This window comes from Sphingobium limneticum (assembly GCF_008710155.1).
Lineage (GTDB): Bacteria > Pseudomonadota > Alphaproteobacteria > Sphingomonadales > Sphingomonadaceae > Sphingobium > Sphingobium limneticum.
Window position 1 is genome coordinate 1 of the sequence record NZ_VYPZ01000016.1, and the last position, 57,671, is coordinate 57,671.

Here is a 57,671-nt window from a genome sequence, read left to right on the forward strand (position 1 = left end):
TGGGACCGCATCAATCTCACCGGCGATTATATCTGGTCCGAGAGCCTCGACCTCGATGCCGATGGCCTCATGCCGCTGCTCATCAAGCCGCTACCGTGAATCTGTGTCCGAATAATGTACAGAGGCCCATATGCGGGTGGTAACCCTCGAAGCTACCCGCCCACGCAGTCGGCCCAAGGAAGTGGTCGGCGAACGGCCCGAAACGCTGGCCGGCGGCTCGCTGGTCGGCAACCGCATGATCCTGGCCTATATGAGCGACGCCCAAACCGTCGCCGAACTGGTCGAGCTGGACGGGCGCAAGGTGACGGACGTGCCGCTCCCCGGCATGGGCACGGCCGCCGGTTTTGGCGGGCGGGAGGGCGATCCCGAAACCTTTTTCAGCTTCTCCGGCTTCGTCACCCCGGCCAGCATCTATCGCTTCGACACGACCAGCCTGAAGAGCGAGCTGTTCGCCCAGCCAGACCTGCCCTTCAACCCGGACGATTTCGGCGTCGAACAGCGGCTCTATCCGTCCAGGGACGGCACGCTGATCCCGATGACGGTCATCCGGCGCAAGACCCTGGCCGATCAGGCGATCGCCGCGCCCACCATTCTCTACGGCTATGGCGGCTTCAACATCAGCCTCACGCCCGGCTATTCGGCCACGCGCATGGCCTGGCTGGAACAGGGCGGCGTCTATGCCATCGCCAATCTTCGCGGCGGCGGCGAATATGGCAAGGCCTGGCATGAGGCCGGACGCGGCGCGAACAAGCAGAATGTGTTCGACGATTTCATCGCGGCGGCCGAATATCTGAAAGCCAATGGCTTCACGACCAAGGACGGCCTTGCGATCGAGGGACGCTCCAATGGCGGCCTGCTGGTCGGCGCTGTCGTCAACCAGCGCCCCGACCTGTTCGCCGCCGCCCTGCCGGCTGTGGGCGTCATGGACATGCTGCGTTTCGATCGCTTCACGGCGGGCCGCTACTGGGTCGACGACTATGGATCGCCCGAAAAAGCGGCCGATTTCCCGCTGCTCTACGGCTACTCCCCTTATCACAACATCTTGGGCGGCAAGGCCTATCCAGCCATCCTCGTCTCCACCGCCGACACCGACGACCGGGTGGTTCCTGCCCACAGCTTCAAATATGCCGCCGCGCTTCAGGCCGCCGACCTCGGCGCCCGCCCCCGCCTGCTCCGCGTCGAAACCCGCGCCGGCCATGGCTCCGGCAAGCCGGTCGACAAGCTGATCGAGGAATATGCCGACAGCTACAGCTTCGCGGCTTACTTCACGGGACTGAAGATCAGGGCAAAACCGAACTGATGATCCTCCCCTGCGAGGGAAAGTGTATCATATCAGCAAGCAATGACGTGAACTTAGGGCTTTGCGTTCCCCGGCGCAGGCCGGGGTCCAGTTCTACGCCCTGAGCTGGACCCCGGCCTGCGCCGGGGAACGCTCCATATCAATTAGCTTCATGGCGATTTGCCATTGGGCATCATGCAATGCTCCCCCGTTCACCCTCCCGACAGCCTGCCTCGTCTATGTCTCTCTTCATCGCAGGAGGCGTAGGATAATGATCGGACCCAAGACCCGCTGGATGACAGGCGCAATGGTCGGCGCAGGGCTGCTGCTAGGCAGCATCAGCGCGGCCGAGGCTCGCCCGCGCTATGGTTATGGTGGGGGCTATGGCGGCGGCTACGGCAATGGCTGGGGCCATCAGGGCGGCTGGGACCGGCATCATCGCCGTGGAGACGGATTCGGCGTGGGCGATGCGATCGGCGTCGCCGCCATCATTGGCGCGGTCGCCATCGTCGCCAATTCCATGTCGAAGGACAAGAAGGTCCGCGATCCCAATACCGGCGGCGAATATGACGCACCCCCACCCCGCACCGGCACCGACTATGGCAGCGACGTCCGCAACGACTCGCGCCCGCGCGACGATGCCGACTTCTCCGACGTGGCGGGCACCAACAGCCCCGACGATGCCATGACCGACGCCTGCGCCGTTGCCGCCCGCGACGAAGCGGAACAGGACCATGGCGGCTATGCCGAAGTGCGCCACATGGAAACGCCCATCGCCACGGCGGACGGCTATAATATCGACGGCTATGTCGAAAGCCGCACCAGCTATCGCGCCAATGACGGCACCAACCGCCGCTTCACCTGCACCATGAAAAACGGCCGCGTGGCGAACGTTTACATCAGCCGTGATCTGGTGATGCAGTAAAATAACACAGTCGAGTCGGTTTATCCTGTCCCGGCCTCCATTCGTCGTCTAGCATCGACGGCGAATCAGGAGGTTAGGAGTGAAAGCCTTTCTTTTCGCGCCGGAAAATATCGTCTTCGTGTCGGCGCTTGTACTGATGCTGCTGATCGGCGCGGTGCAGGCGCTGGGCTTTGCCGGCGACGCCGATCTGGATTTCGACAGTGACGTGGATCTGCTCGGCTGGCTCGGCCTTGGCCGCATCCCTCTGCTGGCGCTGGTTACCCTCTTCCTCACCCTCTTTGCGATCATCGGCCTGCTTGGCCAGCAGACGGCGCACGACGTGTGGGGTGGCATGATCACCCCTTGGATAGCCGTCCCCGCAGCCGGCGTTGCGGCGCTCCCTGCCACCGGCCTCGCCGCCCGCCTCATGGCCCCGCTCCTGCCGCAGGATCACACCACCGCCATCCCGCTCGACCATCTGGTCGGCAGCCATGCCCGCATCGTCACCGGTCGCGCCACCAGCGGCTCGCCCGCCCGCGCCCGTGTCGAGGATCATCACGGCCAGCCCCACTATGTGATGGTCGAACCCGACAATGCCGGCCAGGCGCTGGAGGAAGGCGAAACCATCCTGCTCGTGCGCCGCGACGCGCATATCTTCCGCGCCATTTCCCGTGGCGATCATTACCTACCCCACCTCTAAGTCCAGGAGACAGACATGACCCTGCCTGCCGTCCAGCAAGGTTTTTCCATCCTTCCCTACGCGATGATCGCGGGCAGCGGCCTGCTGGTCCTGATCGTGCTGGGGATCGTGATCGCCCGCCTCTATAAGCGCGCGTCGAAGGAAATCGGCTTCGTCCGCACGGGCTTTGGCGGGGAGAAGGTGGTGATGAACGGCGGTGCGCTGGTGCTGCCGATCTTCCATGAAACGATGCCGGTCAACATGAACACCGTCCGCCTTGCCGTGGAGCGCAAGAATAGCGACGCGCTGATCACGCTCGATCGGCTGCGCATCGATGTGAAGGCCGAATTTTACGTCCGCGTCCGTCCCGACGCCCAGTCGATCGCCACCGCCGCGCAGACGCTCGGCATGCGCACCATGAACCCGGAAGCCTTGAAGGAACTGGTCGAGGGCAAATTTGTCGACGCGCTTCGCTCGGTCGCGGCAGGCATGACCATGAACCAGTTGCACGAACAGCGCGGCGACTTCGTGCAGAAGGTGCAGCAGGTGTCCTCGGTCGATCTCGCCATGAACGGCCTGGAACTGGAGAGCGTCTCGCTCACCGGCCTCGACCAGACCTCGATCGAGCATTTCAACGCCAACAATGCTTTCGACGCCGAGGGTCTGACCAAGCTGACCGAGCAGATCGAGTTGCGCAAGAAGACCCGCAACGACATCGAACAGGACACCCGCGTCCAGATCGAGACGAAGAATCTGGAGGCCGAGCGCCAGTCGATGCTGATCGCGCGCGACACCGAATTTGCCCGGCTGGAACAGCAGCGGGAAGTGGAAATGCGCCGCGCCGTGCAATCGGCCGAGGTCGCCCGCGAACAGTCGCTGCGCAGCCAGGAAGCGGAACAGGCCAAGATCGAAGCCAAGAAGCTGGTCGATAGCCAGCAGATCGAGGCCGACCGCGCCGTGCAGCAGGCCAAAATCCAGCAGGCCCAGTCCCTTGAACTCGCGCGGCAGGAACAGCAGATCGCGGTCCAGAACAAGAGCCGCGAGGAAAGCCAAGCCAAGGCGCAGGCCGACGAGGCCCGCGCCAAGGCCGTCGCTGCCGAGGAACAGGTCCAGACCTCCCGCGCCACCGAAATCGCCGAGCGCGCCAAGCGGATCGAACTGATCGACGCCTCCCGCGAAGCCGAGCGCGCCGCCATCTCGATCCGGGTCGAGGCGGAGGCCGAGAAACAGGTTGCCGCGGACCGCGCCGAAGCCCTGCGTGTCGCGGCCGAAGGCGAGGCCGAAGCCGCCAAGCTACGTGCCGAGGCTGACCGCGTCCGCTTCGAGGTGGAAGCCGCCGGCCAGCGCGCCGTCAACGAAGCGGCGAACCTGCTGTCGTCCGACCAGGTGTCGCTCCAGACCAAGCTGGCGCTGCTGAAAGTCTTGCCCGACCTGATCCGTGAGGCCGCCAAGCCGATGGAATCGATCGACTCGATCAAGATCGTGCAGGTCGATGGCCTGACCGGTAGCAATGGCGGCACAGACGGACTAGTAAATGCCGGCGGCGACCAGAATCTCGCCAGCGCCGCCGTCTCCGCGGCGCTCCGTTACCGCGCCCAGGCCCCGGTGATCGACGGCCTGATGAAGGAACTCGGCCTCGACGGCTCGAATCTCGACACGCTGGTGAAAAGCGCAGTCGATCCGGCCCCCATCGCGCCGGTGATCGTGGAAAAGATCCTGCCGGAAAAGGACAGGGCGGACGGCTAAGTAGAAGCAAGGCGCGCCCCTCCCGCCTGCGGGAGGGGGGACGTATGTCGCCTTCCTGCCGCTTAGATGTCGCACCACTGGCGCATCCCTGTCGCAATCGCCCCGAAATTGCCCGACGACACTGTGAACTTCGGCGGCGTAACCCTTGGCAACCCCCGCGCATCCCTATAGCCCCACCGCCATGACCGCACCTGCCTCCCCGCGTCGCACCGCTGCGATCATCTTCATCCTCATCACGGCGCTGCTCGACGTCATGTCGATGGGGATCGTCATCCCGGTCCTGCCGCAACTGATCGAAACGCTCTCCGGCTCGGATGCGGCGGCGGGCATGTGGAATGGCCTGTTCGTCGCCCTCTGGGCGGGTATGCAATTCATCTGCTCGCCCCTAATCGGCTCGCTGTCCGATCGGTTCGGCCGCCGCCCGGTGATCCTCATCTCGGTCGCCGGCCTCGCGCTCGACTATGTGTTGATGGCGCTGGCCCCCAATCTCTGGTGGCTGGCATTGGGCCGCATCCTGGCGGGCGTCACTTCGTCCAGTTTCACCTCCACCTTCGCTTATATGGCCGACATCACCCCGCCGGAGGGCCGGGCGAAGGGCTATGGCCTGATCGGCGCGGCCTTCAGCGCCGGCTTCGTCGCCGGACCCCTGATCGGCGGCCTGCTGGGCGAAATATCGCACCGTGCGCCCTTCTGGGCCGCCGCCGCCCTCTCCGCCCTCGCCTTCCTCTATGGCCTCATCGTCCTGCCCGAATCGCTGGCACCCGAAAAACGCATGGCCTTCAGCTGGCGCCGCGCCAATCCGTTCGGCGCATTGAAGCTGCTGCAATCCCACCCGGAACTCTCCAGCCTCGCGGTCGGCAATTTCCTACTCTATTTCGCCCATCATATCTTTTCGGCCATCTTCGTCCTCTATGCCGGCGACCGTTATGGCTGGAGCGCGTGGCAGGTGGGCAGCCTGCTGGCGCTGGTCGGCCTGCTCGACATGGGGGTGCAGGGACTGCTGGTCGGCCCGGTGGTCAAGCGGCTGGGCGATCGCACCACCATGGTCGTGGGCCTGTGCTTCGGCGCGATCGGCATCGCCTCCATGGGCCTTGCCTCCACCGCCACCCTCTTCATCGCCGCCATCTTCCCCAACGCACTCTGGGGCCTGGCCATGCCGACCATCCAGTCGCTGATGACGCGCCATGTCTCCGAATCCGAACAGGGCCAGTTGCAGGGCGCGAACAACAGCGTCGGCGCCATCGCCGGCGTCATCTCCCCGCTCTTCTTCGGCGCCATCTATTCGCTGTCCGTCGGCCCCAAGCCGACCCTGCCCTATATCGGCACCGCCTTCCTGATCGCGGCCGCCATCCTCGCCGGCGCGGCGCTGATCGGCTGGCGGGCGGGGCGCCAATTCCAATCATAGCGTTTCAAGGCATAACTGGACATATGGGGACGGGGCCTCTAACCGGGCGCGAATCCCTTCCCACGCTCGATATAAAGGCGATTCGATGACGCTGCCCCTTCAGGATTCCATCCTTATCGTGGACTTCGGCAGCCAGGTGACTCAGCTCATCGCCCGGCGCGTCCGCGAAGCCGGCGTCTATTCCGAGATCGCCCCCTTCAACGCCGCGGCCGAAGCATTCGAGCGCATGAAGCCCAAGGGCATCATCCTCTCTGGCGGCCCTTCTTCGGTCATGTGGGAAGACAGCCCCCGCGCGCCGCAGCATTTCTTCGACGCGGGCATCCCGATCCTTGGCATCTGCTACGGCCAGCAGACGATGATGCAGCAGCTGGGCGGCAATGTCGAAGGCGGCGAGAGCGGCGAATTCGGCCGTGCCTTCATCGAGGTGAAGAAGGATTGCGCCCTGTTCGACGGCCTGTGGACCAGCGGTGAAAATCACCAGGTCTGGATGAGCCATGGCGACAAGGTGACGCAGCTGGCCCCCGGTTTCGAGGTCGTCGCGACCAGCGAAGGCGCGCCCTATGCCATCACCGCGAACGAAGCCAAGCGCTTCTACGCCACCCAATTCCACCCCGAAGTCGTCCACACGCCGGACGGCGCCAAGCTGCTCGCCAATTTCGTGCGCCATGTCTGCGGCCTCGCCGGCGACTGGACCATGGCGGAATTCCGCGCGACCAAGATCGCCGAAATCCGCGCGCAGGTCGGCGAAGGCCGCGTCATCTGCGGCCTGTCGGGCGGCGTCGACAGCGCGGTTGCGGCCGTCCTGATCCATGAAGCGATCGGCGACCAGCTGACCTGCGTCTTCGTCGACCATGGCCTGATGCGTCTGGGCGAAGCCGAGCAGGTGGTCAGCCTGTTCCGCGAACATTATGGCATCAAACTGGTCCATGTGAACGCAGAGGACCGCTTCCTGGGTGGCCTCGCCGGCCTCACCGACCCGGAAAAGAAGCGCAAGTTCATCGGCGGCGAATTCATCGCCGTGTTCGAGGAGGAGGCCGCGAAGATCGGCGGCGCGGATTTCCTCGCGCAGGGCACCCTCTATCCCGACGTGATCGAATCGGTCAGCTTCACCGGCGGCCCTTCGGTCACGATCAAGTCGCACCATAATGTCGGCGGCCTGCCCGAACGCATGAACATGAAGCTGGTCGAACCGCTGCGTGAGTTGTTCAAGGATGAAGTGCGCGTGCTGGGCAAGGAACTGGGCCTGCCCGACATCTTCGTCGGCCGCCACCCCTTCCCCGGACCCGGCCTTGCCATCCGCATCCCCGGTGAAGTCACCAAGGAACGCTGCGACATATTGCGCAAGGCGGACTTCATCTATCTGGAGGAAATCCGCAACGCTGGCCTCTACGACGCGATCTGGCAGGCGTTTGCGGTTCTGCTCCCGGTCCGTACCGTGGGCGTGATGGGCGATCATCGCACCTATGACAGCGTCTGCGCCGTGCGCGCCGTCACCTCCACCGACGGCATGACCGCCGACATCTATCCCTTCGACGCCGCCTTCCTCAGCCGCGTCGCCACCCGCATCATCAATGAGGTGAAGGGCATCAACCGCGTGGTGTATGATTACACGTCGAAGCCGCCCGGCACGATCGAGTGGGAATGATTCGGGGCCATTTTTGGCTATCGCGATCAATCGGCAAAGCTCGGTCAAAGCATTGAAATAAAAAGACTATCTCACGCTATCTATCGAGGTCAATCGCGGAGCAGCGGTTGGCCCTGGCGTCCTGCGTGACGGTATCCGGCAAACTTGCACTTGGCCCAATCCAGCGATACCGTCAGAGGTATTGAAGCCAGTGACGGTATTCTTTCCGCACTAAGCCATTGTAAATCATGCGACAATTTCGGCAGAATTGCCGAAAATCGCCTGACGGTATTTTGCGTAGAGGAGGTCGGTATGCTCACCGATGTTGCCCTTAAGAACCTGAAACCACGCGAAAAAGCATACAAGGTCACGGACCGTGACGGCCTTTATGTTCAGGTCTCAACCTCCGGGACGCTGACGTTTCGGCTGGACTACCGGCTGCATGGGCGACGCGAGACGCTGACGCTCGGGAAGTACGGTCCCTCCGGTTTGTCCCTTGCTCGAGCCCGTGAAGCGACGATCGACGCTAAACGTGCAGTCTTCGAAGGCAGGTCCCCTGCCCAGGAAAAGCAGCGCGACAAACGCCGGATCAAAGAGGCCAAGAGCTTCGGTGAGTTTGGTGAGCGCTGGTTGGTGAAGGCGCCGATGGCGGACAGCACCCGCGCAATGCGGCGTTCGATCTTCGAACGAGAGCTTCTGCCAGTCTGGAAGAATCGGCTGCTGACAGAAATCACGCCGGATGACCTGCGCGCCCACTGCGGCAAGATCGTCGATCGCGGCGCTCCGGCGACTGCGATCCATGTCCGCGACATCCTGAAGCAGATCTACGGATTTGCGATCTTGCACGGCGAGAAGGTCGCCAATCCGGCCGACGATGTCGGCCCCGCCTCGATCGCGAAGTTCGTTCCAAAGGACCGGTCGCTGTCGCCGACGGAAATTCGCGTGATGCTCAAGCAGCTCGACCATGTGGCGACGCTGCCAACGATCCGACTCGGGATGCGCCTCTTTCTGCTGACAATGGTGCGCAAGAGCGAGCTGCAGGATGCGGTCTGGGACGAGGTGGACTTCGAGAACGCCGTGTGGACGATCCCCAAGGAACGCATGAAGCGATCCAAGGCGCATAACGTCTATCTCTCGCAGCAATGCCTCGACATCATGATCGCGTTGAAGACCTGCGCGGGTAACTCGCGCTACCTTCTGCCGTCTCGGTATGATGCGGATGCGCCGATGTCCCGGGCGACCTTTAATCGCGTCACCTATGCCGTCGTGGAGCGTGCGCAGAAGGAAGGCTTACCGCTGGAGCCGTTCACGGTACATGACTTGCGCCGCACCGGATCGACCCTGCTCAACGAACTGGGGTTCAACAGTGACTGGATCGAAAAGTGCCTGGCCCATGAAGATGGGCGATCCTCGCGCGGCGTCTACAACAAGGCGGAGTACGAGCATCAGCGGCGGCATATGATGCAGGAGTGGTCTGATATCATCGATGCTTGGGTGGCGGGGCAGAAGCGCGTGCCGGTCCTGATTCCGCCCTCGATGCCTATGCTCGTGCCTGATCCGGCGCTTTGACGGGGCGCGCCTTGCGCTTGCGTACATCAGGATGCGGCGCGCGGTCGATGGGCGATCGCCGAGCTGTCGCCAGGCGCTCGGTCAGCCACGCTTCGACCTCGGCCAGATCCCACACCACACAGCGCGGGGTGAGCGCAAAGCGACGAGGGAATTCGCCGCGCAGTTCCATCTCGTAGATGGTGGTGTCGGCCAGCGGTATGATCTGCCGAAGCTCATGGCGGCGGATCATCCGCTTTTTGAGGGCCTCAGGTTTCGTCGACATAACTCTACTCCAACGGGATTGGCGTCTGATGCCGATTGGAGCCGATAGACCCGACATGAAAAGAGCGAACACACCGGCGTAGGGCCCGCGGCGGCAATGGCGTACAAATCGGCGGGCTCGTTCTGGTTGTCCCTTGGCCCTAGTCATGCGCAGGACGCAGTCCGTCGAGCGGAGCGACGACGTCAACAAACTGCCGGCGCAGGCTTGCCAGTCCGATTGCCAGAGCCAGGTCTTGCCAATCCGAAAGGCCGCGTATCGTGCGTAGATCAATAAATTGAAGTGAAGAAGCAGTCGCCCTTAATCCTGCGCCAGCTTAACTGCTCAATCTTGAACTCCCGACCGAAGTTGCATCGTCACCTCCCGTTCCATACAGACCGTATTTCGGTGTCGACCACAGCAGCGTCTCCTCAGTCAAGGCGCCGTTATGGTAATTCGGTAACTACCCCAAAGGCGACACCAGGGCATGACAGGCGGAGGGATCACTGATTTGTTCCGATAGACGTGGTCGAGGAATCCGTTGCCAATCCTTGATAGGTCGATTCCTGCCACCCGAGTCCGAGTGATTTTTGGATGGCGATATAACTTGCCGTAAGAGCCGCAACCGCACTTTGAAGGTTTGATGCAGCAAGCACTTTCTGACGACCGGACTCGAGTGCGTCACTGCGGGAAATCACCTGTCGCTGGAAGCGTTGTTGTGTCAAAATGTCTGACTCGTCAGCCGATCGCTTGATCTCGGCGAGCGCTGCCACATTGCGACGTTGCTGTGCAAAGCGCGCGAGCGAATTCTCGGCGTCCTGGAACGCACCTAGAACGACCTGTCGATACTGTGCCTCAGCTTCGTCTCGTCCAGCGCGCGCTTGCGTTATCTGGGCCGAAGTTCGTCCAAAATCGAGCAACCCCCATTGTAGCTGGGGCACGGCAATGTTGGAGATATTTCCCAGATCGACCAGGTCTCCGACAGACGTTCCGCCGATGCCTAGGATCCCCATAAAGCTGATCTTGGGAAAACGCGCTGCTTCAGCGACGCCAATCCGGGCGGTCGTGGCCGCCAGATTGCGCTCGGCGGCGCGTATGTCGGGTCGACGGCGAAGTAGAGAGGCGGGATCGCCGATGGCGACGACCTGTGGTGGCAAGGGGACGTCACGCGGGATAGCCAGCAAGGAATCGAGCCTCCCTGGCGCCTCCCCTGCAAGCACGGCGAGCGCATTGAGATAAATTCCGATCTCCGCCTCAGCCGTAGCGAGATCGCCGTTGGTAGCCTGAATGGCGCGGTTCGCCTGACCAATGGCAAAGGCCGGCACCGTGCCCTGCTGAAAGCGTTGCCGAGCGAGGCCTAGCTGCTGCTTCTGCAGGTCCAGCCCCCCACGAAGTGCAGCGGCGCGCTGCTGCCGGTCCCGCAGATTCGTATAACTTTGCGCAACGTCGGCTGCGAGTTGAACGTGTGCATCTGCCGCGTTGTAGGACGCCGCTGCGGCTAGTGCGTTAGCGGATTCTATTTTTCGGATCTGGCCTCCCGCAAAATCGATTTCCCAATTTGCGTTCAGGCCGAGATTGAAAAACTGGAGAGAGGAATCCGCGTCCTGGGAAGGGGGCGTTGCGCCGTTCCCCTGAGCTGACTGCAGATCGATCCCGGGAAGGTCGGCGAAGATTCCGGTCGCTTGTGCCCCAGCTTTCGGAAAGCGGTTAGCGCGCTCCTGGCGCACGGATGCACGCGCCTGACGGAGTCGCGCCTGGGCGACATCGATCGACGGATTCGCTGCAAGTGCGCGTTGCTCAAGCTCGTTCAGGACCGGATCTTGAAGGGCCGTCCACCACTCAGCAACTGCGGGGTCATTGGTGCTCGTACTCGCGGTCTGGCGCACGAACTTGGATTGGGGGGCGGCGCGATCCAACCCCGGCGGTCCGGCGTAGTCCGGGCCAACGACACATCCGCCGAGCAGCAAGGGGGCGAGAACGAGACCTCTGAAGTTTATCATCGCAGCCTCAATGCATCGCCATGGACTGCCCTTTAGGCAGCGGGCGCAGGAACAAAACGAGTGGAAGCGTGGCTAGTGTCGCAAGCGCCATCGCCAGGAAAATGTCATTGTACGTCATGATGAAGGCCTGCTGCTGAATGGTCCCGGCAAGCGACTGAAGGGCGGCGTCCATCTGGCCGAACGTCCTGGTCATGCCGGCGAGATAATCCTGCAACCTTGGGTCGTTTGCCCAAAGGGTCTCTTCCATCCGTCGGCTATGGAGCGACATTCGCTGGTCCTGAAAGGAGGCCAGGGCGGCCAAAGCGAACGACCCGCCGAGATTTCGTGCGGCATTGAAGATGCCTGATGCATCACCGGCATCCTTCTTGCTGACCGAAGCGATAGTGGCCTGGTTCAGGAACAGCATGGTGAGGATCATGCCGACACCACGCAGTAACTGTCCGGCGGTAAAGGCTTCTCCGGCAGATTCCGCGGTGAGGCTGGTGTTGACGAGGCAGCTGGCGGCCATGAGCGCAAGGCCTGTGCCAACGGCGATCCTGATATCGACGACGCGGATAAGCAGCGGGATGACGGGCATCAGTAGGAAGGCAGGCACACCCATGAGGAAATCACCTGACCCGTCTCAAGGGCGTTATAGTTAGCGATCAGCGCGAGGAATTGCGGGATGACGAAGGTCGAGCCGTACATCACCATGCCCAGCGCCAGCGCCATGACGACGACGCTGCCGAATTGTCGATTCATCACGATCCGCAGCTTAAGCACAGGCTTGGCGGCCCTGAATTGTCCGATACCCAGCATGACAAAACCAATCAGGGTCATGATCGTCAGCCGGACGATGTACGTCGATTCAAACCATTCTTCACGGTGCCCTTCCTCAAGCACGACCGTCAGTCCTCCCAGGCCGAGGATCATGCCGACGATCCCGAACCAGTCCGCCTCGCGGAAATAGACCCAGTTCGTTTTCTCGTGCGGCAGGCCGAGCAGCAGCAGCAGCAAGAGCAGACCGCAGACCGGCACGTTGACGAAGAAGGCATAATGCCAGCTCAGATTTTCCGTGAGCCAGCCTCCGAGCAGGGGGCCAAGAACCGGACCCAGAATGACGGTCATTCCAAAAAGGGCCATGCCGATCGGCTGTTGCGATGGCGGGAGGCGCTTTGCGACGATCGTCATCGCTGTCGGGATGAGCACGCCGCCCGTGAACCCCTGACCCGCCCTTCCGACGATCATTGTCATCAGATCCGTAGCCGTGCCGCACAGGACCGAGAATCCTGTAAAAGAGGTCACCGAGATGAGGAGAAGTGTCCTCAACCCTAAAAGCCGTTCCAGCCACGCGCTCAGCGGTATGATGATGATCTCGGCAACGAGAAAAGCCGTGGCGATCCACGTTCCTTCCGTGCCGGTCGCTCCGATCTCCCCTTGGATAGTCGGCAGCGCCGAGTTGACGATCGAGATGTCGAGTGTCGCGAGCAGCGCGCCCAGCGCGCCGGCCGCGACCGCGATCCAGGCCGTCGAGTCGGCTCGCTCGGCGCGTAACGTCCCCGCAGATGCAGCAACCGTCGCCACGCTCAGCGCTTCCGACTTACGGCCTGCCGGATTCTCTCCAGGTCGCCTTTCGCCGAACGGGTATCGACAGTAATGCCGACCGACATTCCGGGAACCAGAAGGGGCCTGACTTCGGGCGGCGCATCGATCGCGATACGGACGGGCACGCGCTGAACGATCTTCGTGAAGTTGCCGGTCGCGTTTTGCGGCGGGAGCACGGAGAACTGGGCACCTGTGCCCGGTGCGAAGCTGGCAACCCGCCCTTTCAGCTCGACCCCGGGGAGCGCGTCGACGTCGATGCTGACGGGCTGGCCGACTCGCATGAGACCTAGCTGCGTCTCTTTAAAATTGGCCTCGATGAAGAGGCGCTCCACCGGCACCAGCGTCATCAGGCGCGTTCCGGGCTGTACGAACTGCCCTACCCGGACAGCGAGATCGCCGACGCGACCATCGATCGCTGCCTTGAGCAACGTCGATTCGGTGTTCACACGCGCGGCGGAGAGCTGAGCGCGAGCGGCTTCGGCTTGCGATTGCGCCTGTCGTACCTGCGCACCAAGCGTGCCAACGCGCCTTTCTGCTGCGGTAAGGCCGGCCTGAGCAGCATTGGCGCGCTCATCTGCCTGTCGTGCCTGCGTCTGAAGCTGAGCAAATCGCTCGCCTGGCTCTGCGCCAGACGCCGCCAGCGGCTGATAGCGCGCAACCTGCTGCCGCGCGAAGGCGGCCTCGGCGCGCGCCGAGGCCGCCTGAGCACGCGCCTGGACGATTGTCGCCTGCTGTTCAGCGATCTGCGAACGGCTCGTCTCGACCGCAGCTTTCGCTGTGTCGATCTGGCTGGTGATCTGCTCGCTTTGGGCTCGATATTCGCGAGGGTCCAGTTCTGCCAACTGCTGCCCTTTGCGGACCGCTTGGTTCGCGCTGACAAACACGCGCTCGACATATCCGGCAACTTTCGGGGCCACCACGACAGAGTCCGCCGCCACATAAGCGTTGTCGGTTTTCTGCATGAACTTGCCGCGGTTCTGATGGTCAAAATACCATACCAACCCCGCTCCCACGATCGCGATCGCGACAATCAATAGCGCCAACCGAACCCGTACCGACTTGAGCGGACCGGCGGGCCGCTCACCGACATCGTCATGGTCGCCTGAACCGACTGGGGGATCTTCCACCATTCTATTCCCGATCAACTATCGATTCAAAGAACCGGGGGACTTGCCACGGCGGCCGAGCTTCGGCAATACCACATTATATGGAACCTCACCAATCGGGTATACGTGGGATCGCAACCACCTTCGGCTGGACCTGGTACAGGATGCGGCGACTGATCGACGCCTATCTTGCCTGTCAGGGTGCATCGATGGCCCAACTAAAACTGCTCGCGTATCTCGCGGAACAACCGCGCCGCTCCACCGACATTGCGAGCTTTTTCGATCAGGCGCCCCGCACTGTCACCCAGGCGATCGACGCGCTCGAACAAAATGGTCTCGTGTCACGATCGCCTGCTCCGGACGATCGCCGGTCCAAACTGGTGCAGATCACAGACGCCGGCCGGGCCACGTTGGGACTGGCCATGCCGCTCTACGACGACATCGTGGGGCAGACCTTCGGAAGCCTGACAGCGGATGAACTCGAGGGCCTCGACGCGGCGATCAAGCATTTGAACCGGCTCGTCGACCATCTGGAGACGAAGGCCAGCGTTCCCGAGACCCAAGTTCCCGCCCCGAAAAGCCGGGCGCATGATTGATCGAGCTCCTACCGATGAAGCCGATACGACTGCTCTAAAAGAAAGGGAGCGGTTCGCACAGATTCTCGTCCTGTTCGGGCGGCACGGTCTCAAGGGGCTGGCCGCTCGGCTGGGTCTGGGGGTGGGGGGGGACGAGCCGCTTGAAGATACCCGGCCGGAAGCGATTGTCGCGCTTTTGCGGGATATCGGTCCTGTCGCGGTCAAATTCGGACAGATCCTCGCGATGCGAAGCGACCTTCTGGAGCCGGCATGGGTCGATGCACTTTCAAAACTGCAGGACCGCGTTCCTCCGCTTCCATTCGCGGCCGTGCAACCGCTGATCGAGGAAGCGATCGGCGGCCCAATCGAAACAAGTTTCAGCCACTTTGACACCGAAGCGCTTGCGGCAGGCTCGATCGCTCAGGCGCATGCGGCGACGCTGCTCGACGGGCGGGACGTCATCGTCAAGATTCGCCGCCCAGGCATCGAGCGGATCGTCGATGCCGATCTTCGGCTCTTGCGAAGACTGGCCCGGGTCGCGGAGCGCCGTATCCCCGAGATCGCAAGACTGAAGCCGGACGAGCTGCTGCGCCATTTCGCCGAGAGCCTCGCCCGGGAGATGGACCTCAGCGCAGAAGCGCGCGCCAGCGACGCGATCGGTGAATATCTTAAAAACTACGGGGTTCGGACCGCGCGCTTCGATTGGGAGCTTTCGGGTAGGCGAGTGAACATCCAGGAGCGGCTCCGCGGATTTCCCGCAAGCGATCTGGATGCGGCACGCCGGAGCGATCTCGATCTGGCTGCGCTCGCCAGCACATATGCGCAAGCGATCCTGCGCATGATCATCATCAACGGTCACTTCCACGCCGATCCGCATCCCGGCAACGTCTTCTTTCTTGAAGACGGGACGCTTGGCCTGATCGATTTCGGGGCCGTGGGCACCCTCCTGCCGAGACGCCGGGAGGAACTCGTTCGGCTTGGCCTCGCGATCGCTTCGGAGGACACCGGCGGTGTCGTCGATATCCTTATGCTCTGGGCCGGTGATCCGGACGTGGACCGGGTCCGGCTTGAAGAGGCAATGGCCGAACTGATCGACCGCTTCAGCAACGTCCTGCTCGATCAGATTGACCTCGCCGACATTTTTCAGATGGTATTCGCGATTCTGCGCGACTTTCATCTCGCGCTTCCGCCTGACCTCGCTTTAGTGCTCCGGACCTTGCTGACCGCCGAGGGGTTCGTCCGGCGCATCGATCCGGCATTCGACATTGCTCGCGAGCTTGCTCCCATAGCAAAGGAAATGATGCGGGAGCGGGCGAGCCCTGCCCGGCTGCGCGGCGAGGCGGGCAAGCTGCTCGCAGCGCTCGGACGAGCGGTTCTGTCAACGCCGAACCTCGTCGGACAGATCGAGAAGGTTGCGCGAACCGGCTCGATCACCGTCAGTATCGCGCCCAAGGACCTTGAGCGTCTACGCGGAAGAGAGCGTGCCGGCAGGGGTACTCCGCAGCTCTATCCTGCCACCCTCGCGATCTGCGCCGCGATAGTGTTTTCCTCGCAGCCTCTCCTGGCGGGACTGTTGGCTTTCGGCGCTGTTGCACTGGCCGTTTTGGAAGGTGTGAGGCGGCGATGAGCGCGGCGCACGCAGAGCTGACCGCAAAGCATCGCGCCTGGCGCGACAGGTCTCGGGATTCCTAGCTCCCGATGGAAACGCATTCAAACTGGTTGAAGGTGAGCCTGATCGTGGGCCTGCTCATGGTCACTGCGATCGGATTCGCTTTGTGGCTTCTCCAGGCGAGCGATGCCAAGGGGCCGACGTACGAGATACGATTTGAACAATCCGTCGATGGCCTGCAACCGGGGTCGGCCGTGAACCTTCTCGGCGTTGCCATCGGTCGCATAACTGAGATCAAGGTTCAGCCCAAAAATCCAGATTTCGTGACCGTGCGGTTCGTGCTGACCAGTGACACGATTCTTCATCGAGGTGTGACAGCATCGATCGAACGGTCGTTATTTGATGGATCGGCAAAACTGAGCCTGAGCGGCGACAACAATCGCAACCCGGTGCTCGCGGCCCGAGAGGGGCAGCAGTTCCCGATCGTACCAGCAAAGGGCGGAGGACTCTTGGGCGGCGGTGGTCCAGCAGACCTCATTGCGAAGGTTTCGTCGAACGCTGAAAGCGTGTCTAAAAAGCTCGATCCCGTTGGTTTGCGTTCGATAGAGAAGCGTCTCGACGAACTCGCGCGCAACTCGCAGAGCTGGACTGGCAAAGTCGGTCAAGTGGCGGGACGGTTGCCACAGACGGACAGGCTCGATGCTTTTGCAAAGCAGATCGCCAATACAGGGGATGGTGCAACGAGACTTCGCCGACGCATTGAAGCGTCACGTGGAGGATTTCGTGAGCGTATTTCTAGGTCGCTGGACTCGGCTGACAAATCAGCCGTGTCTTTTGGGCAGTCGGTTTCGCGCGCACGACCTCGGATGAGGCAGTTGGAAGCGGATGCCCGCCAGGTCACTGAGACCGTTCGATCGCTCCGGGGACCAGTCGGTCGTGCCGGCGATGTCGCCAAGAGAATCGAACAGGGGGGCTTGGGATCGACCAAATTGCCTGATTTCAAACCCTCGCCTGCTGGTCAACCAAGCGAGATCGAGACTCCTGCGGCGAAAAATGGATCGAAGCCATGAACAGCGTGTGCCGATCCCCGGCACGGTTTTGCTGGCGAGTGGTTCGACCCGGGATCGATGCGAGAAGGTGCTATTCCCGAACAACGGCAGCAACCATCGGAGTGATCGATGCCGAATACCGACCCAAAAGACAAAGCGGCGACACTCATCGCTGCGCTGCTCGTCCTCCTTGCGGAAGCCGATGCGTTCGGATTCACGCTACCGGCGATACAATTCGAAGCTGCGATCACAGCGTTGAGTGGGATTGGCGGCGTGGCTCAAATATCGACCAAAGGCTGACTCGACGGCATCCCGCGTCGATGCGTTTGCCCAGTCCGACCTCCTCTAAAAGGCCACAGAATAATGGGATCGCGTCGGCTTTCGTGGTTGGAGCGGTCTTCTCATCCAATTTGCATATTCTGCAAAGGTGACGAGGATGACACTTCCCGCCGCCATTGATCAGACTGATCCGTTTATAAGCCAGCGCGGTTTTAGCCATGCTGTGCGCAGGGTGATGCCAAACCTGCGGATTTATGCGCGTCGACTGACGCGTAACGAGGCAGATACCGATGACCTCGTTCAGGATACATTGGTGCGCGCCTGGGCCGCGCGAGAGCGTTTCGAGATCGGGACGAACCTTAAGGCTTGGCTTATGCGGATCGCACGGAACAGCTTCCTGTCTGGGAAGCGAAAGGATCGGCGCTCGGTATCGTGGGATCCGGCAATCGCAGAACGTCTTTTAATTGCCCCTGCCACGCAGGACGAAGGGATTTTCTCCAGTGAACTCAACCAAGCCGTGTCGTCGCTTTCTGATGGACAACGCGTAGCCTTCGAGCTGGTGACACGAGACGGGCTGACATTCGAGGAAGCCGCGGATCGTCTCGGCGTACCGCTTGGCACCGTTAAAAGTCGCGTATCGCGAGCCCGTCGGGTGCTCGTTGACGGCTTTGAAACCGATCCGCCTCTCCCGGTCCAGCTACCAATGCTCCCCGCGCCCGCGTGCGAAGCTCCTGAAACAAGCGATGCGAAAATATACCGAAACTGGAAAAGATCCGGTTCGAGAACAATAGGATGAATACGCCGCAGCCTGGACAGTTCGGTTTCAATCGCGTCACGCCGGATCAAGGCCACATAATTGATTCAGTCAAAGAAAGGCACTGGAACACCATGCGTGAAATCCCGTCCGATATCGTACAGACGTGGGCGCCAGACCCTGCATACCTGCCCGATTGGTTTGTCGACGCGCTATCCGTGCCGCGGGAGGAAGGCTTCGTCGAGGTCTCTGGTGTGAGAATGCATTACTTCCGCTGGGGAGATCGTTCCGCGCCTCCTTTACTGATGACCCACGGCTTTCTCTCTCATGCACGGTGCCTGGCGTTCGTCGCGCCTTACCTAGCTGAAAATTACCATGTGATCGCCTACGACCATTCAGGAATGGGCGACAGCGACGTTCGCGAGAATTGTGACATGGTCGCGCGAGGACGGGAGATGATCGGGGTCGCGGAGGCCCTTGGACTTTTTGGCCACGAGCACAAGCCGATCATCGTCGCACACAGCTTTGGCGCGGCAGTCGCGCTCCAGGCGATCACGCTGGCGCCGGATGCCTTTGCCGGTACGGTGATTTGCGATCTGATGGTGCTGCGTCCGTCCAGCTTTGACGCCGTTTGGGGCGGCGGCCGCACCGGCCCGGGATCAGGCGACCCCGATCGCCCGCATAAGCGCTACCCCGATTACGCCAGCGCGCGCGAGCGGTACGTTCTATCTCCGCCACAGCCCGTTGGTGAGGCGTTCCTGATGGATTACATGGCCTATCACTCACTTCGACGCGAAGGCGAAGCGTGGACCTGGAAGTTTTCGCCATCAGTGTTCAAGCGGGATAATGTGCCCAGCGAATGGCTTGAAATGGGCAGAACGCTGGTCGAGGCACCAGGCCGCAAGGCGATAGTACACGGCGAGCAAAGCCTCCTTTTTACAAACGATTCCAGTGATTACGTGCGCGAGCTCGGCGGTATCGATATTCCGATCATCGCTGTACCCGAAGCTCGGCACCATCTGATGCTGGATCAGCCGCTGGCGTTCGTCGCCGCCTTGCGCGCGTTGCTGGCGGGCTGGAGCATCGAGCGCAATTAGACCGGTTTGATACCAAGCTATCCGCCGCGTCCGAGCAGGGTTTTAGGAAGCTTTTAGCACCGCATTCGACCAACCTAGGGAGCACACCGACCTGTACTCCGGTGTTACGTCTGCGCCGTCACAAGGGCGCGTATCGTCAACCGTTCGATCAAGCTGCTCACGTCATCGGCTGAACTGGTGAGTCCTTCCGTCAACCACCAGCTTAAAATGGTGATTATTCCGCCCACTACGACCCGAACAGCGAGTCCGCGAGGCACGGATGAATCAAACGGAAGATCGAGCCCCTCTGCGTATCGAATGGCGCGAGCCGTCACTTCCTGTCGCACTGCATCGCCACCGCCAACCAGCAGAGCTGCAGACGCGTGCCGATGGAGATCGACGAACTCCACGACCGATCGCACGGCGTTTCCCACATCTCCACGTACGAGAGCCGGGGCCACCTGCTTAACCAACCGTCCCATCAACTCGTCCGCCACGTCGAGCAACAGCATGTCGACGCCGGGATAATGGCGAAAGAAGGTCGCGTAGCCGACTCCGGCCTGGGCGACGATACGTTGCGCAGTGATCGAATGCGCGTCGCCGTCTTGCAACAGCGCCAGCATCGCGTCGCGCAGCAGCGAACGGGTTCGCGTGACACGAGCGTCCACGCCCTTTTCGCTATTACCCCTTTTATGAGCCACAGTAGATCATATATAGCGGACCTTGGAGTAAAGGAGCAAAGCGATGAGTTCGTATTCCACGCTATCGCGCGAACCGTCCAGCGGGGTCGACGATCTCCGTGACGATCGAAAAAGCATTCCATCGCAGCCCATGGGTCGCGGTTGCCCAGTCCAGTCTTTTTCAGAAGCACGCGCGCTACTCCGGGACGATGAGCTGCATCAGGCCAGTTTCCGCGCTGATCTGATGGCAAGGTTCAGCGACGAGCGCTTTGCGCCAATCATTTTCCAGCACGGTGAGCGCCATCGCCGTCAGCGTGCTGCGACCGCTCGGTTCTTCACCCCCAAAACCGTCGACACCAGCTACCGTGCGATTATCGAACGTGAATCCGATGCGTTAATCGGCGACATGCAGCGTCGCGGCCACGCAAAGCTTGACGACATGAGCATGCGGCTGGCGGTGTCCGTTGCGGCCGAGGTTGTCGGTGTTACCGATAGTAATCGCACCGGGATGGCGCGTCGGCTCGAACGCTTTTTTCAGGCTGGCAATGTCGCGCTCGGCAAGTCGATCCTCGATCTGCCACGCTTCGCGCGGGCTCAGATCCACATGCTTAATTTTTACGTTCGAGACGTGTTCCCAGCGGTTCTCGCGCGTCGCCGTGCCCCGCGCGAAGACGTGATCTCGCATTTGATCGCCGAAGGCTATTCGGATCGCGCGATCCTTACCGAGTGCGTGACCTACGCTGCAGCCGGCATGGTGACGACACGCGAATTTATCACGATGGCGGGATGGCATTTGCTCGAGCGCGAGGAGCTTCGGACACGCTTCCTTGCCACAGATGAGACCGGGCGGATCGCCATCTTGGAAGAGATCCTTAGGCTCGAACCGGTCGTCGGGGAGCTTTCGCGACGGAATCCAAATACCGGCCAGATTTTCAAAATCGATATCCGCCAGGCGAACGCTGATGTCGCGGCGGTGGGCGCGTGTCCGCATGCAGTCGATCCTGATCGCGCCTTGGCAGCGCGCGTCGGTAGCGCGGGGCTTGCGTTCGGTGATGGTTCCCATCGATGCCCTGGCGCGAGCATCGCAATTCTCGAAACCGCAATCTTTCTCGATCGCCTGCTGCGCATTGCGGACTTAACGCTGGAAGCACCGCCGAAGATCAACTGGAACGCGTTGATCACAGGGTATGAACTTCGCGATTGTCGCCTTCGCATTGCTTCCCGATCATTTTGAGTTCCTTGGCTTATTACATCTTGGGAATTGCCTTCCTCGTCAATTCGCTCTGGTGAGCGGCCTTCTTGCAAAACGGGATCGGCCGTAATCACGTGACGTTAGTAATTTCATATAAATAGAAGCATCGGCAAAGGCCTTTCTTGTCAAATGCTATTGCTATTTACTTGGTAATGGCTGTCGACTCCTGATTGGCACTATCTGCGGCCATCCGAAAGAAATGCGTCGCGAGATTTGTCCGGAAAATACCGTTGGAAAGAGATATTGTATAACCAGTCTCAGGCATTCTATTGAAAAGCCATTCTGGTATTCTTTTTGATTCCGGCCTTAGCGAGCGCTAGCTCGCGAAGCCCGAGATCGAGGGATCTCTGTCGGGGCGGCGTCCGGAGTTTCTGGGAATTTGCGAGCCATCATGCAGGCCATCTCGCGCGATCAATCGATAACGCCTTGTCAACGTAAGCTTGGGGACCGGGACCCAGAAACGCTGGGACCATCGGAGAAGCCGCCGCGAGAGACGGATCAAGGCCCGTGGCGGGGATCGGCGAACCCGCTCGGAGCCCGCTAGGCCAGTCGTCATAGGGCTGGCTGCGCGCCGTTCGCGGCATGACTGTTCTGGATCGCGCCGATCATTCAGGGTCGGCGCGCGCCAATAGCTCTACACGTCGGATTATCTCGCATCTCAGATGAGAGATAATTCTTGCACGCGAAACCGGATGGTGGGATTAACGCGCATCTGAGACGCGAGATAATCCTATGGCTCTTCATTTGGTCGGTGAGACAATTGACGCCAAGCGCGCGCATCAGCGCGCGAAGGCCGGTGAGTTGATCCAACTCGTCCGCGGGGTTTACGTCGATCACCAAGGGGATATCGAGGCGACGATCCTCGGTCATGCGGTCCGGATTGCGCACTATCTCTATCCCAACGCCTATCTGTCGTCGGCGAGTGCGGCGCTGCTCGCCCCGACGCCCGACGGGCGGCTGTTCATCAGCGGCCGCCGCAACCAGCGCACGCGGTTGCGGACGCTTGAGATCATCCAGAACGAAGCGCCGAAGCATCCATCGACGGCGATGGCGGTCATTGGCGACGACCTGGGCGAATTGCGCGTCGACGCCTCATCGCCGCGCCAGCGCTTTCTCGAAGCGTTCCGCCTGCGCAGCGAACATGCGAGCGCGGCTACCGCCGACATGCGCGCGCAGATGGCGGCGCGTCTGGTGGAGGAACATGGGACGCCCCAAGCCGCAGCCGACGCCGTCTGGGTGCTGGCGCGCGAGAACGAATGGTATCGCGAAGGCGAAGGTGCCGAACGCTTTCTGCTAGCTCAGCCGGGCGTTGCCAAGGCGCCGGTCAACAAGGCAGCGCTCGATCTCCTCGTCGCCTGGCACGGTGAGCCGCTCGGCCGGCTGACCCACGATGGATTTGAATGGCGCTGGAAGCCGGGGCGTCGAGCGGGACCGGCCCTCGTGCGCGAAACCACGCCGGGCAAGCTGCCGGCCTTCATTGAATCGCTGCTTCCTGAGGGCTGGCTGGCGCAGGTTCTCCACGAACGCGATGAACGCGAGGCGCTCCGGCGCGGACGGCGATATATGTCGAACATCGTCATCGTCGAGGGTCGAGAAGAACTGGCGGCGCTGCCTGCTGACATTCTCACGACAACACTGGCTGGATACATCGACACCGGTCGCTTCACGGGCCGCTACGCCGGTCCGGCCCGGGGCGAGATCGAGGAGACCTTCGAGCAGAACCTGGCGCGCATCTTCGCGCGCGCGGAAACGCCGCGCCTGTCGGGCGTCCAGATCAAGGCGCCGATGAGCCTGATGCCTGATGGCGCCCTCGTTCCGGCCATCGATCAGCCGTTCACCCATATCCTCAAGCCCGCCGGCACGGCGGGCTTCGAGATGTTACCGGTCGTCGAGTGGCTTTGCCTGGAGCTTGGCCGCTCGGCCGGGTTCGATGTGCCCGACGCCGCGCTGCTGGAGATGCCCGACGGCATGTCGCCTGCACTGGTCGTCGAGCGGTTCGATATTCGTCGCGCGCCAGCGGATCAGCGGCGTCTGGCGATGGAGGACTTTTGCTCCATTTTGGACCTTCCAGCATCCGCCAAATACGACGGAACGATCGAGCGGATGGCGCGCGGCCTACGACCGCTGTCGACCGATCCGGCCAGCGATCTCGATATCCTGTTCCGCCGGGCCGTGTTCGCCTGGCTCATCGCCGATGGCGATATGCATCTCAAGAACCTCGCTGTGCTCAAAGTCGCCGAGGTGGATGCCAAGGCCTTCACGAGCGTGCGCTTCGCGCCGCTCTACGACGCCGTCACCACGCGCGTCTTCCCGGGTTTGGGGGGCGATCGCATGGCGCTCAAGCTCAACGGCAAGGATGACCGTCTGACGCCCCAGGACTTCCTCGCGCTGGCGCGGACAATCGGCGTATCCGCCGGAGATGCCGAGACTGCGATTGCGGACTTGACCGCGCGTGTGGCCGACCGGGCGCAGGGGCTTCAGCTACCTGCCTTCGCGGCCGAGGCTGAGGCCGCCAAGACAGCGCAGGAGAAGGTGATCGCCTTGGTCGGGGAGCGCTGCAAGGCACTTGCCGTTGAAGGCGACTGAGCGGCGCGACGTCACGGTTGGAGCCGGATTTGCAGGTCGGCGAGATCTTCTGCCGCCATGGCGGTTCCCATGAGGCTGTGAAGATACTCCAGCAGGTCTTCCTGACGCGGTTGTCCGAACGCGAGGCGATAGACGGTCAGGCTTCGTTTGAGCCACTCGAGTCGTCGGACCTCGCGGCTGAACGGGAGCATGGGCACGCGGCGTTCGACCTTCACCGGCCCTTCGTAAATCCAGTAGGGAATGAGGTCAGAGTCATTCTCGGTCTCGGCGCGAGCTGCGTCGAACATGATCTGCCAGGGATCATCGTGATCTCTCTCGCGCCCACGCACCACGTCGACCTGCCGATGCGCCAGATTTAGGCGGATTGCGTGACCCTTGAAGCGGTGGACACGCCCCTCGCGCTGCTCGAGATCGACGGGATTTCCGGGCAAGTTCCAGTGATAGAGCCGATAGCAATAAGGGTGAAAGTCGAGGCCTTCCTGTCCGACGGAGGTCGTGGCCAGCGCGAAGGGTCGGAACGGTGAGTTGAAGGCATCGCGAACGCTGGAGAGGCGTGCGGCCCCGCCTTCCTCGTCTTTGTAGTCGGCCAGGCGCATGGCGAAGCGCCCGCGCATCTGGAACTTGTTGATCACCAGCTTCTTACCGTCGACCGTTGGATCCTCGACATCGATCTGCGAGGGGCGAATGGCCAACGCCTCCGAGATCGCCTTGCTGATCCCAGCGATACGATCGACGGCTGGCTTGGCGCCCAAGCCCTCGGCGTCGAGCAGATAGTGGACGTACTCGTCGAGAACGGCCTGAAGGTTATGCTCAACGCCGTAGGTGAGCACTTGGCGCCAATAGCGGTCATCGTCGTCCTTGCGGAGGAGGGCGACGGCGTCGTGCTGGTTGAAAAGCGTGCGGAATCCCCAAGAGATCTGGTTCGCTGCCTTCAGCAGTCGATGATCGTCCCAAGCGAGATCGGGTGCGATCCGGTGCAGGGCGCGCAGCGCACAGACTGCGGGGCTGCCGAGAGCAACATCGACCAGAAGGTCAATCAGCGTGTCCGGTACGGGTCCAAAGGTGCGTTCGGTTGTCACAGTCCGCAGTTCGGCGACATGCTCCTTGAAACCCTCTTCGTTGCCGAGGAGGGCGAAGCCGTAAGGCGAGTTGACCCAGGCGACGGAGCTGGCTTTCGCCATGGCGTCGATGACGGCCGGGGCAGCCCATTCCCAATCGCGGCCATCTGCGGTGTCGCCTGACCGCTCGGCGAGCGCGGCGACGCTCTCGCGCAAGCGGTCGGCGACGGCTTTACGCATGGCTTCGACCGACAGGGTTTCGTTTGACGCTCCAAAGATCGCAAGAGGGTCGGCAATGCGCGCCAAGGTCGGCGAGGGATAGACCAGGTGCATTGCGCGCATGGCGACAAGCCGCCCTTGATTTTGCCGGAACTGGATGGGGCGTGGGCGAACATGACCGAAATATCGCTGCCCCGAAGCGCCGACGCCCATGCGGCGTTCGGCCTCGTAGGACAGGATTGACGCGATCGCATCGGGCACCATCGACCAGGATGAGAAGATCAGTGCCTTGGTCAGCGGCGGCCCGGATCGCTCGGGACCGTAATAGGGTAGGGATGGCGGGATCCACAGATGTTGATCGAGGCCATCGCCGAACACGTCATCCATGACGCCGCGCATCCGACCGTTAGCGGGTTCGAGGGGCTCGTAGGCGTCAAGCCGGTCGCGATCGAGCATGGCAGGCCGTGCGCGTTCGAGCGCAGCGCACAGATTGGGCGCCGGCTTGTCGAGCTGATCTTTCAGAAGCCGTTTGAGCGCATAGTCGCGCATGAAGTTGAGGAGGTAGGGCGCGGACTTCCAGTATTCGGTGATCTCCGGCGCATCGAGGGCGCGCGCAACGTCCGACACTGCTGCGGCCTGGCGTAGATCAGATGGCAGGATCGTGATGGCCATCGGCGGCTCGCTCACCATGGAGTCGCGCTCGATGGTGCTGGCCACGCGTTCGGTGCGCGCCATTACCTTGCGCAGCCGGTCCTCGACGACATGACGCGCGCCGATGGCCTCGTTGCGCGCGCCAGGCAGCGCATGAAGGAAGCCGCGAAACTCGCGCATTTCGCGTTCCAGCGCTTTGGCCACGTCGGGACCGTTGGTCCGACCGTAGAGGAAGGACAAGGTCTCCAGAAAATCACGGTAATGTTCGCCGTCATCGGGTTCGTCACCCGACAATGTCAGCATCCGGTAGGGTGTGGCGGAAAGCAGAAGCGTGCGCGCGGCATGACCCTTGCCGTCCGAGTAGTCGAACAGCTCGCGCGCCAGGTCAGCAGCCGGGGTTTCGCCGTGGAGCAAGTCGCGGAACCGCTGAAACTCATCCATGATTATGAGGTCGGGTTTCAGGGCGTCGATGCAGGCGTGCGAGAGTTTGCCGCGAAGACGACCGACCAAGGCATTGCGCCGCTGGTTCAGCTCATAAGGATAGGCTTCACGGCGACGCGGGAAGAGGTCGCAGACCGCTTCCAGTTCCGTGAACAGTTCGGCATCTTTTTCGACGTCGCGGCGGAAGCGATCGATGATCCGTTGATCAACACCATCCAGAGACAGCTCGCGGACGGCGGTATTCCAGCCATCAACACCGGCGGACACCTGAAGCAGATTGTGCAGGCCGCGCGGCCGCGACACCCGGTCTTCGAGCATCCGCAGCAGCAAGGCGCGTTCCTGCGTGACGCCTGTGGTCGAGCGCAGGTCAAAGGTCGTGCCTGGTGTCAGGCTGATGAAGTTGACCTTGTTGGCGTCGAGCCCCTGATCGCCCCGGACCTGGAGCGGGATAAGGGTCATGCGCGTCGGTAACGCCAGCTCGCGTCGGCCAAGCACATTGAGCCGATTTATGTTCTGAGCTGCAATCGCCTGATTGGAACAGATATAGAGGATATCGATCCGGTCGGTGCTGTCCCAAAGCTTCTCGATAGTGCGGGCGATGACGCCGCGCGCGACCATGGTTTTGCCAAGGCCCACTTCGTCCGCGACAAGGAATTGCCTGACGGGATCCTGATCGCCGTAAAGCCGGTCAAACACATAATCGACTGTACGACGCTGAAAGGCTTTCAGCGGAGCGAGGGCAGCTTCGGCTTCAAACCGGTTATCCGTCATGGCTGAGGCCCTGATCCTGGAGGGCAATGCGGAAAGCATCCCAAAGGGTTCGGAAATCGCTGGGTATCGGATCGGCGCCGGTAACGTTGCCAGCCTCCAATCGCGTCATCAGGCGTTCGATTGCATGAAGTCTTTCGCCTCCACGACACAAGGCGCGAACCATATCTTCCAAGAGCGGTGCGTCGTCGGCGGCACTGGCCCAAGCCATGCTGCCGGAACCTTCCTGCGCCGCCAAGGCCGCGCCGAATGGATCGCCGAGTTCTGACAAGAGGAGCCGCAGATAGCGAAAGAACGCATCTCGGCTGTCGATCACCCAGCGAAGAATGGCGGCATGGCGTTCAGGTGGAAGGCCTTCCATCACCAGACTGGTGCTGAACAGGGCTGACACCTGGGCACCGTCTGCGGTCAACCGAAGGGCCAGAAAGCGGGTGAGGTCGACGATCGGCATGGCACCGAGATCGACAGCCGTTCCTGCGCGAAGGGCATCCAGCACATCGCTGGCATGGCCATCTCCTCGGGTGATGGGCCAAACCTGCAGCGAGGCGATCCCGACAAGCGGCAACGGCTCCGTGGGAATAAGCCAGACGCGCCACGGGTGCGCATCGCCGTCAATGCTTTCGATCCGCTCACAGCGCAGGCGCAATCCACCGCGGCACAAAGCGCGGCGTGCGTCGTCGAGCCTTGCCTCTGCGGCGATGGTGGCGGGATCAATGGGTTCAAGCTCGCTGGCAACGAAGGTGCGGGTGAGGCGCCCAAAGCCCTTCTCGCCCATGATCTGCTCGACGCTGCCGACCTTAGATCGCTTGCCTCTGAGCGAAGCGAAGAGCTCTACATTGTTGCCCGACAGAAGGGCAGGACGCGTCGCGTTGCCGGACCCAATCGTCAGGATCGTGTCCCAGCCCGTCTCGGCGATGAATGCCTTGGCGTGTAGTCCCTGAAGCGCGCTGGTGGAGACCTCCTCGCCGTCTTCGCTGGCGGCCATTTCGTCGAGGACGGAAACGCGTTCAAAAGCGTCTAGTGTGGCGCTGTCGACGCAAGCCAATTGATCCGGGCGGCTGATGATGACGGCCTTTTCTGCTGTCGGCAGCCCGCTGAGCAGGTTGAGCGCACTGGTATCGCAAAAGGGCGAGATGACGCCCAGTCGCGCGCAGGACGTAGGCTGCCAGATTTTGCCGCCGAACCCGTTGACCGCGAAGCTGACCTCGTCGAACCGGTCGGGCACGCTCCACCGGGCGCGCCGAATATCTTCGGCAACCTCAGCGGTCAGTGTGCGCGCATCGTCGGAGATGCCCGCGACGGCGAGGTCTGGCAGTCGGCTCAGAAGATCGAACAGCGGCCGGTTGTTCGCATCGGGGCGGCGCGTCAGCTCGCCATCGAGACGTAGCGAGATGTCCCAAGACCGATCTCGCGTAAGGTTGCGCGAGAGCACCAGCAACCGCAGGAGCGTCGGATCTTCGGCGCGCGTCGGCCGATAGCGGAGAGCCCAGAGCTTGGGATGGAACGCACCTTCGCGCGGTGCAGCGACTTCGACGATAATGCGTTCGAGCAGAGAGCAGAGCCGTGAATGAGGGCGGCTTTGAGCATGTAGATGCCCTGCATCGGCATAGATGACGAGGCGTCCAGCGATCCGCTCGGCGCCTTCGAGCAACGCCAGCGGGTGGGTAAGAATGTCGTCACGATTTTCAGCCGCGAACAGGGCGAGGCTGACGGGTGCGGCGAGCGCGGTTTCGAAATCGAGCGAGAAAGTCGTCGCGATCGCAGCGTCGAAGACATAGCCCGGAGGGGGCTGAAGGCTGTCGCCGTAGAGAACGCGGGTTTCCGGATCGAGCGTCGTTCTATTCAGCACTGGCAAGATCCCGCAGGTGCGACTTGGCTTGCGCCCATCGGAAGGTCAGCGGCTCGACACCAGAAGCGCCTGTCCAACGGTCTCGCACGGCTCGATTGGCAAATCGGGACTGGCTTGTTTTCAGTCGCCGCTCGCGATCCTGCACAAGACGGGCGGCCGGCGTCAGCGCACCGTCTAGGACGCTGCCCGATGTCAACAGGCCAAGCCATTCGGCGACGAAGCGTTTGGCTGCGGGCCGGATGCTGTGTGCGGGATGATCGATCGCCGCCCAGAACGCATCGAGTGACCAAGCCCGGATTGCGGCCATGTCCAGGCTGGATTGCCATTCGGCAAACCGCACCTCGTATTTCTCGATCCATTCGGCCCGATCACGGAGCCGACTGAGCAGCAAGTTGTAGAGCAGCGAGGCGCCGTGCATCACGCTAGAGAATATGGCGCCATGGCCGACCAATGTACGGGCGTCGTCAGGGAAATCGGCAAGATGGGGGTGCTCCCAGATGTTGTCGCATTCAGCTTGGCTGGACCCGCTTCGCGCTAAAAACGCCAAGAGGCTGTGCGGTTGATGGGCGATGAGCCGATCGATGATGAACTGGGCCTCGTCGAGCGAGAGCTTGAACTGCGTATAGTCGAGCAGGTCGGTGGGACGCGCTGGCAGCGTCGGGGTCCAGATCTGAAGGGCTTGGGCCTCGGACGCTGAATCCTCGCTTTCGCGGACACGAGGCCGCGCGCGTTGGAGATGGCGCATGGAGGAAAAGAGGTTGTCGGTTGAGCCTGGGAAGAGACGGATGCCCCATGTACCGAGCCCGGCCCAGTAGACCGAACTGGGCAGTCTCTGGAGGTCCGCACCGGCATCCCTGCCAATGATGCCGTTGGACTCGCCGCCGGCCTTGAGCGCGTTGGCGAGCCGGTTTTCGAGGGCGCGCGCTTCGCTCGCGAGCTGATCCGCCCCGGCCGATGATCCTTCGAGCATCTGGAACAGCCAAGGGATGAACAGCATGTAGCGTAGCCGGGTTTGGATCGTGCTGGTGCCCGGGAAAAGGTGATCGGCGATCGAATCGCGGATGCCGCCCAGACCCAGTTCGTCGCGGGTTTCCCGCTCCTGGAATAGCGCCATGATCCGCTGCGCGCGCTGGCGCTCGGCTTCATCGAAATCAATCCAGGCAAGTGAAGACATTGGCCCCCCGTGGCTTATTCAATGGACGACTAGCGTCCCTAGTGATCGACTGTCAGTCGCTGCCTATGACACGAAGGCGCATTCCGCGAGTTTCGAGCAGGTAGGTCTCGACGCCGGCCAACAGGTGGAGGCCCTCTTCCCCGATGGCTTTGCGCGACAGGCCAGGTTGCACGATCCGAACGTCATATTCGAACCGATAATCCTGCCACCCCGCCTTCAGCTTCTTGATCGCGGCCGCGGAGCCCGTTTCGATCCGAGAGCTGAGACCTCTGTCACGACGCTTCTGCTCACGCTTGAGCATATGCTGCAGCATTCGGTTGGGGCGGTCGCGCCAACGCGCCGATTTCTGGGCCTGTCCACAAACCTCGTACAGGTCGCTAAGCCGCGCGCCTGGCGTATCGGCCCCGGAATATTTGCAGTGGAACAGGGTGGCCGAAACGACGCTGTCGGTAATCCGCAGGGCGACGACGTCTGCGATCTCACCCTTGCCGTCATCATCGAAGATCACGTCATAGGGATCGGGGTCCGTTAGCAGGGCCTCGATCACCGTGCGCTGGACGGAGTCTGCGCGCTTGGCCGTGCCCTGCGATTCGACGCGGATATTGGCTTTCGACCAGTCCCAGGCTTCGATCTTGGCCACCGGGTAGGGCTCGACCGTCTCGCCTTCCGGCAGGCTGTAAAGGTGGCTGTAGATGAGCAGCGAGCCATCGCCGAAATCAATCTGAGGCGAGTCGTCGGCAAAGGATTCCGAAAGCGACTGGAACTTGCTGCCGATCTTGATCGTGGCCTTGGGACCACTGCGCTGCGGATAGCGGGCGCCGCCATCGCTGAACACGATCTCGAACTCGGCCGAATGATCGTCGCTACGGACCGCAAAACGCAGCGGTCCCGTGCGGGCATTGTCGAGCAGCTCTATATCGCATTCGGTGAACGAGACCGGTTGATCGCCGAACGAGATCTCGATGCGTTCTTCGATCTGCATGATCAACGATTCAGGCCAGTGGATCGCAACGGGTGATACGGTCGGGCGCTCGTTGATTTGGCAAGGGCGCATCGCGCTCTTGAAGACCCCATCGGTCGTGATGCTTGGGTCGTTGACCGTGCGGCCGACATCCTGACACCAATCAACCCAGTCGGTGAGGTCGCGAACCTTCGCGCTCGACCAGAACTTGCCTTTGGCGGAGCAGCCGCGCGAGGCGGGCATCCCGTCAAGAAAGCCCGTGGCGAAGATGTTGTTCTTGATCCTCGATTGGGACTTTGCGCTGTCGAGACCGTCGGCGACGTCAACGCCCATGTACATTGAATAGCGAACCCCTCGGCCCTGGTGATGGGTAAGTCCGAGATTGCGCAGAATGAGTCGCTTGAACCCATGGAGGCTGCGAAACACTTCTTCGCCTTCGACGCGGCGGGCGGTCTCACCGCACACCGCTTTGGCGAGACGATCAAAAGGCCCCTTTGCGGAACTGCTGATGTAGAGCAGTCCGCTAGCCTGATCCCAGTGCAGCATGTGCAGGTCCCAGGTCACGTTGACCGCTTGTTGCGCGGTGGTCCAACGGGCCTGTTCTTCGGCGCGCGTCACGAAGATCGCCACGCGTTTGTGAGCGTTGAGCTTCATGCCGAGATAGACCCCGGCGTTGTAGAGCTCTTCGGCCTGGAACGGGTCCCAAGCGTCGCAGGCCGTGCGGTAGACCACGGCATTCATCTTTGGCTCAAGCGTCTGGAGCGGAATGTCGCTCAGATCGCCGGAGAACCCCTTGAACATCTCGGCGCGGCGTACCTGACGTTCGATCTTTGCCGAACTGAGGGCCTCCACCAGCGCGTTCCAGTCTGCATCTTCTGCATAGAGCCTGGCGAGCGAACGATCCACGTCATCGACGCCGGTGTTGGCAATGACCGTGGCGTCTCCCAACCTGGGATCTTGGCGTGTAAAGCGGCCGACGAACTGGATCGTGACTGCGACGCTCTTGTGATGATCGTGCAGCGCCGCGATTTTCAACTCCGGTAGGTCGAAGCCCTCACCGAGCATGTCGACGCAGACGATGATCCGGCTGTCGAACCGTCGCAAAGCGGCAAGATTCTCGCGACGCTCCTTAAGCGACTGCTGGCTGTGAACGATGACGGGTCGGTAGTCCGGGTAGGCAAGCGTGTAGAGGCGATGGAGATGCTTGGCGCGCTCAATGGTGCTGCACCGGGCCATCGCCAGATGATTGAGGCCGGCATCCAGATCGGCGGCGAGCACGTCACCCAGCTTGTCGATGATCGCCTGGTCCGCGTCGAGTTGATCGAGTCCGAACACCGCCTCGAACCGGATCGGCTTGAAATACCCCTCCTGCTGCGCCTTCTTCAGCGGATAGGTATAGATGAACTCCCCGTCGACGCGGCGACCATCTTCGCGGAACGGTGTGGCAGTGAACTGGACGACCGGAATGGGCGGCGTGCGTTCGGCGAACAGTCCGCGAAAGGATGCCCAGGTACGAGCCCCGATGTGGTGTGCCTCATCGATGAAGAGCGCCGAGGCTCGGGTCGCCATATGCTCCTGAACCGGCGGTTCGGCGCGGCCGGCAATATGCATGGTGGTGACGATGACATTGGCGCTGTCGAAGATCTGATCGACTTCGGCGATCGAGGTCGGGATGCGGGTGAGCCGGGTGACCACGGGAAATAGCGCAGAGACGTCGAGACACGACTGTGCCTTTAGGACGCCAAACGTCTCGAACTTCGCAGCGATCTGCTCGCGCAGCGCATCCGTCGGAACCACGACGAGCAAGCGACCAAACCGCTGACGCGCATTGAGCGCAAGCATGGTCTCCGTCTTGCCCGTGCCGGTCGGCATGACGATCGTGGCGGGGTCCGTCGAGCGCGTCGCATGAGCAAGCGCGGCGTGAAGGGCGCCGATCTGCGGCCGCCGTAATCCCGGATAGAGCGGTTTGTCATCTGTGGCCGCACGACCTTCGCGCAGATGAAACGCATCCTCCCAGGATGCCGTAACCCCGGTCAGCCGCTGCAGCATAGCCTGGGCACCCAATGCTGCCGGATCGATCGGCTTTGGATGCAGCCAACGCCCTTCACCACGTTCGAGCGCCTCACGGATGGATTGGGTCGTTGTCGCGCCGGGGACAAGCAGGACGAGGTCGGCATCGAGCGAGGCTGCCGTTTTGGCGCTAATGATTTTCAGCGTCTCGCCGCTTTTCAGGTTCGTCTCAAAGCCGCTTACCCGCCGAACCGTGAACGGCTTCAGGCGGCATGGGGTTAGAGCGGAGGGAACCGCCTGCTGACGCACAGCGCTGCCCAGAAGCCTGCCTTCCAGCGCCAGCAAAGCCGGGAACAGAAACGTCACCTCCTCGCTGAACAGATCATCCTGTTCAGGCGCCTTGGCGGTCGCTCGCGTCAGCATGGCGTCCGTTCCCTTCTCTTCAGGCGGCCAGGGGCGCGGTTGTGGGCGTGACGGCGATGACCTGCCCTGTCGTGACGAGGACAATCAGGCCGCGGTCAGTCCCCGTCATGTCGAGATAGGCTCGTACCTGCGCGCGATAGTGATTGAGGGTTTCGGCTGTCGGCTGCACATCGCTTTTCCAGTCGATCACAACGGTTGGCCTGTCCCCGTTGTCGAAGCTGGTGGCGTCAGCGATTCCCACAGTCGCCTGTTCGACGCCGTCAACGTCCACCGCTGCATAGACCGCCAGCTCGGGCACCAACGTAGGACGCAACTCCGCGATCTCGGGGAGCGCCAATGTGCGGACTACGCAACCGGCAAGCTCGTCTGGAGAAAGGCCCTGAGAAGGGTCTGCCATAACGGGCCTGCCGATCTCCCCGATGAGCGCTCGTGCGCGCTCGCTGAGGGCTCCGGCATCGTCCGGCGTCTCGCCGGTCAGGACCTCTTCCAGCAGCTTGTGCAGGATCAGGCCCCTTTCGCGACCGCCCTGAACATTGGGGCGCACCGCCTCGTCATCGGGCTGACCGGCCTCCGACGCTGCCCAGATTTCTACCGCTTCCGGGGTCAAAACCGGTCCATCGGCGCTTTCGTCGCGGCTTGGCGCAAGCCAGATCAGGCGACGCTGTCGCGCTACGATCGATGCCGCTTCAGCGGCAAAATCATCCCGGGTCTGGTCGTTGGCCTCGCCGCCTGCCGCAAGGTCGAGCTCGGGCGGCAAATGCGACAGGTCGAGCGCCGGCAGTTCGGCAAGCGAAAGATCCAGAAGCGAAATCCATGCAGATTTCGATTGCGCCGCATCGAGGCGCGGAAGCACCAGAAGCTCGCGGGCGCGCGTTGCTGCGACATACCACAATCGGATGCGCTCCCGGTCGAGTTCGGCCTTCTCGGCGTCCCGCGCAGCTTCATAGCCAACAGGCTTCACCCCAAACACCGGGCAATAGAAGGTGTCGCTGTCGCGGTCGGTCACGGCGCTTTCGGGCGCCATGATGCCGGTCATCGTGTTGATCGGGACGACGATCGGCCATTCAAGGCCCTTGGCCGCGTGCATCGTGTAGAGCGCCACGGCCTCTTCCTGAGCATCGGGCCGTCCCTCGACCGCCCGGGCCTCATCGGTCCACGCCGCTGTCATCGTCTCGGCGAAAGCGCGCAGACCGCGAACAGCAAAGGACGTCGTCAGGCTGAGATAGAGATCGACGTTGGCAAGCGCGCGCTCTGCTTGGCCGCGATGGCGTTCCAGCAGGATGGGACGGACCCGCAGCGCGTCGATCGCTTGCGACAAAAGGTCGTGCGGTGTGGTGCTGTTGGTTTGACGATAGAGTGCCTGTAGCGTCTCGATGGTCGATCGGGCCAGCGGATGCGCGATATGCTCGAGCTCAACGCCGAGGTCGAGGCGGGGCAGCCGTTCGGGATCGTCTTCTGCACGAGGAAGTGCCCAGATGATGTCGAGCAGTTCTTCTTCGGTCAGACCGACGAGCGGGCCGCGCAGCAATGCCCCGAGGGCGAGCGTGTCACGGCGGTCGGCGAGAACACGCGTCAGCGCGATCAGATCCTGGATCTCCTGGCGGCGGAACAGGCCTTTGCCTGCCTGCGTGGCGACCGGGATGCCGTGGCGTTCGAGCGCCTCCTCGTATCGCCAAAGATCACTGCCGGTGGGCGCTAGCAACGCGATGTCGCCTGGCCGGCAAGGTCGACTGGCGCCTGAGCGACGATCGAGGATCATCTCACTGCCAATCAACCGGGCGCACATTTGGGCGATCGCGTCGGCTTCACCGTCGCGCTGTTGCTCAGCTGAGGCCTTGCCATTCTCATCGGCAACGGCAACGTCGAGAGCCGCAACGCAAAGGGCCTCGCCGCGATCGGCGTGAAAGGGATCGAGCGCCGTGAAGCCGGGTTGGCCCTCGCTCGAAAGCAGCGCCTCGAAGCGGTCGTTCACATAGGTCAGGATCGGCGCGCAGGAACGGAAATTGGTGGAGATCGCCAGGACGCTCTCAGGGTCCTGCGCGAGATAGGCATCGCGCGCGCGGACATAGGCGCTGACATCGGCGCCGCGGAAGCGATAGATCGCCTGCTTGGGATCACCGACGAGGAAGAGCGCGCCGGGACGGATCGTGAAGGCGCTCCAGTCTGCGCTCGCGACCCCGGCCGGCGGCTCGCCGCAGAGGCGCCAGAAGATTTCCGTCTGAAGCGGGTCAGTATCCTGAAACTCGTCGACAAGGACGTGGGCGAAGCGGGCGGCGAGGGACCGTCGGACATCGTCATGATCGCGCAAAAGATCGCGCGCCGCGAAGATCAGATCGTCGAAATCGAGCTGGGCGGCCGAACGCTTGTAGTCCCGGAAACGGGCCAGCACAGGCTGTACCTGAGCGATGAGGTCGCACAGGACGCGACTGGCGACGTTCTGGACCAGATCCTGCCAGGCTTGGCAGCACGCGGCGTAATGCGCATCCGCCGCGATGTTCAGCCGTTCGCCTTCGGTCTTGGCCAAGCCTTCGCGCTTGGCGGCTTCGACCCATTTGCCCTTCTTCTTGTAGGCAAGGAACGAGCCGGTTTTGGTGCAGAGGTCGGAATGCGGCTGTGTAACCAGCAATCGCACCAAGCCGACTGGCGTTTCGATGACCGGCCCGCTGTCGAGCCCTGCGGCCATTCCGGCGAAGCGCTCGGCGAGCATGGCGGTTTCTTCCTCCACCGCTGGTGCGGTGCGGATGAACTCCATCAAACCATCGACGGCGTGATGGAAAGCGCCCAGGTGCGGGGCCAGGCCGCTGACCGGCGGCGCGGAAACGGTCCTGCGTTTGCGCAGGTTGGCGACGATCTTGTGGATCAAGCCGACGGTTTCGCCGGGATTGTGCAGCACCATTTCCGCGATGATGCCGCCTTCACCGCCCGAGAGCTGTTCGCGCAGCCACGTCTCGACGATTTCGATGAAAGCGAGATCGGCTTGGTTGCGGTCCATCACGCTCGCGCCGGGATCGATGTCCGCCTCGACCGGGTAGGGCTTGATCAGGCGCTGGCAGAAGCCATGGATTGTCGAGCAGGTGATCTCGTCGATGACCGATGCGGCGGCCGCAAGGTTCTCGTTGTGGTTGGCTGACAAGCCGTCGGGAAATGCGATGCGCAACTCGGTCGGAATTGTGCCGGTCGCGAGGTCGGCAACGAAGTCGCGAACGCGGATCAGCAGCTCGCTGGCTGCCAATTCCGTAAAGGTGACGGCTGCGATCGACTTGGGCGCGATGCCCTCGGCGAGCATGGCGGCGATGCGGCCGGCCATCACGGCTGTCTTGCCGGAGCCTGCGCCGGCTTCGACCAGGATCGAGCGATCATGGACGCCGATGGCGGTGCGGCGGGCGGCGTCATCGCGCAGTGTGTTGGTAGCAGCGGTCATCACTGCGCCTCCCAGACCAGCGCAGCATCGCCGAAAGCTTCGGTCGCGGCGGGCAGTTTTCGTTTGCAGTAGGTGGCGCCCGCATTGGCCGGCAGGGCGAACGCCAGATCGTCGTATGCGCCGCCGGTGTCCGGACCGATTAGGGCCTGGCCGGATTGAAGGTTCGCCCTAGCGGCTTGCAAATAGCCGGTGATCTCGGTGAGTGTCGCTTCCGGGTCGCCGAGTTGGAAGTCGACCTGATCGCGCGGAAAGAGCAGCGATGCACTGATCGACACGTCGTCGCCAAGAAGGGCCTTGACGGCGAAGGCATAGAGGCAGCGTTGCAACTCGCGGCCACCATCGAGACTGATATCGTCCTTGGGCGGCCGTCCGGTCTTATAATCACGAACGAGCGCGCGCTTGCCGTCTCCGGCAATGTCCAGGCGATCAATATAGCCGGCGATGCGAAAGCCGGTTGCGGGGATTTCGACGGGTGTCTGCGAATCCCACGGGCTGGCGGTGTCCGCCTTGGGCGTCGCGCCGCCGAAGGCGACTTCGCCAAAAGAGCGGGCGTCGGGCAGATGCTCGTCGCCGTAAGTCAGGGCGCGCGTGGTAAGAATCCGGGCGTCGTCGAGCGTCCGTCGCCAGATGAGCGCCGGTGGGACCGCTCGTTCGCTTTCCCACACGACCGCGATCCTGGCAGCAGCATCCTGCACGGCGCCAGCGATCTGCGCTTCGTCAGCCGCGGCGAGGCCGCCGCCCTTTTCAAGCGTCGCAAGCGCCAGATCGAGTGTCATGTGAACTAGGTCGCCCATTGCCAATGCATCAAGGACAAGCGGGTCCGCGCCGCTCTCTGGGGTGCGCAGGCGCATCCCGTAGCGCCATACAAAGCCGAGCGGGCTGCGGAGCAGCAGACGAAGCGAACTGGCCGATTGAGTCCGGCCGAGGATGGCCTGCGGGAGAGGATGGTCAGCGCGAACCAGTCCATCGTGCGGTGTAATCTCCTTGCGATGCCAGTTGCGCCAAGCCGTGGTGGCGCTGATGGCCTGGCTGTCCCGCGCGAACTCATCGGGTCGTGCCATCAATCGATCGGTCTCGCTGAATGCGTGAGCCGGAACCGCATTGCGCCGGATGTAGATCTCCTCAGATGCCGGACCGAGCAGCGCGCTGCGCCCCAGCAAGCGGCCTTCGCTGTCGCGGCGAGCGCGCGACATGACGATCTGACCGCTCGTCGTGGCGAGGATGGTCTCAAAATCTCGCCGATCCGCCGCGCCGACCGGCAGCGGGTCCAGCTCAGCGGTTGGGATGATGTGATCGGAAATCAGACGATCTTCGGAAATGCCGCGCGGCCAGCGCGATGAATTCATGCCGATGAGCCGAACAAAACGGCGCGGCGAAGCCGCCAAGGCGCTTGCGGGCATCCAAGCCACGGAAACGCAGGCCTCAAGCCCGTCATCTTGTTTCAGGCTGTCCAGGGTCGCATCGAGCGACCCCGATGGTCCAGCCAGCAGTGCCTTGCGCCAGATCGCCAGGGCGCGTCCGGACAGAAAGGCTGCGCCGATCTCGTCGGCTGCCGGATGTCCCTTCGCCAACAAATCAATGATGCCACGCAAGGTCGGCGTATGATCCGTCGCGTCGGGCCAGTCGTCGGCGGTCAGCCGGTCCAGCAAGCGTTGCCAAGATGCCGGTGAAGCCAGCGGCGCGTCGGTCGGCAGGACGCGCAGCCAGCCCTGCGGAAAGCCGGCAAAGGGGCCGGTTTCCGAACCGCACAACGCTGCGAGCCGACGTATCCGGGTCTGCGAGAAGCCGCGAATGAGGAGATCCGCGAGTGCCGCAGCCGCCTGACCATCCCGGGTTGTCGTGACCTTGATGCCGTGGACGAAGTGAAGATCCAGGTTCGCATCGGCGCGCAGGGCGAGGAGGTGATCGTCATAGTCACCGGTCGATGCGGCCGCGATCGCGATGTCGGCGGCCTCCGCTTCTCCTGAAGCCATCAGGCCCCGCGCCCATCGAATGGCCTCGATCGCCTCGTGATAGGCAGTCGCGGCGCTGACCGTACTGATTGCCGGAGCGGTTGGGTCTGCCCGGTTGATCGTGACGTCGAACGCGTCCAGCCACAGCGGGGTCGGCCGAGGGCCGGCTGTCCAGCTCACCGAAGTATGCGCGGTGAGCTCCTGCAGGAGCGGACGCCAGCACGGCGAAAGCTCGGTGATACCGACGATCTCGAGCGGACCCAAAACCGCATGAGCATGAGCAACGCGCTCCAATGCGCGGGCCACGAGATCGGTAGGACGCATCATACCGGGCGGCAACTGGGCTAGAACCGCAGCTTCCAGGCGCGCGATCGAGTCGAGCCGAGGATGATCCCCGGCGCGAGCGGCCAAGTCGATACCGGCCCGCCACGCCTTGTGGAGGGTGTCGGCCGCCGCATCGACCATGCCAGGAAGCAGCTTGATGCTTTCCAGCTCTCCGAGGGTCGTGTCCGGCAGCACGGCCTGGATCGCGGTTCGCAAACACTCGTCATCGATCGGACGGGCGAAGCCACCGGCCAGACGGACCGTGAGTTGTTCAAATGACATGATCTGCACGCCGTGTCGGCGCTGCCGCGCCGCGTCGAGGCGCAACTCGCGCATCGCCAAACGGCCATGGGCGACGATGGTCCGCCGGTTGGAAAGGGTGGTCATCGTCGTTCTCCCTGACTTACTTCTTGTTCGGGCGCTGCGTCAGCGCCGAAGCCGCCGCCGATTTTGCCGCTGCGCTCGACTTGGGGTCGCGCAGCACCTGCGATGCCGCACTCGCGGCTTTCTTGCTCGTTACTTCATTCTTCGAGGGGGTCTTGGCCATGTGGTCCTCCTGTTGCCCGGCACGGTTTCGCTTGACGCGACTCCGTGATGGGAATAGAAACTACACACGTCGTGCAGATGTGTCCATATAGTTTTTATCTGCATCCGTTTTGGAGGAAGATTCGGATGGCGGAAAGCCTGACGACATTGAAGTGGGGCGTTGAGCGTCGGCTCGAGTTCATCGAGTTCCGCCTGTTCTGGGAAGGCGGGGTCAATCGCTCGGACATCATCGAGATGTTCGACGTCTCGGTGCCGCAAGCATCAAAGGATTTGACGCTCTACCAGGAGCGAGCGCCCAACAACGCCCTCTACGACAAGAGTGCCAAGCGGTACGTCGCGAGCGAGCATTTCGAGCCCCATTTCCTCAAGCCCGATCCCGACGGCTATCTGTCGCGCCTGCGGTCGGTCGCTGAAGGACTGATCGATCTATCGGAATCCTGGATCACCCAGGTTCCCGACACTGACATCGCCTTGACACCCCGGAGAGATATCGACGCGTCCGTGCTGCGCACGGTCCTCAGCGCCGTGCGCGATCACCGGTCGGTGGACATTCACTATCAGTCGATGAGCAAGGATCGGCCCGATCCGATCTGGCGACGGATCACGCCCCACGCCTTCGGCTATGACGGCTTCCGCTGGCACGTTCGCGGCTATTGTCACGTCACCGACAAGTTCAAGGATTTCCTGCTGCCGCGCGTTCTCGGGATCGGGAGCCTCGGCGAACCTGGCGCGCCCGCAGAGCATGACGCGCTTTGGCAAGAGCGGTTCGGTGTCGAGATTGGCCCTCACCCTGATCTGACCACAAGTCAGAAGGCCGTCGTCGCCAAAGACTATGGCATGGAGAAAGGCTCAGCGGTCCTAACCGTGCGCTACGCCATGCTGTTCTATGTTCTGAAGCGGCTCGGCCTCTTGGGCGACGCCGCCAAGCTGCCGGCCCGGAGTCAGCACATCGTTGTCGTCAATCAGGCCGAGACCGAGGCGGCTTTGGAGAAAGCCGATTTTGCGGTGTGAGCATCAGGGCGGTCGGGGTCAGTAAGGGTAGATATGGCAAGGCTTGAAGAGATTCGGAATGGCGCGTCGGTGCGCGGCATCGCCTCACCCCAGGCGGCCCAGATCCTGTCTGTCGACTGGATCGGCGATCAGGCGATCAACGTCGTCTACCGCGATCTGAACGGTGCCGTTGCCGAAGCCGTGCTCTATCGCGACGACGAGTACCGGCTCGAAGTCGAGGTCAACGGGCGGCCTTGGTCTTTCGACGGCGATGGTGCGCTGCTTCGACTGGTGACCGAGGCCAACCGGATCAAGCTCGCCCATTTTTTTGATCCCTATCTGGCCATCCACACGAGTCTGGTCGATCCGCTGCCGCACCAGATCTCGGCCGTCTATGGCGAGATGCTGCCGCGCCAGCCACTACGCTTCCTGCTGGCCGACGATCCCGGGGCGGGCAAGACGATCATGGCCGGCCTGCTGATCAAGGAGTTGATCGCGCGCAGTGATCTCGAGCGCTGTCTTGTGGTGGCGCCGGGCAGCCTGGTGGAGCAATGGCAGGACGAGCTGGGTCAGAAGTTCAATCTCGAATTCGACATCCTGACCCGGGACATGATCGAGACGTCACGGTCAGGTAATCCGTTCGAGGACCGCAACCGGCTGATCGTTCGCCTCGATGTCCTGGCGCGGAACGAGGAGTTGCAGGAAAAGCTGGCGAGCGCCCGCGAGTGGGACCTTATCATCTGCGATGAAGCGCATCGCATGTCGGCGACCTATTTCGGCGGCGACGTTAAATACACCAAACGCTATCAGGTTGGTCAGAAGCTCGGCGAAGCGTGTCGCCACCTACTGCTGATGTCGGCCACGCCGCACAACGGCAAGGAGGAGGATTTTCAGCTTTTCATGGCGCTCCTCGACGGGGACCGTTTTGAGGGACGCTTCCGCGACGGCGTTCACTACGCCGACACCGCCGACATGATGCGCCGCCTCACCAAGGAGGAATTGCTCCGCTTCGACGGTCGACCGCTGTTTCCGGAACGCCGGGCGTACACTGTCAAATATCAGCTCTCCGAGCTGGAGGCGGCGCTCTACACCGCCGTCACCGAGTATGTGCGTACCGAGATGAATCGGGTGCAGCGCTTCGCCGAAGGAGACGGAAAGAAGCGCAACAATGTCGGCTTCGCCCTGCAGATTCTCCAGCGGCGCCTCGCCTCATCACCAGCGGCGATCTACCAGTCGCTCAAGCGCCGGCGCGAGCGGCTTGAAAACGAACTCGGGGAGGCTCGGCTTGCCGCCAAGGGCCGCCGTGCGGGCTTTGCCGCGCCGGACGTCAATGCCGACATCCTCAAGAATATCGAGGAATATGGCCAGGACGAGATTGACGACCTCGAAGACCTGATCGCGACTGGCGCGACGACCGCGGAGACGGTCGAGCAGCTCGCGCTCGAAGTTGAGACGCTCAAAGGCCTGGAGACCATGGCGCTAGGGGTCCTGCGTTCTGGCCTCGACGCCAAGTGGACGCAGCTCAATCGTATCCTCGACGATGACCTCATGGTCGATGCCGACGGCAATCGTCGCAAGCTGATCATCTTCACCGAGCCGAAGGACACGCTCCATTACTTGGTCGACAAGGTCCGCGCTCGGCTCGGCAATCCTGATGCGGTCGATGTGATCCATGGCGGCGTGTCGCGGGAAGAGCGGCGCAAGGTCATCGAGCGGTTCATGCAGGACCGCGACATGCTGGTGCTGATTGCCAACGACGCAGCCGGCGAAGGTGTGAACCTTCAGCGCGGCCACCTGATGGTCAACTACGACCTGCCCTGGAATCCCAACAAGATCGAACAGCGTTTCGGCCGCATCCACCGGATCGGCCAGACCGAAGTCTGCCACCTGTGGAACCTCGTCGCGGCCGATACCCGCGAAGGCGAGGTATACGCTCGGCTTCTCGAGAAGCTCGAGGCGGCGCGGGAAGCCTTGGGCGGCCGGGTCTATGATGTCCTGGGCGAACTTTTCGAGGGTGTCGCGCTCAAGGATCTCCTGTTTCAGGCCATCCAGTATGGCGAGCAGGAGGACGTCAAAGCCAGGCTATTCCGCCAGGTCGATGGCGCGGTCGATCAAGGGCACCTGCTTGAGTTGCTCCAGCGGCGTGCGCTGACGAACGACACCATGCCCGAGGCCAAGGTCGAGGAGCTGCGGCTGGAGATGGAGCGCGCCGAGGCTCAGCGGCTGCAACCGCACCATGTCCAAAGCTTCTTCGTTGAAGCTTTCCAGCATTTGGGCGGCAAGATGAAGCGCCGGGAAGAGGGGCGTTGGGAGATCACTCATGTCCCGGTCCGGATCCGCGAGCGGGATCGCCAGATCGGCACCGGCGCGCCGATCCAGAAGAAGTATGAGCGCATCTGTTTCGAAAAGGGCCGGATCAACCAGCAACCGGTCGCGACATTTGTGTGCCCGGGTCATCCGTTGCTCGAAGCGGTGATCAGCATCGTGCGCGAGCAATATGAGCAGATCATGCGTCAGGGCGCGATCTTGGTCGACGACCTTGATGCTGGGACTGACCTGTCTGCGGTCTTCCTTCTTGAGCACAGCATTCAAGATGGCCTGGCGACCAGCGCGGGCAAGCCGCATGTGGTGTCGCAGAAGCTTCAATTCGCCTCGATCAACAAGGCGGGGGAGGCCGTCAACGCCGGTATCGCGCCGCACCTCAACCTGCGCCCTGCCACCCCTGAGGAGATCGCCAGCGTGCAGGACGTCCTCCTTGAGGACTGGCTGACGACTGAGCTGGAAAAAACGGCCGTGCGGTTCGCCACTGTCGAGCTGGCGCAGGCGCATGTGGCCGAGATCAAGGCGCGCCGCTTGCCCGAGATCGAGAAGGTCGAGCGCGAAGTGCGCGCCCGCCTCAAGAAGGAGATCAACTACTGGGACTCGCGCGCGTTTGAACTGAAGGAAGAAGAGAAGGCGGGTAAGAAGACGCGCTTGAGCTGGCAAAACGCCCAGCGGCGCGCTGAAGACCTAGCCGAGCGCCAGAAGCGTCGCATGGATCAGCTCGAACAAGAGCGGTTCATATCATCGCAGCCCCCGAGGGTTCGGGGCGGGATGGTTGTCGTCCCGCGCGGCCTTCTCGACGCTCGCGGCATTCCGGGTGCCACTCCTGCCGAGGGAGCGCCACCCCCGTTCTCGGCCGACGCTGACGCGCGCCGCGCTATCGAGCTGGCTGCAATGGACGCGGTCATTGCGACGGAGCGGGCACTCGGCAATGTGCCCAGCGACGTGTCGGCGCAGAAAATCGGGTACGATATCGCGTCCTATGACCCACGCACCAAGCACTTGCGGTTTATCGAGGTAAAGGGGCGGGTTCACGGCGCGGACACCGTGATGATCACCCGCCAGGAGGTGATCACTTCGCTTCATGAACCGGACAAGTACATCCTCGCCATCGTACAGGTCGAAGATGGTACTGCGCGCGACCCGCGTTATGTCCATGGGGCGCTTTCAGATCACGAGCCGTCCTTCGAGCATACCGCCATCCAGTTCCATCTGGCGCGTTTGCTGGAGCGGGCGGAGGCGCCCCAATGATCTCGGAACGCAAGGGCGCGGCCAGGTCCGCCGCGCCACCGGGCTATTTTCAGCCGATCAAGGACCGCGCAGCCAAACGATGGGACCAGCTTGAAGCGGATCCCGAACTGGCTGGCCCATGGCATCAGCTTTTCAAACAGGTGCAGAGCCCGCGTCATATCCTCTCGGAGCTGCTGCAGAACGCGGACGATGCCGGCGCCAGTGAGGCGCGGGTCTCGATCGAGAATGATCGCTTTATTTTTCAGCACAATGGCGAGGATTTCATCGAGGCCCACTTCGCTTCGATTTGCCGCTTTGGCTATTCCAACAAGCGAGCGCTGCACACGATCGGTTTTCGCGGAATAGGCTTCAAAAGCACCTTCAGTCTCGGCGACAGGGTCGAGCTTTACACCCCGACCCTGGCCGTCGCGTTCGAGCGCGACCGGTTCACCGAGCCGCATTGGGTCGATGAGCAAGAACTGTCCTTGGGTGGAACGCGTGTCGAGGTCGCGATCGCCAACGCCTTTTTGCGGCGTGATGTCGAGAAGAACCTGGAGGAATGGCTGAAAAGCCCGGTGTCGCTGCTGTTCTTCAAGAATATTCGCCGGCTTCAGATTGGTGACAAGGCCGTCCAGTGGGATAGCTTTGGACCAGGCCCCATCCCCAGTAGCGAGTGGATGGCGCTCGATGCGAAGGCTGACGAGCCATTTTTGCTCGTTCGCTCGGATGAGGAGGCCTTCCCGGCCGAGGCGCTCGAGGAAATCCGCCAGGAGCGAATGCTGGGGGCCGAGGATGGCGGGGATTTTCCCCCGTGCCGGATCGAAATCGTCCTCGGCGCCAAGGGCAGGCTGTATGTCGTGTTGCCAACCGGCGTGGAGACGACGCTCCCATTCGCCTGCAACGCGCCGTTTATCCAGGATCCGGCGCGCCTGAAGATCAAGGATCCAGAAACTTCGCCGACCAACCGTTGGCTGCTCAAGCGCGCCGGTGAACTGGCGGGCCGGGCGATGATGCAGTGGCTTGAGCAGACCACCACCAGCCCGCTGGATCGCGCGACAGCCTATGGGCTGATGCCGGACGTGGATCGCGAAGCAGCCACCCTCGAAGGCTCATGTGGAGCGATTGTCGAGCTGGCTTTTGACGAAGTCGTGGCGGAGCAACCGATCCTGTTGACGGAAGACGGCCAACTCTTGCCTGCCAAGAGCGCGATCGTCATGCCCTTGCCGATCTTTGAGATATGGCCTGCCGACCAAGCGATGGCATTACTCGACAAGAAGTCGAGGCCGGCGCTTTGCCGTCACGTCTCAGCCAAGGATCGCACAAAGCTTGTAAACTGGGGCTTGGTCGATGCTTTCGCGAAAGCTGACCTGCTCGACCGCCTGCGGACGAACCATCTGCCCCGCCCGGCGACCTGGCGTAATTTGCTGAACCTGTGGTCCTACATCGCTCCTGACGTCACCGGTTATCAGTGCCGGGATGCCGATCGCCTCAGGATCGTTCCCGTCCAGGGTAAGGAGGTCCTCTATTCGGCATCCGAGGTTGTCCGGCTTGGTGAGAAGAAGCTTCTTCAGTCTGACGACGACTGGGAGTTCCTCGCCGCGCATTTGATTGTCCTGAACCAGAATTGGACGCGTTTTCTCGCCGATCAGCGCCGTGACAAGGGCGATGGCGCAGGCACAAGCTCCGACGTCGTGGAAACGGCGTTTGCCGTTCTCGCGAAGATCGGCCTTTCCGACACCAGCGATGTTAACGCTGTCGTCGAAAGAGTGGCCGCCGACTACTTCAATACCGGTCAGCCCAAGATGACCGAGTGCGTACAGATCGCCCAGATTGCGGCCAAGCTGGGTGCGACGGCGGGGGCATCCTTTCGATACGCCTGCGCAGATCGGAAGCTTCGTCCTATAGCCAAGACGGTCCTCATCGATGATGATGGCACGCTCGAAGATCTGCTTCCGGAGGCTGTCCAGGAAACCCAGCTTCTGCACCCCGACTACATGTCGAGCTTCACCTCCTGCACGCGGGAAGACTGGCAGCGTTGGGTCGGTTCAGGTCGCTCTGGCCTCCAGACATTCGCGCCTTTTGTGGCCAGGCGGGGATCGATTTACTCGCGCTCGCGGCATCTGGCGGAAGCCCAGGCCAGGGGCCTGAAGAGTGCGCTGTATTATCCCTACGTCACGGACAATTTTGTCATCGAAGATTGGGATTTCGAGGCGTCGTACTGGAAGCATTGGGAGGCGTCGGCCACCACGGATCCGGGCGTCTGGGCCAAGGTGGCCGCCCGCATCCTTGGCCAACGCGAAGGATATTGGTCGCGGTGCTCCAGCGCCCGTATTCTGCAGGTGGCCACCACTGGCAGCACGCGATCGCTGACATCCGACCCACTGCTGTCCGAATGGCTGCTCAAACTTCGTGACAAGCCGTGCCTCCCAGATACCCGCAATGTGGTCCAGGTTCCGTCCGAGCTGCTGCGCCGCACGTCCGAGACAGAGTCGCTCATCGACGTCGAGCCGTTCGTTCATGGTCTGCTCGATCGAGAATCAACACGCCCCCTCTTGGATTTGCTTGGTGTTCGGCGATCGCCGACCGGGCCTGCCAGGCTACTCGACCGGCTGCGCGCGCTTGCCAAATCCACCAAGCCGCCGGTTCAGGAGGTCGAGAAATGGTATCGGCGATTGGACCAGATGCTGGACACCTGCTCGACCGCTGACGCCCAGAATATCAGGGAGGTATTCAAGGCCGAGAAGCTGATCCTGTCGCAAGATGGCGCTTGGGTGACTACACCTTCGGTGTTCCTCACCGGTGATGAAGAGGATGTCCCTGGCGCAGCATTGATCCGTGGGTCGGTCGCCGATCTCACGCTCTGGCATCGGATCGGCGTAGCAGATCGTCCGTTCGTGGATCTCGCGATGCAGTGGCTCGCGACTCTGCCATCGGGCGTCGTGCTGTCAGCGGAGGACGGCCGTCGGGTGAGGACGCTGCTGGTTCGATACCCGATCCGCATCTGGGAGGAGTGCGGGCACTGGGTGAACTTGATGGGGGAGTGGGCGCCGGTTGAAACGCTGACCTACGCGCTCAGTATGCAGACGCTGATACGGTGGAGCCATCTCCACGACTGGGTCAAACGAAAGACCGCGGACCTCCAGCGGCTGCCGGCCGAACTCGTTCAGGCGCCGCCGTTTTCAGGATTGCCCGCGCTTTCGGCCGTTTGCGAAGAGCGCTTCAACCAATCTCCGCTTTTCCCCGGACTCGAGGATCGCGATCGAGCGCGCCACCAACGCCGCCGTTGTGATCGACAGCGACAGTGTCATCATCAAACCTGACATCGTTGAAGCGCATCGTCCGGCGCCGGTGCAGCCCGGCCCGCCCCCCGTTGCAGGCGCTCCCGCCAGTCCAGAAGGTGTGCCCCCGGCCGCTGGTCCTTCGGATGGAACGCCGGATGCCCCGGCACCGGAGCGTAAGCCGACCCGGTTTTTCGGGACCGTCATGATCTCGGCCGAGCGACCGGCGCGCGAAATCCATCAGATCGTTGAAGCGATCGTGGAGCAACTCACGACGATCCCGGGCAGCGAAGTGACGCTGAAGCTGGAGATTGATGCGGAGGTGCCGGGAGGCCTCGATCGGGCAAAAGTCCGCACGCTCATCGAGAACGCTAACACTTTGGGGTTCATCGACAAAAGTATCGAGTAAAGGTCATCAACCCTTAAGCATCGCAAAATTATCGTGCTGATAATTGGCGTGTATGAGTAAGCTGGCGATGTCGATCTTGGGTATCAAATGACGGCTGGCGTAAAACCCAGTCGCCGCCTTGGCCTCGATCTGGCGTCCATTCGCTTGGCGCTTTCCATTGCCGAACATCGAAGTCTTCGCCGCGCCGCCTCCGTGATCGGCATCAGCGAGTCGGCACTGAGCCACCGGCTGCGCACACTCGAAGACGTTCTCACCGTGTCGTTGTTCCACCGCTCTTCGGAGGGTGTGGAGCCGACCCAAGCGGGCCTGATCTTTTTCGACCAGGCCCGTGAGGCGCTGCGCGTGCTGGATCTCGCGGTCGCCAATGCCGGGGCCATCAGCCGCGGTGTCGCCGGCCGGTTGACGCTCGGCCTCTATACTTCGCTCTCGACGGGACGCCTGCGCGACGCGCTTGCCGCCTACACAGCGGAACATCCCGAGGTCGATCTCCAGATCGTGGAGGGGGATCGATCGCAGATGGTTGAGGGCATAAGTTCGCGGGCAATCGACATGGCCGTGCTGCTGGGCGCGCCCGACGACAAATTCGGCGAACCAATGCCGCTATGGCGCGAGCGTCTCCACGTCGTCCTGATCGCAGATCATCCCTTGGCCACGAGCGCCGACATTGCGTGGGCTGATGTCGAAGGCGAGGATTTTCTTGTATCTGCGCGGGGGGCCGGACCCGAGGCCCTCCAGCTATTGGCGGCGAGGCTTGCTGGCCCAGGTCGGAGCCTCGCTACCCGGTCCCATTTTATCAGCAGGGAGACGGCGCTATCCATGGTGGGCATGGGCCTCGGCATCACCTTGATGATCGAATCCGATCTGGGGCGGCTGCCTGAAGGTGTGGTGGCGGTGCCGCTCGCCAGCGAGGCGGACGACGCCCTGGTGCCGCTGACGGCGTACCGTGATCCAGGAAACGATAACCCACCGCTGCGGCGGTTCTGGTCGTTCCTCAAGAGCGGCTATGTCGAGCCGTCGCCGTCGCCCGAGGGCTGAGCCTTAGCCCGACGGGCTTTGGCGAAAGCGCGATCCGAAGCCATGAACCGCGCTAGCATTGGCGCGATCAACTTGGTCGGCTCGGTCTTCGTGCCGGTCTCCCGCGCCAAGACGTCGGCATAGGCAGCCAGGTCACGGTGAATTGCAGCGGGCAGATCGATCGTCAGACGAACCGGGCGATCATCAACCAGCGCGCCGAGTTTGAGCATTGTCATCGGTTCAGCCTCTATAGGGTTCGAGGACGAGATCGCGGGTGACGATCACGCGGACCGGGAAGCCAGGGCGGATGGTGATGGTGGGCTGGATATTCAGCGAGCGGCCGACAATCTGCCGTCCTGTCTGGCTGATGCTGTCGGATCCGCCACGCCGTATCGCCTGAAGCAGGTCGCTCTCATCGGAGGATGTGCCTGCTTCCGACCCGACGCTCAGCAGGGTGGACAGCATCGCGGCGCGGAAAAGTTGCCCCCAATGATTGTCCACCTTGTCTTCAAGTCCGGCATAGCCGGAGGCGTCGGCACCGGGCTGACGCTCCAGGATGATCGAGCGGCCGTTGGGGAGGATCAGGCGGTTCCAGACCAGAAGTGCTCGGGATTGGCCGAAACTGACCTGTGCGTCGTACTGTCCAATCAGCCGGGCACCTTGGGGGATGAGTAAGATGCGCCCGGTGGGGCCATCGTAGACATTCTCGGTGACTTGCGCGGTGATCTGGCCGGGCAGGTCCGAGCGCAGGCCCGTCACCATCGCTGCGGCAATCACAGCGCCCGCTTGGACGGTATAGGGACTCGCCGGGGCCTGAAGCGTTTCGGTACTGATCGTGCGCCGGTCAGTGGGACCGCCCAAGAATGCCGACCTCCGATCGCCTTCGCTTGGCGGCGGTGTCGGTTGACCGCTTCCGGCCGCGAGGGCGCCGAGTTGCGGCGACGCCGCTCCCGGCATCTCGAGCCCACCGGCTGAGGGACCGCCGCCGGGCGTGCGGGATTCCCCCGCGAACAGTCGACTGGCGCGAGCGGCCTCGCGTTCCTGAGCGATCCGCTGACGCTCCTGCGCAACGCGCTGGGCTTCCGGATCCGGCGCGGTCGCGGTCGCGGGTGCCGGAGCGCCCGGGATAGGACCGGGCTGGATGCCGTTGTTGAGCATGGGGCGTCCGAGATCGCCGGGGAGCGGCGGCCCGAGCGGCGGCACTTCACGAGGCACCCCGGCATAGGATGTAGGCAGCCGCGACAGGCCGTCGGCCGTGGTCCTGTTGTCGGTGTTATAAAGCTCGGCGGTCGTTGTCGGTCGGCTGGATTGCAGCGCCCATATCAACGATCCGCCGATGGCGACGGCCGAAACGCCCGCGATGAGGCCGAGCACTTTTCGCGACAGGCGGACGACCTTGGGCCGGTCGGGCCGAAGACGCAGCTCAGCGGCGATTTCGCGCTCTGGCCGAGGAGGATCGTCCGGCGTTTGCTCAGGAACGGGGCCGGTCACGATGCCGGCCTCGCGTCAATGCGAACGATACGGACGCGCCGTTGGCGATCTCCGCCCAGGCGAAGCTCAGCGCCGCCAAAGAGACGGTCAATGACCATGTAGCGGCCGCGCACACGGTAGTTCACCAGTTCGGCATCGCCCTGCGCGCCGATGATCCAGAGCGGGGGCATCTCGCCCTGCGCAATGCCGGTCGGAAACTCGATGAAGACCTGCCGCCCGTCGTCGAAGGCTCTAACCGGTCGCCAGGCCGGATTGTCGCCTTCGATCCGGTAGCGAAAGTTCAGCGACTCCAGCGCCGGCAACGGCGAGGTCGCTGCCGTCTCCGCGGCCTGCGCTTGTGAGTTCTGGCGGCGTAGGGCGATGAGCTGGTCTTGCGGATAAGACCAGGAAACACTGGCCATGTAGGTGCGCTCGGCCGCCCGCAGTTCGAGATGATACGTCCGGCGATCGGTATTGATCACCAAGTTGGTCTGAAGATCGGCGCGCGTCGGCTTGACAAGGATATGGATCCTTCGGGTCGGCCCGCTGCCGCTTTCCGTATCACCGATGATCCAGCGCACCGTGTCACCGGCGGCCACAGGTCCTGTGCCAACCAGTTGCTCACCCGCTTCAAGGGCGATGTCGGTCACCTGGCCCGGCGCTGTGTACACTTGGTACAGCGCGCCATCCGAATAGGGATAGAACTGAACGGCGTTGAAATAGCCGGATCGGCTTGGCTGAATGCGGGCCGCGCCATTTGCGGCTTCGACCCGTGCGCGCGGGTCGGCCGGCTCCGGTGTCGGCGAGGAGGGCGGTGGAATGCGCTGAAGTTGGCCCGGCAGAGGCAAGGGCGTCGGAATCTGCACGATTTCAACCGGCTTGGGCGGCTCGACCTCGGGCGTCGCCGGCTGCGGGGCCGCGATAGGATCATAGGTGATCTCCGGCGGCTTCCAGGTATGCGAACAGGCCGCGAGCGATACCGACGCAAGCATGATGGTTGTAACGGGGATCAGTCGCATCAGCCGAGCTCCTTCGACCAATTGAGGGCATGGACGTACACACCGAGCGGATTCTTGCGCAGGCGCTCGACGTCACGAGGGGTTTGGATTGTGATGGTCAGGATGGCCGTCCAGCGCTCGGTGGCCGCGAGCGCCCCATCGACGTATCGCCGCTCGACCCAAGCAACGCGAAAGCTCCCCGGTGACGCTCGGATGACGCTGGAGACATCGACCGCGACCTGTTCCCGGCCGACCTTGGCAAACGGGTCGTTGACCCGGGCATAGTCGTTAAGCGCCAGCGCGCCTTGGTCGGTCGTATAGTCGTAGGCGCGTAGCCAGTTCTGGCGCAGCACGATCGGGTCCGCCGGGATTGAGCGGGTTTCCTCGATAAAGCGGGCGAGATGCCAAGCGATCTGAGGATCGGTCGGCCGATAGCCGGTCTCTGCTGGCGAGATCGCTTGGGCTTGCCCGAGCCGGTCAACCTGCACGACCCACGGCACGACCGTTCCAGACATGGCTTGCCAAACGACGGCAGCGGACAGGCCGGCAGACAGGAACAGCGAGCCGAACGCCATTAGTCGCCAGTTGCGAGCCTGGATGCGCGCAGACCCGATGCGGTCATCCCAAGCCTGAGCGGCACGTTGATAAGGGGTCTCGGGTTCGGGCGTCCGGCCGTAACGGCTGGACGGTCGTTTGAAGAACATCATTCACCCTCTCGAATGCTGACAGAAGAGCCCGCGCCGCCTCCATCGCCGGCACGGACGGCATGGATGGCGGTCTGGATGCCGTGCGCGGCTGATTGGCGTCGACGCATCGATTTGGCCCAGGCGGGCTCCCCGGAGGCGGAGCCCGCATCGTTGGCCGGGCTGGCGTCGGTCCCTCCGGTGACTTTGCCGCCCATGGCTTCGAACGCCGCCCGGCCACCGGCTTGGTAGCGCTGCCCCATCTCAGCGGCTGCTCTGCGGAGCGGCGAGGCCGCTGCGGAAGCCCCGGCTTGCGCGACGCCGGATAGTCCGCCCGCAACGCTGCCCCCTTTTGCGGCGCTTCCAAGTTGATAGGCCGTCGAAGCGCCGCCAGCGACACTGGCTCCGCCCCGCACGGCCGCCATCGCCGCACCGCCCGCCATGCGCGCGCCGGCTGCGCCAGCAAGGAGCGCGCCGCCGGCAGCCAGTCCAGTGCCAACGGCTGCCCCGGCGCCAAGCTGCGGGCCGCCCGAGACGATGCCATTGGCGATCGAGGGGCCAAAAATGCCAAGGCCGAGCAGCGACAGCGCAGCAAGCACCAGCGCCATCGCGTCTTCGATTGTGGGCTGGGCCTGAAAACCTTGCGTGAACTCGCCGAACAACGTCGATCCGATGCCGACCACAACGGCGAGCACCAGCACCTTCACGCCTGAACTGATCACGAGACCAAGCACTCGTTCAGCCATGAACGCGGTCTTGTTGAACAGGCCAAAGGGCACGAGCACGAAGCCGCATAAGGTCGCGAGCTTGAACTCGATCAAGCTGATGAAGAGCTGGATGGCGAGGATGAAGAAAGACAGCAGCACGATCGCCCAGGCCAGCAGCAGGACGACGATCTGGATGAAATTCTCGAAGAAGCTGATGTAGCCCATCAGCCCGGAGATGGACTCCAGGATGGGCCTGCCGGCATCGAAGCCGACTTGGGCAACGCGACCGGGGCGAAGAAACTCCGCAGCCGTCAGCCCTGTGCCCGATGCCTTCAGCCCAAGCCCCGCAAAGCTTTCAAAGACGATGCGGGCCAGCGTGTTCCAGTTGCCGATAATGAAGGCGAACGCACCCACGAAAAGGGTCTTCTTGACCAGGCGAGCGAGGATATCCTCGTCTGCACCCCAGGCCCAAAACAGCGCAGCGAGCGTTACGTCGATGACGATAAGGGTTGAGGCCAACCACGCGACTTCGCCCTGAAGCAAGCCAAAGCCGCTATCGATATAGCGGGTAAAGACTTCCAGAAAGCGGTCGATGACCCCGGTGCCCTGCATCAGCGTTGCTCCTGTCGGCTAATCGGAGCGCCGGCATGTTCGTTGACGGCTGGCGCCTGCGTGTTGGGGGCGCCGAGAAACCGGCGGCGATTTTCAGACCACGCCCGTTTGCAGCCTGGATCATCGATCGCGGGCGAACCCAGGTCGTTGCAGCGGACCAGTTCGGCTTCGAGCGGATCGCGCGCGATCGTCGTGGCGGGGCTTCTTTCGGCCGGCCTGTCGGAGCGTGCCGCCGTCGTGAACCACACCGCGATCGCGACGATCACCGCCGCGACAGTGCCGACGACGAGGATCCGACCAGGCTTTGGTCGCTGGAGCCTGTCGGCGAGCAATCCAGGCCAGCGCATCGGCCCGCTCAGCGATCGTGGAACATGGTGACCTCGGTGGGCTGGTAGCCCTGACCCGGAGTCAGAAAACGGCGAAGCTGCTCGCGACCTTGGTCCGCAGCCGCCGCGCGCTGCGCCGCTTCGAGGTTTTGCGCACGCCCCTGCGCCGCGACGGCGGCAGTCAGATCGGACAGTTGCTGGGCCTGGAGCGCCAGAATCTGATTGCCGGCTTGGGTCGCCTGCAGTGCGCCGGTGGCGGACTGGCTGGAACCTACCAATGCCGCCATCTGCGTGCGGTTGGTTTCGATATTGCCCACAACGCCAGCCTGAACACGCATCGCATCCTGAAGTGCGCTGACCGATGTCTGCCAACGCTGGCGGGCCGATGCGAAGAGCGCCTGATCGGAACTGGAGGCGCTGGCTGGCGCGTAGCTGGTCTGGAAGGCGCGATCGATCTGCTGCACGTCATAGGCAATGCTCTGCGCCTGCCCCAGCAGTTGCTGGGTCCTAGCGACCGACTGCTGGAGTTCTTGCAACGAGGAATAGGGCAGGCTCGCCAGATTGCGGGCCTGATTGATGAGGCTTTGCGCCTCGTTTTGCAGCGAGGTGATCTGGTTGGTGACCTGCTGGAGCGAGCGCGCGGCCTGCAGGACGTTTTGGGTATAGTTGGTCGGGTCCCAGACAGTGATCTGGGCCTGAGATGGCATCGGCAGCGTGGCCAATGTCAGGGCGGCGAGACCGGCAGTCCATGCCGGACGGAATTGGAGCTTCATGGCAGTTTCTCCTCTTGTGGGGTGATGATGAGATCGGTCGCCCAAGCGACGCCGCGGGCCTCAAGCCAGGCCTTGGCAAAGCCGGTCGGGCCATGTTCGGCCATCAGCCGAGCAATGAGGATTTGATCGCCCTTGCTGGAGGCCGCTGTGAAGGCGAGCGCCACCTCGCCCAGACCCAGCTCGAACAGACGATTTCCGCGGCGTGACTGGCAGTAATAGTCACGCTTCGGGGTGGCGCGGCTGAGGATCTCGATCTGACGATCGTTGAGTCCGAAGCGTTCGTAGATTGTCGCGATCTGGGGCTCGAGCGCGCGCTCGTTAGGCAGGAAGAGCCGCGTCGGGCAGCTTTCGATAATGGCCGGCGCAATCGCCGAACCGTCGATGTCGGCGAGCGATTGGGTGGCGAAAATCACGCTCGCGTTCTTTTTCCGCAGCGTCTTCAGCCATTCGCGGAGCTGGCTGGCAAAGCCTTCGTCATCGAGGGCAAGCCAGCCTTCGTCGACGATCATCAGCGTCGGACGACCATCCAGACGATGTTCGATCCGGTGAAAAAGGTAGGCAAGCACGGCTGCGGCGGCGCCCGTGCCGATCAGGCCTTCGGTTTCGAAGGCGAGCACGTCGGCTGACCCGACACGCTCGGTCTCGGCATCGAGTAGACGACCCCAAGGCCCGCCGACGCAATAGGGCTTGAGCGCTTGTTTAAGCGCCTGGCTCTGGAGCAAGACCGATAGGCCCGTGAGGGTGCGTTCGGACTTGGGGGCCGACGCCAGATTGTTGAGCGCCGACCAGACATGCTCCTTTACGTCGGGCGTAATGTCGATCTTCTCGCGGGCCAGGATGGCGGCAACCCACTCGGCCGCCCATGCGCGTTCTTCTTCCGCATCGATCCCGGCCAGCGGCTGCAAGGCGACCGGTTCGCTCGCGTCTTCGGCGAGTGAGCCGCCAAGGTCGTGCCAGTCACCACTCATCGCCAGCGCGGCTGCCCGGATTGAGCCGCCGAAGTCGAAGGCAAAGATCTGCGACCGGGCATAGCGGCGAAACTGGAGCGCCATCAGCGCCAGTAGCACCGACTTGCCGGCGCCCGTTGGGCCGACAACCAGGGTGTGGCCGACGTCGCCTACGTGGAGCGAAAAGCGGAATGGCGTCGATCCTTCGGTCTTGGCCAGAAAGAGTGGCGGAGCATCAAAATGCTCGTCGCATTTCGGTCCAGCCCAGACTGCGGAGAACGGCATCATATGCGCGAGGTTCAGGGTCGAGACCGGCGGCTGGCGGACATTGGCATAAACGTGCCCCGGCAGGCTGCCGAGCCAGGCCTCGACGGCGTTGACGCGCTCGACCATGCAGGTGAAGTCGCGGCCCTGGATCACCTTTTCGACGAGCCTCAGCCGCTCATCGGCGATGCGAGGGTCATCGTCCCAGATGGTCACGGTTGCGGTGACATAGGCCGCTCCCACCAGATCAGAGCCGAGTTCCTGAAGCGCCATGTCGGCGTCCGCGGCCTTGTTGGCGGCGTCGCTGTCCATGAGGGCTGAGGCCTCGTTCGTCATGATCTCCTTGAGCATCGCCGCGATGGATTTGCGCTTGGCGAACCATTGGCGGCGAATGCGGCCCAGGACCTTCGCGGCGTCGGTCTTGTCGAGGCAGATCGCCCGGGTGACCCACCGATAATCGAAGGCAAGGCGGTTGAGGTCGTCTAGCAGGCCCGGCCAGGTTTGTGACGGAAAGCCCATGATGGTCAGCGTGCGCAGGTGAGCCTTACCCAGGCGAGGTTCTAGCCCGCCAGTGAGCACTTGATCGGCCAGGATGGCGTCGAGGTGCATGGGGGTTTCAGGCACGCGGACTTGATGCCGGTGGGTCGAGACCGTGGCGTGCAGATAGGTCAGGGTCTCAATGTCGCTGAGCCACGCGGTTTCGGGCATGAACCCGTCAACGAGGTTGAGGACGCGGTCGGTGCGATCGATGAAGGTGGCGAGTTGCTCGTGACCGTTGACACCGGATTGCTCGCGGCCCTCGTACAGCCAGGCCTCGGCGCGGGCGGCGTCCTCGGCCGGCGGCAACCAGACCAGTGACAGGAAATAGGACGATTCATAGTGCGCGCCGGCTTCGTCGAACTGCGCTCTGCGCTCGAAATCGACGAGATTGGAGACGCCGTCCGGAAACGTGCCAGGCGGATAGGCACTGGCCGGATGGCGCTGCGCCTCGACGAAGATCGCCCATCCGGAGCCAAGACGCCGCAAGGCATTATTGAGCCGTGAGGTCGTGGAGACCAACTCGGCGGGTGTTGCGCTATCGAGATCCGGACCGCGGAACCGGGCAGTGCGCTGAAAGCTGCCGTCCTTGTTGAGGATGACGCCTTCGGCAACCAATGCCGCCCACGGCAGAAAATCGGAGAGAGCTTGGGATTTCCCGCGATACTCGGAGAGATTCAGCACGATCGGTCTCACGCGCCGAAATGGGTCGGGTAGCGAAGGTGGCGGCGCACCACGTCGACGAAGGCGGGGTCGCGCCGCGCTGCCCATACGGCGGCCATGTGCCCGACGAGCCAGATCAGCAGGCCAGCCAGCCAAAGGCGCAACCCCAGCCCCAGAGCTGCGGCGAGCGTGCCATTGATGATGGCCAGCGAACGCGGAGCCCCACCGAGAAGGATCGGTTCGGTCAGGCTGCGCCGAACCGGGGCATAGAAGCCGACGGCGGGTTCATCTGCGCCAAGCATCAGACCAGCGCCCCACCGCCGAACGAGAAGAAGGACAGGAAAAACGAGCTGGCCGCGAAGGCGATCGAAAGCCCGAAGACGATCTGGACCATCTTGCGAGCACCGCCCGAGGTGTCGCCAAAAGCGAGCGTGAGCCCGGTGACGATGATGATCATCACCGCGATGATTTTGGCGACCGGTCCCTGAATCGACTCCAGGATCGACTGGAGCGGCGCCTCCCACGGCATGTTGGAGCCGGCGGCGTAGGCAGGTGCGGTTGTGATCGCGAGCAGCGCGAAGGTTGCTGCGCCGGTCAAGCAGCGACGGAACATGGTCATGGCAGGTCTCCTGGCGAAGGTTGGAGGTGGTGGATGAG

The 57,671-nt window shown here is 62.7% G+C and carries 42 protein-coding genes and 2 pseudogenes (1 of these 44 running past the window's edge); 20 read left to right on the plus strand and 24 right to left on the minus strand.

All coding sequences use genetic code 11. From position 1 onward, the window contains the following. Nucleotides 1-127 precede the first annotated feature (127 nt). The 7 genes and pseudogenes from F4U94_RS16670 to F4U94_RS16700 form a co-directional block, all read left to right on the plus strand. Nucleotides 128-1,300 (plus strand): annotated as a pseudogene (locus tag F4U94_RS16670) (prolyl oligopeptidase family serine peptidase); the annotation flags it as partial. Nucleotides 1,301-1,550: 250 nt separating this feature from the next. Beyond that, entirely contained in the window at nucleotides 1,551-2,204 is a 654-nt protein-coding gene (locus tag F4U94_RS16675) for a hypothetical protein (RefSeq protein WP_211363308.1), read from the plus strand. 79 nt (nucleotides 2,205-2,283) lie between these two features. Next, nucleotides 2,284-2,883 (plus strand): YqiJ family protein, encoded by a 600-nt coding sequence (locus F4U94_RS16680; protein WP_120251018.1) that lies wholly within the window; start codon nucleotides 2,284-2,286, stop codon nucleotides 2,881-2,883. 15 nt (nucleotides 2,884-2,898) lie between these two features. Beyond that, nucleotides 2,899-4,608 carry a flotillin domain-containing protein gene (locus tag F4U94_RS16685; protein WP_120251019.1) on the plus strand — a complete coding sequence of 570 codons (1,710 nt, stop codon included), beginning with the start codon at nucleotides 2,899-2,901 and terminating at the stop codon, nucleotides 4,606-4,608. A gap of 181 nt (nucleotides 4,609-4,789) precedes the next feature. Beyond that, nucleotides 4,790-6,013, plus strand: a complete 1,224-nt coding sequence (locus F4U94_RS16690) for a TCR/Tet family MFS transporter (protein ID WP_120251020.1) — start codon at nucleotides 4,790-4,792, stop codon at nucleotides 6,011-6,013. A gap of 85 nt (nucleotides 6,014-6,098) precedes the next feature. Then, the gene (guaA, locus tag F4U94_RS16695) at nucleotides 6,099-7,658 is read left to right on the plus strand and encodes a glutamine-hydrolyzing GMP synthase (RefSeq protein ID WP_120251021.1); all 1,560 of its coding nucleotides are present in this window, start codon (nucleotides 6,099-6,101) and stop codon (nucleotides 7,656-7,658) included. Between the two features lie 150 nt (nucleotides 7,659-7,808). Then, entirely contained in the window at nucleotides 7,809-9,206 is a 1,398-nt protein-coding gene (locus F4U94_RS16700) for a tyrosine-type recombinase/integrase (RefSeq protein WP_428842949.1), read from the plus strand. Here the strand turns inward: F4U94_RS16700 and F4U94_RS16705 are convergent. From F4U94_RS16705 to F4U94_RS16720, 4 genes and pseudogenes are all read right to left on the minus strand, one after another. After that, the gene (locus tag F4U94_RS16705; protein ID WP_037529236.1) at nucleotides 9,178-9,468 is read right to left on the minus strand and encodes a helix-turn-helix transcriptional regulator; all 291 of its coding nucleotides are present in this window, start codon (nucleotides 9,466-9,468) and stop codon (nucleotides 9,178-9,180) included. The two genes, F4U94_RS16700 and F4U94_RS16705, sit on opposite strands and share 29 nt — an antisense overlap. Before the next feature lie 479 nt (nucleotides 9,469-9,947). After that, nucleotides 9,948-11,444, minus strand: a complete 1,497-nt coding sequence (locus tag F4U94_RS16710; RefSeq protein ID WP_066485704.1) for an efflux transporter outer membrane subunit — start codon at nucleotides 11,442-11,444, stop codon at nucleotides 9,948-9,950. A gap of 7 nt (nucleotides 11,445-11,451) precedes the next feature. Then, nucleotides 11,452-13,007 (minus strand): annotated as a pseudogene (locus F4U94_RS16715) (MDR family MFS transporter). A gap of 2 nt (nucleotides 13,008-13,009) precedes the next feature. Then, nucleotides 13,010-14,158, minus strand: a complete 1,149-nt coding sequence (locus F4U94_RS16720) for an HlyD family secretion protein (protein ID WP_066485706.1) — start codon at nucleotides 14,156-14,158, stop codon at nucleotides 13,010-13,012. Nucleotides 14,159-14,298: 140 nt separating this feature from the next. Here F4U94_RS16720 and F4U94_RS16725 point away from each other — a divergent pair, with 140 nt between their 5' ends. The 6 genes from F4U94_RS16725 (at nucleotide 14,299) to F4U94_RS16745 (ending at nucleotide 19,497) form a co-directional block, all read left to right on the plus strand. After that, entirely contained in the window at nucleotides 14,299-14,730 is a 432-nt protein-coding gene (locus tag F4U94_RS16725) for a MarR family winged helix-turn-helix transcriptional regulator (RefSeq protein WP_051519962.1), read from the plus strand. After that, complete coding sequence (locus F4U94_RS16730) at nucleotides 14,723-16,336, plus strand: ABC1 kinase family protein (RefSeq protein WP_150412019.1); 1,614 nt, start codon at nucleotides 14,723-14,725, stop codon at nucleotides 16,334-16,336. Before F4U94_RS16725 ends, F4U94_RS16730 begins: the two co-directional genes overlap by 8 nt. 71 nt (nucleotides 16,337-16,407) lie before the next feature. After that, complete coding sequence (locus F4U94_RS16735) at nucleotides 16,408-17,388, plus strand: MlaD family protein (RefSeq protein WP_082731229.1); 981 nt, start codon at nucleotides 16,408-16,410, stop codon at nucleotides 17,386-17,388. Nucleotides 17,389-17,496: 108 nt separating this feature from the next. Beyond that, nucleotides 17,497-17,667: a hypothetical protein gene (locus F4U94_RS24415; protein ID WP_170271951.1), complete on the plus strand. Its 171-nt coding sequence runs from the start codon at nucleotides 17,497-17,499 to the stop codon at nucleotides 17,665-17,667. Between the two features lie 136 nt (nucleotides 17,668-17,803). Continuing rightward, on the plus strand, nucleotides 17,804-18,442 hold the full coding sequence (locus F4U94_RS16740) for an RNA polymerase sigma factor (protein WP_150412020.1): 639 nt from the start codon (nucleotides 17,804-17,806) through the stop codon (nucleotides 18,440-18,442). Further along, on the plus strand, nucleotides 18,439-19,497 hold the full coding sequence (locus tag F4U94_RS16745) for an alpha/beta fold hydrolase (protein WP_082731227.1): 1,059 nt from the start codon (nucleotides 18,439-18,441) through the stop codon (nucleotides 19,495-19,497). Before F4U94_RS16740 ends, F4U94_RS16745 begins: the two co-directional genes overlap by 4 nt. A gap of 104 nt (nucleotides 19,498-19,601) precedes the next feature. Here F4U94_RS16745 and F4U94_RS16750 read toward each other — a convergent pair whose 3' ends face one another. Then, nucleotides 19,602-20,144 carry a TetR/AcrR family transcriptional regulator gene (locus F4U94_RS16750; protein ID WP_128082253.1) on the minus strand — a complete coding sequence of 181 codons (543 nt, stop codon included), beginning with the start codon at nucleotides 20,142-20,144 and terminating at the stop codon, nucleotides 19,602-19,604. Between the two features lie 76 nt (nucleotides 20,145-20,220). On the opposite strand from F4U94_RS16750, the gene F4U94_RS16755 reads away from it, so the two are divergent. Both F4U94_RS16755 and F4U94_RS16760 read left to right on the plus strand, forming a co-directional pair. Continuing rightward, nucleotides 20,221-21,390 carry a cytochrome P450 gene (locus F4U94_RS16755; RefSeq protein WP_197418116.1) on the plus strand — a complete coding sequence of 390 codons (1,170 nt, stop codon included), beginning with the start codon at nucleotides 20,221-20,223 and terminating at the stop codon, nucleotides 21,388-21,390. A 750-nt stretch (nucleotides 21,391-22,140) separates the two neighbouring features. Next, nucleotides 22,141-23,994, plus strand: coding sequence for a type II toxin-antitoxin system HipA family toxin (locus F4U94_RS16760; RefSeq protein WP_066489062.1), 1,854 nt, complete (start codon nucleotides 22,141-22,143; stop codon nucleotides 23,992-23,994). A gap of 11 nt (nucleotides 23,995-24,005) precedes the next feature. Here the strand turns inward: F4U94_RS16760 and F4U94_RS16765 are convergent, their stop codons facing one another. From F4U94_RS16765 to F4U94_RS24420, 7 genes are read right to left on the minus strand one after another with little or no spacing between them, the layout of a single operon-like run. Further along, nucleotides 24,006-27,134, minus strand: coding sequence for a P-loop NTPase family protein (locus F4U94_RS16765; RefSeq protein WP_150412021.1), 3,129 nt, complete (start codon nucleotides 27,132-27,134; stop codon nucleotides 24,006-24,008). After that, nucleotides 27,124-28,980, minus strand: coding sequence for a phospholipase D family protein (locus F4U94_RS16770; RefSeq protein WP_150412022.1), 1,857 nt, complete (start codon nucleotides 28,978-28,980; stop codon nucleotides 27,124-27,126). Before F4U94_RS16770 ends, F4U94_RS16765 begins: the two co-directional genes overlap by 11 nt. After that, on the minus strand, nucleotides 28,970-30,154 hold the full coding sequence (locus tag F4U94_RS16775) for a DUF6361 family protein (protein WP_150412023.1): 1,185 nt from the start codon (nucleotides 30,152-30,154) through the stop codon (nucleotides 28,970-28,972). Before F4U94_RS16775 ends, F4U94_RS16770 begins: the two co-directional genes overlap by 11 nt. Nucleotides 30,155-30,206: 52 nt before the next feature. Beyond that, the gene (locus F4U94_RS16780) at nucleotides 30,207-33,548 is read right to left on the minus strand and encodes a DEAD/DEAH box helicase (protein ID WP_150412024.1); all 3,342 of its coding nucleotides are present in this window, start codon (nucleotides 33,546-33,548) and stop codon (nucleotides 30,207-30,209) included. Nucleotides 33,549-33,567: 19 nt separating this feature from the next. Next, entirely contained in the window at nucleotides 33,568-36,969 is a 3,402-nt protein-coding gene (locus F4U94_RS16785) for a UvrD-helicase domain-containing protein (protein ID WP_150412025.1), read from the minus strand. Then, on the minus strand, nucleotides 36,969-39,632 hold the full coding sequence (locus F4U94_RS16790) for a PD-(D/E)XK nuclease family protein (protein ID WP_249042068.1): 2,664 nt from the start codon (nucleotides 39,630-39,632) through the stop codon (nucleotides 36,969-36,971). The genes F4U94_RS16785 and F4U94_RS16790 overlap by 1 nt, the downstream gene beginning before the upstream one ends. Nucleotides 39,633-39,648: 16 nt before the next feature. Next, nucleotides 39,649-39,792, minus strand: a complete 144-nt coding sequence (locus tag F4U94_RS24420; protein WP_162843685.1) for a hypothetical protein — start codon at nucleotides 39,790-39,792, stop codon at nucleotides 39,649-39,651. Between the two features lie 125 nt (nucleotides 39,793-39,917). On the opposite strand from F4U94_RS24420, the gene F4U94_RS16795 reads away from it, so the two are divergent. Genes F4U94_RS16795 through F4U94_RS16810 form a run of 4 tightly spaced genes read left to right on the plus strand, consistent with a single transcriptional unit; the run spans nucleotide 39,918 to nucleotide 48,020 of the window. Continuing rightward, complete coding sequence (locus F4U94_RS16795; protein ID WP_150412026.1) at nucleotides 39,918-40,802, plus strand: WYL domain-containing protein; 885 nt, start codon at nucleotides 39,918-39,920, stop codon at nucleotides 40,800-40,802. A 33-nt stretch (nucleotides 40,803-40,835) separates the two neighbouring features. After that, a complete protein-coding gene (locus F4U94_RS16800) occupies nucleotides 40,836-44,354 on the plus strand; it encodes a protein NO VEIN domain-containing protein (protein WP_150412027.1) in 3,519 nt (1,172 codons plus the stop codon). After that, a complete protein-coding gene (locus F4U94_RS16805; RefSeq protein WP_249042069.1) occupies nucleotides 44,351-47,653 on the plus strand; it encodes an ATP-binding protein in 3,303 nt (1,100 codons plus the stop codon). Before F4U94_RS16800 ends, F4U94_RS16805 begins: the two co-directional genes overlap by 4 nt. Then, nucleotides 47,619-48,020, plus strand: a complete 402-nt coding sequence (locus F4U94_RS16810; RefSeq protein WP_249042070.1) for a hypothetical protein — start codon at nucleotides 47,619-47,621, stop codon at nucleotides 48,018-48,020. Before F4U94_RS16805 ends, F4U94_RS16810 begins: the two co-directional genes overlap by 35 nt. A 6-nt stretch (nucleotides 48,021-48,026) precedes the next feature. Here F4U94_RS16810 and F4U94_RS24425 read toward each other — a convergent pair whose 3' ends face one another. Beyond that, a complete protein-coding gene (locus F4U94_RS24425; RefSeq protein WP_170271950.1) occupies nucleotides 48,027-48,188 on the minus strand; it encodes a hypothetical protein in 162 nt (53 codons plus the stop codon). Nucleotides 48,189-48,212: 24 nt separating this feature from the next. On the opposite strand from F4U94_RS24425, the gene F4U94_RS16815 reads away from it, so the two are divergent. Further along, nucleotides 48,213-49,055, plus strand: a complete 843-nt coding sequence (locus F4U94_RS16815; RefSeq protein ID WP_249042071.1) for a LysR family transcriptional regulator — start codon at nucleotides 48,213-48,215, stop codon at nucleotides 49,053-49,055. Here the strand turns inward: F4U94_RS16815 and F4U94_RS16820 are convergent. The 11 genes in view from F4U94_RS16820 to trbB are tightly spaced (at most 8 nt apart) and all read right to left on the minus strand, a layout consistent with a single transcriptional unit that may run on beyond the window. Further along, on the minus strand, nucleotides 49,022-49,270 hold the full coding sequence (locus F4U94_RS16820; RefSeq protein WP_150412029.1) for a DUF2274 domain-containing protein: 249 nt from the start codon (nucleotides 49,268-49,270) through the stop codon (nucleotides 49,022-49,024). The genes F4U94_RS16815 and F4U94_RS16820 overlap by 34 nt on opposite strands. 4 nt (nucleotides 49,271-49,274) lie before the next feature. Further along, nucleotides 49,275-50,525, minus strand: a complete 1,251-nt coding sequence (locus F4U94_RS16825; RefSeq protein ID WP_249042072.1) for a TraB/TrbI/VirB10 family type IV secretion system protein — start codon at nucleotides 50,523-50,525, stop codon at nucleotides 49,275-49,277. Beyond that, entirely contained in the window at nucleotides 50,522-51,523 is a 1,002-nt protein-coding gene (gene trbG, locus F4U94_RS16830) for a P-type conjugative transfer protein TrbG (protein ID WP_150412030.1), read from the minus strand. The genes F4U94_RS16825 and trbG overlap by 4 nt, the downstream gene beginning before the upstream one ends. Next, complete coding sequence (gene trbF, locus F4U94_RS16835) at nucleotides 51,523-52,206, minus strand: conjugal transfer protein TrbF (protein ID WP_428842952.1); 684 nt, start codon at nucleotides 52,204-52,206, stop codon at nucleotides 51,523-51,525. The genes trbG and trbF overlap by 1 nt, the downstream gene beginning before the upstream one ends. After that, nucleotides 52,206-53,504, minus strand: a complete 1,299-nt coding sequence (trbL, locus tag F4U94_RS16840; protein ID WP_011157780.1) for a P-type conjugative transfer protein TrbL — start codon at nucleotides 53,502-53,504, stop codon at nucleotides 52,206-52,208. The genes trbF and trbL overlap by 1 nt, the downstream gene beginning before the upstream one ends. Further along, nucleotides 53,504-53,851, minus strand: coding sequence for a putative entry exclusion protein TrbK-alt (gene trbK-alt / locus F4U94_RS16845; protein ID WP_011157781.1), 348 nt, complete (start codon nucleotides 53,849-53,851; stop codon nucleotides 53,504-53,506). The genes trbL and trbK-alt overlap by 1 nt, the downstream gene beginning before the upstream one ends. An 8-nt stretch (nucleotides 53,852-53,859) precedes the next feature. Beyond that, nucleotides 53,860-54,603: a P-type conjugative transfer protein TrbJ gene (gene trbJ, locus F4U94_RS16850; RefSeq protein ID WP_150412031.1), complete on the minus strand. Its 744-nt coding sequence runs from the start codon at nucleotides 54,601-54,603 to the stop codon at nucleotides 53,860-53,862. After that, complete coding sequence (gene trbE / locus F4U94_RS16855; protein ID WP_150412032.1) at nucleotides 54,600-57,035, minus strand: conjugal transfer protein TrbE; 2,436 nt, start codon at nucleotides 57,033-57,035, stop codon at nucleotides 54,600-54,602. Before trbE ends, trbJ begins: the two co-directional genes overlap by 4 nt. A gap of 8 nt (nucleotides 57,036-57,043) precedes the next feature. Continuing rightward, nucleotides 57,044-57,316, minus strand: a complete 273-nt coding sequence (locus F4U94_RS16860) for a VirB3 family type IV secretion system protein (RefSeq protein WP_011157784.1) — start codon at nucleotides 57,314-57,316, stop codon at nucleotides 57,044-57,046. Further along, nucleotides 57,316-57,627: a TrbC/VirB2 family type IV secretion system protein gene (locus tag F4U94_RS16865; protein WP_234803422.1), complete on the minus strand. Its 312-nt coding sequence runs from the start codon at nucleotides 57,625-57,627 to the stop codon at nucleotides 57,316-57,318. The genes F4U94_RS16860 and F4U94_RS16865 overlap by 1 nt, the downstream gene beginning before the upstream one ends. A gap of 2 nt (nucleotides 57,628-57,629) precedes the next feature. After that, a protein-coding gene (gene trbB, locus F4U94_RS16870; RefSeq protein WP_211363309.1) for a P-type conjugative transfer ATPase TrbB crosses the window boundary here: on the minus strand, nucleotides 57,630-57,671 show its end. 894 nt of this gene lie beyond the right edge of the window; 42 of the gene's 936 nt are visible here — the last part of the coding sequence; its start codon lies beyond the right edge, outside the window; it ends in the stop codon at nucleotides 57,630-57,632.

Excerpts from the sequence above, each read along its gene's own strand:
- F4U94_RS16800 (WP_150412027.1), top strand. The coding sequence starts at position 40,836 with ATGGCAAGGCTTGAAGAGATTCGGAATGGCGCGTCGGTGCGCGGCATC.
- F4U94_RS16725 (WP_051519962.1), top strand. The coding sequence starts at position 14,299 with ATGCGGCGACTGATCGACGCCTATCTTGCCTGTCAGGGTGCATCGATG.
- F4U94_RS24415 (WP_170271951.1), top strand. The coding sequence starts at position 17,497 with ATGCCGAATACCGACCCAAAAGACAAAGCGGCGACACTCATCGCTGCG.
- trbJ (WP_150412031.1), bottom strand. The coding sequence starts at position 54,603 with ATGAAGCTCCAATTCCGTCCGGCATGGACTGCCGGTCTCGCCGCCCTG.
- F4U94_RS16790 (WP_249042068.1), bottom strand. The coding sequence starts at position 39,632 with ATGACCACCCTTTCCAACCGGCGGACCATCGTCGCCCATGGCCGTTTG.
- F4U94_RS16740 (WP_150412020.1), top strand. The coding sequence starts at position 17,804 with ATGACACTTCCCGCCGCCATTGATCAGACTGATCCGTTTATAAGCCAG.
- F4U94_RS16690 (WP_120251020.1), top strand. The coding sequence starts at position 4,790 with ATGACCGCACCTGCCTCCCCGCGTCGCACCGCTGCGATCATCTTCATC.
- F4U94_RS16735 (WP_082731229.1), top strand. The coding sequence starts at position 16,408 with ATGGAAACGCATTCAAACTGGTTGAAGGTGAGCCTGATCGTGGGCCTG.
- F4U94_RS16820 (WP_150412029.1), bottom strand. The coding sequence starts at position 49,270 with ATGACAATGCTCAAACTCGGCGCGCTGGTTGATGATCGCCCGGTTCGT.
- F4U94_RS24420 (WP_162843685.1), bottom strand. The coding sequence starts at position 39,792 with ATGGCCAAGACCCCCTCGAAGAATGAAGTAACGAGCAAGAAAGCCGCG.
- F4U94_RS16730 (WP_150412019.1), top strand. The coding sequence starts at position 14,723 with ATGATTGATCGAGCTCCTACCGATGAAGCCGATACGACTGCTCTAAAA.
- F4U94_RS16755 (WP_197418116.1), top strand. The coding sequence starts at position 20,221 with ATGAGTTCGTATTCCACGCTATCGCGCGAACCGTCCAGCGGGGTCGAC.
- trbG (WP_150412030.1), bottom strand. The coding sequence starts at position 51,523 with ATGCGACTGATCCCCGTTACAACCATCATGCTTGCGTCGGTATCGCTC.
- F4U94_RS16760 (WP_066489062.1), top strand. The coding sequence starts at position 22,141 with ATGGCTCTTCATTTGGTCGGTGAGACAATTGACGCCAAGCGCGCGCAT.
- trbK-alt (WP_011157781.1), bottom strand. The coding sequence starts at position 53,851 with ATGCGCTGGCCTGGATTGCTCGCCGACAGGCTCCAGCGACCAAAGCCT.
- F4U94_RS16675 (WP_211363308.1), top strand. The coding sequence starts at position 1,551 with ATGATCGGACCCAAGACCCGCTGGATGACAGGCGCAATGGTCGGCGCA.
- F4U94_RS16710 (WP_066485704.1), bottom strand. The coding sequence starts at position 11,444 with ATGATAAACTTCAGAGGTCTCGTTCTCGCCCCCTTGCTGCTCGGCGGA.
- F4U94_RS24425 (WP_170271950.1), bottom strand. The coding sequence starts at position 48,188 with ATGTTCGGCAATGGAAAGCGCCAAGCGAATGGACGCCAGATCGAGGCC.
- trbF (WP_428842952.1), bottom strand. The coding sequence starts at position 52,206 with ATGTTCTTCAAACGACCGTCCAGCCGTTACGGCCGGACGCCCGAACCC.
- F4U94_RS16765 (WP_150412021.1), bottom strand. The coding sequence starts at position 27,134 with ATGACGGATAACCGGTTTGAAGCCGAAGCTGCCCTCGCTCCGCTGAAA.
- F4U94_RS16780 (WP_150412024.1), bottom strand. The coding sequence starts at position 33,548 with ATGCTGACGCGAGCGACCGCCAAGGCGCCTGAACAGGATGATCTGTTC.
- guaA (WP_120251021.1), top strand. The coding sequence starts at position 6,099 with ATGACGCTGCCCCTTCAGGATTCCATCCTTATCGTGGACTTCGGCAGC.
- F4U94_RS16720 (WP_066485706.1), bottom strand. The coding sequence starts at position 14,158 with ATGGTGGAAGATCCCCCAGTCGGTTCAGGCGACCATGACGATGTCGGT.
- F4U94_RS16785 (WP_150412025.1), bottom strand. The coding sequence starts at position 36,969 with ATGACCGCTGCTACCAACACACTGCGCGATGACGCCGCCCGCCGCACC.
- F4U94_RS16685 (WP_120251019.1), top strand. The coding sequence starts at position 2,899 with ATGACCCTGCCTGCCGTCCAGCAAGGTTTTTCCATCCTTCCCTACGCG.
- F4U94_RS16775 (WP_150412023.1), bottom strand. The coding sequence starts at position 30,154 with ATGTCTTCACTTGCCTGGATTGATTTCGATGAAGCCGAGCGCCAGCGC.
- F4U94_RS16860 (WP_011157784.1), bottom strand. The coding sequence starts at position 57,316 with ATGCTTGGCGCAGATGAACCCGCCGTCGGCTTCTATGCCCCGGTTCGG.
- F4U94_RS16805 (WP_249042069.1), top strand. The coding sequence starts at position 44,351 with ATGATCTCGGAACGCAAGGGCGCGGCCAGGTCCGCCGCGCCACCGGGC.
- F4U94_RS16705 (WP_037529236.1), bottom strand. The coding sequence starts at position 9,468 with ATGTCGACGAAACCTGAGGCCCTCAAAAAGCGGATGATCCGCCGCCAT.
- F4U94_RS16745 (WP_082731227.1), top strand. The coding sequence starts at position 18,439 with ATGAATACGCCGCAGCCTGGACAGTTCGGTTTCAATCGCGTCACGCCG.
- F4U94_RS16795 (WP_150412026.1), top strand. The coding sequence starts at position 39,918 with ATGGCGGAAAGCCTGACGACATTGAAGTGGGGCGTTGAGCGTCGGCTC.
- F4U94_RS16865 (WP_234803422.1), bottom strand. The coding sequence starts at position 57,627 with ATGTTCCGTCGCTGCTTGACCGGCGCAGCAACCTTCGCGCTGCTCGCG.
- trbL (WP_011157780.1), bottom strand. The coding sequence starts at position 53,504 with ATGCAGGGCACCGGGGTCATCGACCGCTTTCTGGAAGTCTTTACCCGC.